The following is a 55,489-nucleotide window of genomic DNA, read 5'->3' as shown; positions in this document are numbered from 1 at the left end:
GGTGCCGAAGTCTATGCCGGCGGCGGCATGGGCCGCACCCCGATGGTCGCCCCGCTGATCCGCGACTTCGTGCCGGAGGAGGAGATCGTCTCCTATCTGGAAGCGTGCCTGCGCGTCTACAATCGCTACGGCCGTCGCGACAACAAGTATAAGGCACGCATCAAAATTCTGGTCCATGAGATCGGCGTCGAGGAGTATAAGCGGCAGGTCGAGGAAGAGTTCGCCCATATGCGCGAGCTTGGCCTTAACCCGCCGATCGAGGAGCTGGATCGTATCCGCGCTTTCTTCGCCAACCCGGCTTATGAAACGGGCCTGAGCGAAGAGATCGACCGCGCCGATCCGGCCTTTGCTCTGTGGGTCGATCGTCAGGTCGCCGCGCACAAGGTGCCGGGCTACGCGATCGTCAATATCAGCCTGAAGCCGCTGACCGGCATCCCCGGCGACGCGTCGGCCGAGCAGATCGAACTGGTTGCGACGCTGGCCGAGCAGTACAGCCTCGACGAACTGCGCGTCACCCATGCGCAGAACCTCGTTCTCCCGCATGTAAAGAAGGCGGACCTGTACGCCATCTGGCAAAAGCTGGAAGAAGCAGGGCTGGCCGAAGCGAATCTCGACCTCATCACCGACATCATCGCCTGCCCCGGCCTGGATTATTGCGCGCTCGCCAATGCGCGCTCGATTCCCTTGGCGCAGAAGATCGCGCAGCGTTTCGCCGACGCCGAACGTCAGGCTGAACTGGGCGAGCTGAAGCTCAAGATTTCGGGCTGCATCAACGCCTGCGGCCACCATCATGCCGGCCATATCGGCATTCTGGGCGTCGACCGGAAGGGCGTGGAGAATTTCCAGCTGCTGCTCGGTGGATCGGGCGCGGAGGATGCGTCGCTCGGCCAGATCACCGGCCCCGGCTTCTCCGAGGATGGCGTGGTCGACGCGATCGAGAAGGTCACGGACATCTATCTCGCGCAGCGCACCGACGGGGAGCGCTTCCTCGATACCTATCGCCGCATAGGCATGAAGCCCTTCAAGGAGGCGATCTATGGTTGAGTTCCTGTCCTTCCGCGACGGTGAAGCCGCGCAGGAACCCGCCGTCACGGTCGAATCCTTCACCGGCCAGTCCAACGCCACCGCCGTCCGCATCGAGCCGGGCGAGGATGCGCGCGAACTGCTGCCACATCTCGATCGCCTGTCGTTGGTCGAAGTGAACTTCCCGGCTTATGGCGACGGGCGCGGCTATTCGGCTGCGCGCATCCTGCGGGAATCGGGCTATCAGGGCGAATTGCGCGCCGTGGGCGATGTGCTGGTCGACCAGATCAATGCCATGCGCCGCTGCGGCTTCGACAGTTTCCACCCTGCAAAGCCGCTGGATGACGCTGCCGTAGAGCGCGCGCTCAACCGCTATGCCGACGTCTATCAAAAGGCGATCGATGGCCGCCAGCCCGTCTGGGCGAAACGGCATCCGGAGAAAATTGATGGCTGAACCTGCCCGCCAGATCGATGTTATTGACGCCCGCCCTGCCTTTACCCAGGGGCAAGCCGACGCGCTCAACGCGCGCTTCGAGGGCGTCGATACGCTGACCATGCTCAAGACCGTGTTTGCGGAAGGACTCGCCGGCAATGTCGCCGTCGTCTCCTCTTTCGGCACGGAAAGCGCGGTGCTGCTCGATCTGGTGGCCAAGGCAGACCGGAATGTCCCGGTGATTTTCGTCGACACGCTCAAGATGTTCGCCGAAACGCTCAACTATCGAGACACGCTCATCGCGCGCTTCGGCTTCACCGACAGCCGCACCGTCGCGCCGATCGCCGACGTCATCGCGAAGAAGGACGAAACGGGCCTGCGCTGGTCCTATGACCCGGATGGCTGCTGCGAAATCCGCAAGGTGGAGCCGATGAAGCGCGCCAAGGATGGCCTGGACGCCTGGATTTCGGGCCGCAAGGCGTTCCAGTCGGTAACGCGCCAGAACCTGCCCCGCTTCGAGGTGGAGGATGGCCGGCTGAAGCTCAACCCGCTGGGCGACTGGACCAAGGCCGATCTGGAAGTCTATTTCGACCGCGAGAACCTGCCGCGTCACCCGCTGGAGGCACAGGGCTATCTGTCGATCGGCTGCGAACCCTGCACATCCAAGGTAATGCCGGGCGAAGACCCGCGCGCCGGGCGCTGGCGCGGCTGGGACAAGGTGGAATGCGGTATTCATTCGCCTGTATCGCCGATCCCGGCCGTAGATCCAGAGGACCCGGCCAACCTGCCAGCCTTCTGATTGAAGTATCCGTTTCCCGCATTTTGCGAGCCGTCATCTGTTCCATATAACTTCAAAATGCTCTGATATTTCTACAGCGATACCGGTCGGCGGGGTTCCATACCCCGCCGTGCCTCGCTATGGCACCGCCATCCCGGCCTGATGGGTCGCAGCGCGGGCAGATAATCGACATGGCAGATTTTCGGTGATCGCACGGCTGCGTCTGTACCGCCGACGGCTGCGTGTCCTGATGCGCCGCCATGGCCCCGAAGCGCTGATCTGGCGCCGTCGCATCGCCATATTGGCCGGCGCCGTGCTGGTCGGCCTGACCGCCCTGCTCTTCGCCGAACTGGCTGACCATGCCGGTGCGCTGTTCCGTCGCATGATTGCCTGGTGCTGGTGGCTGCCGCTGATCGTCACCCCTCTGGGCTTCGCCAGCTTCGCCTGGATCACGATGAAGATTGCTCCTGCGGCAAAAGGCTCCGGCATCCCCCAAGTCATAGCGGCATCGCGCAATCCCGATGAAGGCATGAAGGCGCTGGTGTCGGCACGCACCGCCTTCGTCAAATTCTGGCTGACCATCGGCACATTGCTGTTCGGTGCATCGGTCGGCCGCGAAGGCCCGACGGTACAGATCGCTGCCAGCATCATGGGCTATGCCCACCGGATCATGCGCATTCCTCTGCGCGCTTCCGTCTTCATCGCGGGTGGCGCGGCCGGCGTGGCGGGCGCATTCAACACGCCGCTGGCCGGTGTCGCCTTCGCCATCGAGGAACTGGCTGCCGCCTATGAGCAGCGCATGACGTTGCTGGTCATGGCCGCCGTGCTGATCGCCGGCATGGTCAGCCTGGGTCTGGCCGGCGACTATGTCTATTTCGGCGTCATGCGCCAGACGCTCAGCGTCCATGACGCACTGATCGCTGCGCCTGTCGCCGGCTTTCTGGGCGGCATCGCCGGCGGCCTCTTCTCCCGGCTGATGTTGGCGTCCGGCACGACAAGTTTCTCGCCGATCGCGTGGCTTCGGGCACGGCCCGTCATCATGGCGCTGGCCTGCGGCATCATCGTCGCCCTTGTCGGCGTGACGACCGGCCTCACCTGGGGCACCGGCTATGAAACCGCCCATAATGTCATCAGCGGCGATGATGTGCCGCTCTGGTTCGGCGCGGCCAAGTTCGTTTCGACGCTGGCGACGGCGGTGTCGGGCCTGCCCGGCGGCATCTTTGCACCATCGCTGTCAGTCGGTGCCGGCATCGGCGACATGCTGCGCAGCCTCTTTCCGACCTATCCGCAGGGCGCGGTCGTGTTGCTGGGCATGGTCGCCTATTTCACCGGCGTGGTGCGCGCGCCGCTGACCGCTGTCATCATCATTTCCGAAACGACGGCCAGCCGCGGCCTGATGATGCCCCTGCTCGCCGCCGCGCTCGTCGCCGATTTCTCGGCGCAACTGGTCAGCAAGGAACGGCTCTATCACGGCCTCGCCAAGCGGTTCGAACTGCCCAAGCACTGAATCTGTCTCGACCGCGTAACAATATTGCAATCGGCTGGACGGATCGTGCCAGTCGCGCAATACACTCGGCCCTATTGTCAAAGGCATAAGGGAGTCGCCCATGGACCGTCGTCAATTCCTCGCCACCAGCGGCGCCGCTGCGCTCGCCGTCGCCGCGCCGCGCACCTTTGCGCAGGCCGGCGCCGACGATGCCCGCCTCTCCGCCGCCTTCGCCGCGATCTTCGAGCGCCAGCTGGACCTGTCGCCTGCCTTCGTCACCAGCCTCGGCCTCGACAAGGGCGCCCGCACCGGCGCAAAGAGCCAGCTGGACGACAACAGCAAGTCGGCGATGATGAAGCGGCTGGCCGCCACCCAAGCTGCAATCAAGGAGCTGGAGGGCTATAAGAGCGCCAGCCTGTCCGACGCGCAGCGCCTGAACCTCGACGTCATCCTCTACGCGCTGGACCAGCAGACCATCGCGCCGGCCAAATTCGGCCTGAACAGCGCGGTGCGCCCCTATCGCATCTTCCAGCAGGGCGGCAGCTATTTCTCCACCCCCGACTTCCTCAACACCGCCCATACCATCAATGCGACGGCCGATTGCGATGCCTATGTCGCGCGGCTGGAGGCCTTCGCGCGCAATCTGCGCACCGACACCGCGCTCCAGCGGGATGAGGCAGCACGGGGCTATCTGGCACCGGGCTGGTCGCTCGACCTCACCCTTGGCCAGATGAAGAAGCTGCGCGGCCAGAGCGCCGCCGACAGTTCGATGGTCCAGTCGCTCGTCAAGCGCGCGGCAGCCAAGGGGCTGGCCGGCGACTGGCAGACGCAGGCGGCAGCGGTGGTCGAAAAATCCATCTATCCCGCGCTGGATGAACAGATCGCCGCGATCGAGGCGCTGCGTGGCAAGACGGCAGCGGGCGACGGCATCTGGCGCACCCCGCGCGGCGACGAAATCTACGCCGCTGCGCTCAAGAGCGCGACCACGACCGACCTGACCGCCGACCAGATTCACGCCATGGGTCTGGAGCAGGTCGCCGACCTTTCCGCCCAGCTGGACGTCATCCTGAAGGGCGCCGGCCGCACCAGCGGATCGATCGGCGAACGCCTCGCGGCGCTCAATGTCGATCCGGCACAGCTTTATCCGGACAGCGCGGAGGGCCGGGCGGCCCTGCTCGCCCAGCTCAATCGCGACGTCGACGCGATGAAGGCGAAACTTCCCAACGCCTTCACCACCATTCCTGACACTGCGCTGGAAATCCGCGCAGTGCCGGTGGAGATCCAGGATGGCGCATCCAACGGCTATTATAACCGCGCCGCGCTGGATGGATCACGCCCCGCTATCTACTTCATCAACCTGAAGGATGTCGGCGACTGGCCGAAATATGGCCTGCCCTCGCTCACCTATCATGAAGGCGTGCCGGGGCATCATCTCCAGATTTCGACCGCACAAAATGCGGGCGACGTGCCGATGCTGCGCAAGACCGCCTTCATGAGCGCCTATACCGAAGGCTGGGCGCTCTATGCCGAACAACTGGCGGACGAACTGGGCGGTTATGCAACGCCGATCGACCGGGCCGGCTATCTCCAGTCGTTCCTGTTCCGTGCGGCCCGGCTGGTGGTCGACACCGGCATTCATGCGAAGAAATGGAGCCGCGAGCAGGCGACCGACTATATGGTCGAAAAGACCGGCTTCGCTCGCCCCCGCTGCCAGCGCGAAGTCGAACGCTATTGCACCCAGCCGGGTCAGGCGACCAGTTACAAGGTCGGCCATGGCGTATGGAGCAAGGCGCGTCAGGATGCGCAGGCATCACTGGGCAAGGACTTCGATATCAAACAGTTCCACGCCATTCTTGAGGAAGGCGCGATGCCGCTGTCGATGCTGGAAAAGCGGGTGGCAGCACGCGCCAAGGCGGTGAAGGCTTAACCAACGTCCGTTCGTTTCGAGCGTGTCGAGAAACGGGAAGCGCCATTCCAGCCGATTCTCGACGTAGTTTATCCTGAGCGGCCGCCACAGGCGGCCGCCGAAGGGTTCGAAGCGAACGGGATTTATTACTGACTATTCGTAATCCAAATCCTGATAGCTGTCGTCCGCAATGTCGGAGAACCGGGTGATCTTGGCGTCGAACTTCATGCGGATGCGGCCGGTGGAGCCGTGCCGCTGTTTGGCGACGATTACTTCGGCCAGACCGTAGATGCGCTCCATATTCTCCTTCCACGCGGCATAGGCGGCCTCGTCGTCGGGCTTGGGCTCCTTGGCGGCCTCGTAATAATCCTCGCGAAACACGAACCAGACCATATCCGCATCCTGCTCGATCGAGCCGGACTCGCGAAGGTCGGAAAGCTGCGGCCGCTTGTCCTCGCGCTGTTCCACCGCGCGGCTGAGCTGCGACAGCGCCAGCACCGGCACGTGAAGTTCCTTCGCCAAAGTCTTCAGACCACGGGAAATTTCCGAAATTTCGTTCACGCGATTCTCGTTGCCGCGGCCGGTACCCTGGAGCAGCTGGAGATAGTCGACAACGATGAAGCCGATATCATGGCGACGCTTCAGACGACGTGCACGGGTGCGCAGCGCCGCGATCGTCAGGCCCGGCGTATCGTCGATAAACAACGGCAATTCCTGCAAGTCCCGCGCGGCACGGGACAGGTTCTGGAAATCCGCACGGCTGATCTTGCCCATGCGCAGCGCTTCGCCGGAGATGCCCGACTGTTCGGCCAGAACGCGGGTCGCCAGCTGGTCGGCCGACATTTCGAGCGAAAAGAAGGCCGTCTTGGCGCCCATATTCTTTTCGGCCGGGATGCCGTCCGCATTGTCGCGCAGCCAGCGTGACGCCGCATTATAGGCGATGTTGGTCGCCAGCGACGTCTTGCCCATGCCCGGACGACCGGCCAGGATCATCAAGTCCGAATTGTGCAGACCACCGATCTTGGCGTTCAGGCTGTTGATGCCGGTGGTGATCCCCGACACATGGCCGCCACTGTTGAGCGCGCGTTCCGCCACCTGCACGGCGGCGGTCGATGCGGTCAGGAAGCTCTTGACCGAACCCGTCTCGCCTTCGCCTTCGGACACTTTGTAGAGCGCGACTTCGGCCGCCTCGATCTGTTCGCGGGGATTAACATCCTCGCTGGTGTCCATAGCATTTTCAACCAGTTCCCGACCGACGCTGACAAGCTGGCGCAGCAGGGCGAGGTCGTAGATCTGACTTGCGAAGTCGCGCGCGCCGATCAGCGCCGCGCCGTTGCCGGTCAGTTGCGCCAGATAGGCCGCGCCGCCCAGTTCCTTCAATGCCGGGTCCTGCTCCAGCATCGGTTTCAGCGTCACCGGATTGGCGACCATGTCCTTGTCCAGCAGGCGCATGATCGCGTCATAGATGCGGCCATGCAGCGGCTCGAAATAATGTTCGGCCTTCAGCTTGAGCTGCACATCTTCGGCAATGCGATTGTCGATCATGATCGCGCCCAGCAGCGCGGCCTCCGCCTCGACATTGCGCGGCAGTTCGGTTCCGCCCGTTTCGGCGGGATTGATTTTCAGCAGTTCGACCATCTGCCCTCTTTCCTCTCCCGGCCGGATGGGCGCAAGGGGCTAAACCCAAGCATCTGTGGATAAGTCCCGCTTGCATTTCGGCGCGCATCGCCGCACTGACAGTTCGCTAACATATGGCCGATCCGCGCATCATAGACATCCAGCTGGACCAGCGCACGATCCTGTGGCGCAATGCCGACGTGGAGCAGGAACGGCGCATCGCGATTTTCGACCTGCTGGAGGATAATCATTTCGCGCCCCAGCGGGTGCATGCCGACGGCTATGCCGGCCCCTATAAGGTGGTCCTGCGGGTCGAGGACGGGCGGCTGGCGATCGAGATCAACAGAGAGGATGACACGCCGCTGGAGGCGATCATCCTCGGCCTCGGCCGGTTCCGCCGCCCGATCCGCGAATATTTCGCCATTTGCGACAGCTATTATCAGGCGATCAGCAACGCTTCCCCGCAACAGATCGAGACGGTGGACATGGCCCGGCGCGCGATCCACAACGATGCGGCGGAGGTGCTGAAGGAACGGCTGGAGGGCAAGATCGAGGTCGATTTCGACACGGCGCGCCGACTTTTCACGCTCATCTGCGTGCTGCATATCAAGGGGTAAGACGATCAGGGTTGTGACTTTGGGTGGCCTGCTGGTCCGCATCGGGGCGGGACTGGCGGTGGTCGCGGCGCTGGCCTTGGCGCTGTGGCTCTATGCGCGCGCCTGGGCGCCCGATCGCGATCAATATCCGGTACAGGGCGTCAGCATCAGTGCGGACAATGGCCCGGTCGACTGGGGCACGCTGGCGGCACAGGGCGCTGACTTCGCTTATATCCGCGCGGGCGACGCCGCCGATCATCGTGACCCGGCCTTTGCCGCCAACTGGCGGGGCGCGCGGGCGGCCGGCATGCGCTATGGCGCGCTGATCGAATTCACCCCCTGCCGCCTTGCCAGCGACCAGGCGACCCGTTTCATGACCACTGTCCCGCGTGACAATGCCGCGCTGCCCCCGGTCATCCGCCTCGCCTTCACATCGGCCTGCACCGCCCGGCCGAACCGCGACCTGCTGCTGTCGGAACTCAACACCATGGTCAATCTGGTCGAGGGGCATGCGGGCAAGACCGTCCTGCTCAACGTCAGCGAGGATTTCGACAAGGCCTATGATATCGGCTCGGGCATCAACCGGACGCTGTGGCTGGACGGCAATTTCTTCCCGCCCGATTATGCCACACGGCCCTGGGTGATGTGGACAGCCAGCGACATGCGGCATATCGACGGCGTCGATGGTCCGGTCCGGTGGAATGTGGTGGCGCCCTGATGCACGATAATGAACAACGAGTTGGACAACTGATTGCGGCAGCGCGCGAGGCGATGGACAATGCCCACGCCCCCTATAGCCGCTTTGCCGTGGGCGCCGCCGTGCGCCTGACCGACGGCAGCATCGTCACCGGCTGCAACTTCGAAAATGCGAGCTACGGCCTGTCGCTCTGCGCCGAAACGGTGGCGCTGGCCACGGTCAACGCGCAAGGTCGTTTCGGTGACGTAACGGAAATCGCGGTTGTGGGCGGCGCCATGGATGCCGGCGAGGAAGCACTCGTCACCCCCTGTGGCCGCTGCCGCCAGATCATGAACGAGGCCGAGCAGATGGCCGGCCGCACCCTCGCCATCTATTGCGCCACGCCCAGCGGCGACCGCATCCTCGACCTCAAGGTCGCAGACCTCCTCCCCCATGCCTTCGGTCCCGCGGACCTGGGCATCGGCCCCATGACAAAGAGCTGACACGACATGGCCATTCTTTCCGACAAATGGATTCGCGAACAGGCACTTTCCAACGGCATGATCGAGCCGTTCGTGGAAAGCCAGCGGCGCGAGGGCTGCATCAGCTACGGCCTGTCCTCCTATGGCTATGACGCGCGGGTGGCGGACGAGTTCAAGATCTTCACCAATGTCGACAGCACGATCGTCGACCCGAAGGATTTCGATCCCAAGAATTTCGTCGATCGCAAGACCGACTGCTGCATCATCCCGCCCAACAGCTTCGCGTTGGCCCGCACGGTCGAATATTTCCGCGTACCGCGCGACGTGCTGGTCATCTGCCTCGGCAAGTCCACCTACGCCCGCTGCGGCATCATCGTGAACGTGACACCGCTGGAGCCGGGCTGGGAGGGGCATGTGACGCTGGAATTTTCCAACACGACGCCCCTCCCCGCGAAGATCTACGCCAATGAAGGCGCCTGCCAGTTCCTGTTCCTTCAGGGCAATGAGCCGTGCGAGGTCAGCTACGCCGACCGCGCTGGCAAATATATGGGGCAGCAGGGGGTGACTTTTCCCCGCCTGTGATGCGACTATCGCGGCCATGACGTTCTGGCGCAGAGCAGCGCGCAATGCATCGCCTCCGCCCGATATCGGGGCAGACCGGCGGGTCTATGCGATCGGCGACGTGCATGGCTGCACGGCCCTGCTCGATGAACTGCTGGCGCTGATCGCGCAGGATGACAGCGCCCGGCCGCGCAAGCGCATCAGCCTGATCCTGCTGGGCGACCTGATCGACCGCGGCCCCGATTCACGCGCCGTGGTGGAACGGGTGATGGCGCTGACGGCATCGGGCGGCGATGTCCGCTGCCTGAAGGGCAATCATGAGGAAGCCTTCATCCTGGCGGCGCGCGGCGACGTTCGCGCCCTGCCGGTCTTCCGCCGCATGGAGGGGGACGCCACGCTCGCCAGCTACGGCCTCGACCCGGCGTTGTTCCGCATCATGAGCGATCAGGAAATTGCCGACTGGATGCAGGCCAACGTGCCGCGCGCCCATGTCGATTTCCTGGATGCATTGCCCGACAGCATCGCCATGGGCGACTATCTGTTCGTCCATGCCGGTATCCGCCCCGGCGTGCCGATCGAGGATCAGAGCGCGGCCGACCTGCGCTGGATCAGGCGCGAATTTCTCGACCATCGCGGCCAGCACCCGATGATGATCGTCCATGGCCACAGCATCAGCCCGGATGTGGACGAACGGGCCGGGCGCATCGGCATCGACACCGGCGCCTTCCTGTCCGGGCGGCTCACCGCCCTTGGCCTTGAAGGTACCGACCGCTGGGTGATCCAGACCAGCGCCTGAACAGGGCCACATGGCGATAGTGCGCGACAAACATGTCGCGTTGAACGGTGCCCCTCTCCCTATTGTCGATCACTGGTATCGAACATCATGCGGTGCCGCCTCTCCTTTTCCAATTTTCGGCTAGACAGGGCTCGATCCGTCGCCTAACCGCTCTTGCGAGTTATTATCATTAACTTGTCAGCATAGAGTGGACTGATCGACATGGCTTCCAGGGCTTCTCCCCCACCCCAATATCGACTGGCGGTTGCCAGCCGCATCCTGGCCGCGATCCCGCTCAACTATGCCCTGACCGCCATCGTCACCGCCCTGCTGGCCCGTCACCTGCCGCTGGCTCGCGCAGAAGCCAGCATTGCCGCAACCCTCGCCTCCTTCTTCATCTTCGCGCTGATCGCCATGGCGATCTTCCACGCCCGGTCGACCACGAAAGTCTGGGTCTGGATGATCGGCAGCACCGCCTTGCACGGCGGCGCGCTCGCTTTGTCGCTCCAGATCGGAGGCCGGCTGTGAAGGACGGGTTCCGGCAATCGATGGCCTGGCTCCACACCTGGACCGGACTGCTGTTCGGCTGGTTGCTGTTCGCCATGTTCGTGACCGGCACAGCGGCCTATTTCCAGGAGGAAATCAGCCGCTGGATGAAGCCGGAAGTGACCGCCGCGCCCGATCATGAGGCAGCCACGCAGGCGGCGATAACCTATCTTCACCGCACCCAGCCCGACGCGGAAAGCTGGTTCATATCGCCCCCGTCAGCGCGCAGCCCCACGGTCAGCACCTTCTGGCAACCCCGCAAGGTGGAGGGCGAGCCACCCCGCAAAAGGGGCCGGCGCGGCGACACCAGCGCCACGCTGGACGGCCAGGGACAGCCGGTCACCGCGCGCGACACCCGTGGCGGCTTCTTCCTCTACCGCTTCCATTTCGACCTGCATTATATCCCGGTCCACTGGGCGCGCTATCTGGTCGGCGTCGCCGCGATGTTCATGCTGATCGCGATCCTGAGCGGCATCGTCACCCACAAGAAGATCTTTGCCGACTTCTTCATGCTGCGCTTTGGCAAGGGGCAGCGCAGCTGGCTCGACGCGCATAATGTCACCGCCGTCTTCGCCCTGCCCTTCTATCTGATGATTACCTATACCGGGCTGGTCACGCTTGCGACCCAATATATGCCCTGGGGCATTGCCGCCAACTATGCATCGGCCGACACGTTTTTCGAAGAGGTGTTCCCCGGCCGCAAGGAGGTGGAGCGTTCCGGCATCGCTGCGCCGCTGGTTCCGGTGGCGCCGCTGATAGAGATTGCCAGCCAGCGCTGGAACGGCGCGGAGGTCGGATCGGTCCGCGTCGCCCTGCCCGGCGACCAGAACAGCAGCATCACCCTGACCCGCGCCTCCAGCGGCGCGATCGGATCGCGCGGCGAAAGCCTGGTCTTTTCCGGCGCCACCGGCGACCTGCTGGAAGAAAGCCCCACGGCTGGCGGCGCGATGCAGACGCAAAGCGTGATGATCGGCCTGCACGCTGGCCGCTTCGCCGGCTGGGGGTTGCGCTGGCTCTATTTCCTGTCCGGCATCGGCGGCACCGTCATGGTCGGCAGCGGCCTTGTCCTGTGGACGGTCAAGCGCCGCGCGAAGCTGGCCGACCCGGCGCGCCCGCATGTCGGCTTCCGCATCGTCAGCCGCATGAATATCGCCGCCATCGCCGGTCTGCCTGCGGGCATCGCCGCCTATTTCCTCGCCAACCGCCTGCTGCCGCTGGGCATGGCCGGGCGCGCGGAATGGGAAATCCACAGCCTCTTCATCCTGTGGGGTGCAACGCTGGTCTGGGCCATCGCCCGTCCCGAAAAGCGCGCCTGGGTGGAAAGCCTGGCGCTGGCCGGCGGCCTGTTCGCTGCTGTCCCGGTCATCAATGCGCTGACAGTGCCGCGCAACGGCATCATGGGCCTGTTGTCGGGCGACTGGCTGTTCGTCGCCTTCGACATCGCCATGCTGATGCTCGCCGCCGGCTTCGGCTTCGCCGCCCGCAAGGCTGCCCGCGCCACCACCGCAAAGCCGCCGCGCCGCGCGCGCGCGATCAAGGAAGAACTGGCCACCGCATGACCCACATCATCGCCATCGCGCTCTGCATCATCGGCTTCGCCTGCCTGTGTGCCGCCATGGTGCGCCACCAGCCCGATTTGATCGGCCGCAAGCTGGATGCGGGCACGAGCCGCATGCTGCGCCACGCGGGCAGCGCCCTGTTGCTGGCGGCACTGGCTGTCGACATGATCGGCCTGGGGGCGGGCTATGGCGCGGTTGCGTGGTGCGGCCATCTGACACTGGGCGCCGGGCTGGTCCTGTTCCGCCTGAATCGTGCGATATCGCGCCAGCCGGCCAAGGTGAAACCAGCGCCAAAGACATGATCGCCCCAAGAAGATTCCGTTCAGGCTGAACCTGTCGAAGCCCACTCTCTTCTCGACGCCAAAGAAGAAAAGCCCTTCGACAGGCTCAGGTTGAACGGATTTTGGAGGAATTTAGAGCGCGACAACTTATCGCTTTATCATCATTGCGAGCGTAGCGAAGCAATCCATGCGCGTGACCGTAGATTGCTTCGCTACGCTCGCAATGACGGAGTGGGTCAACCTTAGCTCATCGTGCTTTAGCCTCTTACCGCCACCCCTTCGCAACCGCCGCCTTCTCCCCCGCAGCATCGACCGGCGCACCGGCGATCAGTGCATCCACCGTCGCCATCACCCGCGCGTCGGCGGAAGATGCCTGACGATAGGCCGTTTCCTGCCCCACCCCCGGCAGCATCTGCTGCACTTGCCAGCCAGCATCCTCGCGACAGGCCACGCCCGCCATCGCGCCATCGAAGCTGCGGCACCAGCCGCCGCCCTTGCGCTGGAAGGTCAGGCCGATGCGGATCGCCGCGCCATCCTGCGCCGACGCCAACTGGCCATCGAGCGCGCTGGCCAGTTGCCCTTGAGCAACCATCACGCCGTCCTTCATGCCGACCGGTCCGGCCTCTCCGCCGGAAAAGCGGCCCACGCCAAGGCCCAGCAGCAGGCTGGCGGCGATCGCGCCACCCATCGCCCAGCCGCCCCAGCGCCGGGCGGGTCCCACCATCGGCACCACCGTCTCGCTCGCTTCCAGCAAGCTACGCAACCGATCAGGCACCGGTTCCTGCGCGACCGGCGCATAATGGCCTGCGAGCCGTTCCCGCAGCCGCCGATGCTGCGCCAGCCTTTCGGCCAGAGCCGGATCGCCCGCTGCGGCACGCTCCACCCGGCGGCGGTTCACCTCGTCCAGTTCGCCGTCGACCAGCGCGATCAGCATGGCTTCGTCGATATCCGTCATGCCGCTTCTCCCATCAATTCCAACAATGCGCCGCGTCCCCGGACCAGCCGCGATGTCAGCGTGCCCATGGGGATATCCAGCACCGCCGCCGCCTCCTTGTAGGAAAGCCCTTCCACCAGCACGAGCGCGATCGCCTCGCGCTGTTCTTCGGGCAGGGCCTGCATCGCCCGGTCGACGTCGGACAGCATCATATGCGCCTCCACATCGCGATCGCCGGCATGGCCGACGGTCAGGCCCGCCTCCTCCGGGGCAAAAGTCTTTGCCGCGCGCTGGCGAGCGCGGGCCTCGTCAATCCACAGGTTGCGCATGATCCGGTACATCCAGCTATCCAGACGGGTGCCCGGCTGCCACTGATCGCGTGCCTTGAGGCCACGCTCCAACGCGGCCTGGCACAGATCGTCCCCATCGGCGCGATCCCGCGACAGGCTGGCGGCAAAGCGCCGCAGCCGGGGCAGGATCGCCAGCAGGTCGCGTTCGAATGACATCGATACTCCGTCGCTTGTTCGAAGGATGAAACGCGCCAGCCCATCCGTTTCATCCCGGACGACAGATGACGAATGGACATTTTTTCGCAATGGATGATTTTGCACAGGAAAGGATCGGTGAGACGGACATGAAGCTGACGCGTCCCTGGATGATGGCGGGCCTGATCCTGCTGGCGCCGGCGTCCCTCTCGGACGCGCAGGCCCAGTTGCTGCCCGGTGGCGGCAGCCTGGGCACGGTCGGTCAGGCCGTGCCCGACACGCTGGATCAGGTCGGGGATCGAATCGGATCGGCGGTGGACGCGACCGGGCTGGACAGGCTCAGCCCCGCCCGGCTGGCCGATCGGCTGGCGGCAGCGCGCGCCGCGCGGATCAGCGACCTTCTGCGCCGGCATGGCGACCGGATCGAGCTGGACGACCGGCGCGAACCGGCCCGGCGCGGCGTGATCCTGTTGACCGGCGCCGATGATGCGGCCGTCGCTGCGCTGCGTACAGCGGGCTATGGTGTGGAGAGCGAGACGGTGGAGGGCATCGACCTGCCCATCACCCGCCTGACTCTGCCCAAAGACAGGAGCCTCGCCCGCGCGCTGCGTGACGTGCGCAAGATTGCGCCCCGCGCGCAGGCGAGCGCGGACAATCTCTATTTCCCCAGCGGCCCGGCGCTGGCGCTGACAGGTACGGCGCTGGCCGGTGGCGGTCGGATTGATGGCCGGATCGCCGGCTTGATCGACGGCGGCGTGGGCCGCCATCCTTCGCTTGGGCCTGCCATCGAGCAGCGCGGCTTCGCGTCGGGCGCGCCCCGCGCCAGCAGCCATGGCACGGCCGTCGCCTCGCTCATCAGCGGTGAAGGGTTGGTGCGCGGCGCCGCACCGGGCGCACCTTTGCTGGTGGCGGATGTCTATGGCGACGACCCGGCCGGTGGCGGGGCCTTCTCCATCGTCCGTGCGCTGGGATGGATGGCGGCGCGCGGCGTGCGCGTGGTGACGGTCAGTCTGGTCGGCCCGGCCAATCCGCTGCTCGACGGCGCGATCCGGCTGGCACGGGACAAGGGCGTGACGGTCGTGGCGGCAGTCGGCAATGATGGTCCGGCCGCGCCGCCGGCCTACCCCGCCTCCTATCCCGGCGTCATCGCCGTCACCGGCATAGACGGGCGCGGTCGAACCCTGCCTGAAGCGGGACGCGCGCTCCATGTCGATTTCGCGGCACCGGGGGCGGACATGCAGGCGGCCGACACACAGGACGGCAAGACGGGGGTGCGTGGCACCAGCTTCGCCGCACCGCTGGTCGCTGGCCGGCTGTTCACGCGCGGCACTCTGGCCGCCCTGCGTGCCGAAGCCGGCCCCAGCCGCAAGGGGCAGGCGCCGGTCATTTGCGGAAATTGCAGAAATAACGACTGATTATCAGTAGGTTGAAAATATTTTATCGGCACCGGGATTAAAGCGAAGGCTGCTCCCGTTCTCCTTTCATCACAACGACATTGATGAAGGAGACATGAGATGAAAGCCCGGTATCTGAAAGCCCAATATCTGATCGCCGCAGCCTGCCTCGCCGCGCTGTCGACGGCGCCCGCTTCGGCGCAGTTGCTGGGCGGCGGCGGTGGTGGCGGTCTGGGTGGTTCGCTCGGGGGCGCGCTGGGCGGTAGCGGCAGTGGCGGCCTTGGCGGTTCGCTGGGTGGCACGCTGGGCGGCGCCGGCAGCCTCGACCGCAGCGTCGATCTCGACAATGGCCGCGTCGGCGCGAGCGGATCGAGCCGTGGCCGCGCCGATGGCGCCGCCAGCGGTTCCGCCACCCGCAAGGGCAAGAGCCGCAGCGCCAGCACATCGGGCTCGGCCAGCGGCTCGGCCGATGGCAGCCTGGCGGTCGACACGCTCGGCACCAATGATGCGCGGGGCGCCGTCGGCTCGGTCCGGGATCGCGCCACCGACACGGCCGGCGCCGTCCGTGATCGGGCAACCGAAACCGCCGGAGCGGCGCGTGATCGTGCCACTGAAACCGCTGGTGCCGCCCGTGATCGGGCAACTGGCACCGTGGCCAGCGCCCGTGACCGGGCCGGTACGGCGGTAGGCAACAGCCGCGATCGCGTCTCTGCGGTCAAGGATCGCGCTGGTTCGGCCGCCGGCAATGCCGCTGGTCAGGCGACGGGGGCGGTGAACAACGCCGCTTCGATCGACGCCAGCGGATCGCTGTCGGGTCAGGCCAGCGGCCAGGGTTCGACCGGCGGCACCAGCAGCAATGACACCCCCGATCAGGCGGACTGATTGACCCCGCCGGGGCATGCGGACAAGCGGCCACGTTCCACACCGCTTGTCCAAAGCCCCTCCGCCTGATGAATGGGCCGGCAGCCTTTGAGGTCGCTGGCCCATTCCCCGTTTTAACGCACGTCAGTGCACGTTCAGGCCCAGTTCGCCCAGCAATTGCCCGGCCTGCTCGCGCGATATGGTCGCGCCCCGGAACAGCCCGGCATTGACCAGTCGCAGCCCGCTGATGTCGGCCCCGCGCAGATCCGCGCCATCGAACCGGCATCCGTCCAGCGCTGCATCGCGCAGGCTGCACCCGTCGAACAAAGTGCCGCGAAAATCGCATTTGGCCAGATCCGCCTGACTGAAATCCACTGCTGTCACTACCTGCTTGCGGAAGGAGAAGCCCGGCAATCGCGCATTGACCAGCAGCGTCTCCCTGAACGCCACGTCCAGCGCGCTGGCATCGGTCAGGTCCGCGCCGGTCAGCTTGCACCGCTCGAATATCGCGCCGAACAGTTTCGCGCGCCTGAACACCCCATTGTTGAAGTCGCAGGCGGTAACTTCGGCCTCCCGCACATCCGCGCCGGTAAGGGTCACGAACCCGCCCCGGCAGGACAGCCAGCGCGTCCCGTCCAGCTTTGCGCCCGTCAGGTCGGTGCGACGCAACTGGCATCGCTCGAATGTCCAGCGTGACAGGTCCAGCCCCGACAGGTCGACCTCATCCAGATCGCAGTCGATCAGATGATGGGGCATTGTCCCGGCCAGCGCGGCGATATCGCTGCGACCCAGCGTCTGCTCCCTGATCGAGCGGTCGGCAAAAAGATCATCCATGTCGTCGTCCTAACCGCAGCCGCGCCAACGGAAAAGGCCGGCATCCTCGCGGACGCCGGCCTTCTCACCCCCATATATGTCGTATCGGATCAGGCGACCTTGGCCTGTTCCTCCAGGATTTCGTCCGGATCGCGCAGCACATAGCCGCGGCCCCAGACGGTTTCGATATAATTGTCGCCGCCGCAGGCCAGCGCCAGCTTCTTGCGCAGCTTGCAGATGAACACGTCGATGATCTTGAGTTCCGGCTCGTCCATCCCGCCATAAAGATGGTTCAGGAACATTTCCTTGGTCAGCGTCGTGCCCTTGCGCAGCGACAGCAGTTCCAGCATCGCATATTCCTTGCCGGTCAGGTGGACGCGGTTGCCGTCCACTTCCACCGTCTTGGCGTCCAGGTTGACCGACAGCTTGCCAGTGCGGATGACCGACTGGCTATGCCCCTTGGACCGGCGGACGACGGCGTGGATGCGCGCGATCAGTTCCTCGCGGTGGAAGGGCTTAGTCACATAATCGTCGGCGCCGAAGCCGAAGGAACGGACCTTGCTGTCCATTTCCGAAATGCCCGACAGGATCAGCACCGGCGTCTGCACCTTGGCCGCGCGCAGCTTCTTGAGCACGTCATAGCCGTGCATGTCCGGCAGGTTCAGGTCCAGGCAGATGATGTCATAATCATACAGCTTGCCCAGATCCAGGCCTTCCTCGCCCAGGTCGGTGGTATAGACATTGAACCCCTCGGTCGTGAGCATCAGCTCGATCGCCTTGGCAGTGGTAGGTTCGTCCTCGATCAGCAGCACGCGCATGTGAAGCCCCTTGTCAGTAGCAGTCCCGTTCACCCCACCAGAACGGCTTCTGCTCCAATTCATTAACCAAAAAACTTCTGAAGGACAAAGGTTAATTTTTCGCTAACCGGCAGGAATCCACGAGTCGTGCCAATTCGAATCTATTTACAAAGGGTTGAGGCCGCAACGGTTGGCCCGGAGTCAAGATAGATTCACCTGCGAAACGAGGCCAGTCGGCGCTCCTCGCGCCTTATCGTTCGGGCAACTATGCTGAAAAAAATCTTACCGTCGCCCTGATCCGGGTTAACAGCCATGATGGCGGGTCAGAAAGTCCAGCAGCGCATCGACACGCGCCGGGCGCAGGCGCGACGGCGGCGTCACCAGATGCAGGCCGAAGGGCGCGGGGCGCCAGTCGGTGAGGATTTCCTCCACCTCCCCCTTGGCCAGCGCGTCGCCGATGATGAAGTCGGGCAGGCGTGCCACGCCCACACCCATGCGCAACGCCGGCAGCATAGCCTCCCCGCTGTTCACCGTGATGCGACTGCGCACCTGCACCACCACATTCTGCTGTCCGGGACCGGCAAATCGCCACACGTCGGGCGCCGTCACGTTGGAATAGCAGAGGCAGTCATGAGTACCGAGGTCGGAAGGATGTTGCGGCCGTCCCCGTTCGTCCAGATAGCCGGGCGAGGCGATGACATGCATCGTCACATCCGCCAGTCGCCGGGCGCGAAGCGAACTGTCGGGCATGTCGGCAATGCGGATCGTGGCATCCAGCCCCATCTCGACGATGTCGATCTTCGCGTCGGACAGATGCAGGTCGACATCGACCAGCGGATGTTCCTTGGTGAACTTCGCCACCAGCGGCGCGATCCTGAGCAGGCCGAAGGTCATCGGCGCGCCGAGCCGCACCACGCCGGACAGTTCCGCCGTCTCGTCCCTTGCGGCCTCTTCCGCCGCCTGCCCTTCCACCAATATACGCTGGGCATGATCGGCCAGCCGCTTGCCGCTTTCGGTCAGCGCCAGACGGCGGCTGGTACGGTTGAACAGGCTGGTGTCCAGATGCTCCTCCAGCCGCGTCACCGCCTTCGACACGGTCGCCTTGGACACGCTCAGCGCCTTGGCCGCGTCGGTGAAACTGCGATGTTCCACCACGGCGGCAAACATCGCCCAGGCTTCAAAATCAGGTAGTCGCATTGGGAAACAATCCGTTTCAAAGCTGCCGGTTTAAGAAACGATCCTGATGGCTAGATTAGCGGAAAGCAAGCGGAAGCATCCGCCTCCGCACCGAAAGGCACTTTAGTATGACCACGACCATAGCGAGCCGCATCGAGCGCCGCCCCTTCGCGTCGCTTGGCCATGCCGACCATGGCTGGCTGAATGCGCGCCATCATTTTTCCTTCGCCGACTATCATGACAAAGACCGTGTCCACTGGGGCGCGATCCGGGTCTGGAATGACGATGAGATCGGCCCGCGATCGGGCTTTCCGCCGCATCCCCATGCCGACATGGAAATCATCACCTATGTCCGCACCGGCGCGATCACGCATCAGGACAGCCTGGGCAACAAGGGCCGCACGGAAGCGGGCGACGTTCAGGTGATGTCGGCCGGCACCGGCATCCGCCACGCCGAATATAATCTGGAAGATGAAACCACCACCCTGTTCCAGATCTGGGTCATCCCCCGTGCACGCGGCGGCCAGCCCAGTTGGGGCGCCAAGCCTTTTCCAAAGGGCGACCGCTCCGGCAAGCTACAGGTTCTGGCCAGCGGCTATGACGATGACAAGGAAGCACTGCGCATCCGTGCCGACGCTCGCCTGCTGGGCGGCACGGTCAAGGCGGGTGAAAGCGTGACCTATGCCACGCAGGAAGGTCGCCATCTCTATCTGGTCGCGGCGACGGGCCGGATCGAGATTGACGGCCAGCCCTTCGAGGCCCGCGACGGCGCGGCGATCATCAGCGGCGCGCCGATCATCATCAAGGCTGTCGAGGACGCGGAAATCGTTCTGGTGGACAGCCTCTAGCACCCCTTTGGCCCGTCCATTTCCCCTCCCCTAGGACGGGCCGGGCCGCTCATCATCCCCTCAACCCCGGTGAGCGGCCACCCCTTTTCCCACCCATCGAACAGGAGACGCATCATGGCTAAGGTTCTGGTTCTCTATTATTCCTCCTACGGTCATGTCGAAACCATGGCGAAGGCCGTGGCCGAAGGCGCGGCATCGGCCGGCGCGACCGTCGACATCAAGCGCGTGCCCGAAACCGCCCCGCTGGAAGTCGCGCAGAACGCGCATTTCAAGCTGGATCAGGAAGCGCCAATCGCGACCGTCGCGGAACTCGCCGACTATGATGCGATCATCGTCGGCACCGGCACCCGCTTTGGCCGCATGTCCAGCCAGATGGCCTCCTTCCTCGACCAGGCTGGCGGCCTGTGGGCGCGCGGCGCCCTGAATGGCAAGGTTGGTGGTGCCTTCACCTCCACCGCCAGCCAGCATGGCGGTCAGGAGGTCACGCTCTTCTCGATCATCACCAACCTGCTGCATTTCGGTATGACCATCGTCGGCCTCGACTATGGCTTTGCAGGGCAAATGGGCGTGGACAAGGTGCGCGGCGGATCGCCCCATGGCGCGACCACGCTGGCCGATGGCGACGGCAGCCGCCAGCCAAGCGAAGAGGAACTGGACGGCGCCCGCTATCAGGGCCGCCGCATCGCCGAAACCGCGATCAAACTGCACGGTTGATCGCCGACCGCGCCGTCTAACCGGCGCGGCAGGTCAGAAGCCATGGGTCGCATCAGGGCTTTGTCACGGTCGTAAGGGGCTGGCGCATCGGGACTATGCGCCAGCCCCTTTTCTGCGCGACAGGGCCGGATGTCAGACATTCCGTGCACCCCGATGTCTCACGAAAAAGGGCCGGAGGATCGCCCCCGGCCCTTTCATGCACGCGCTGAACCGCAGTTCAGAACTTGTAGTTGGCGCTGATCGTGAAGTTGCGCGGAGCGCCGTAGCGATACTGGCTGAAGAAGCCCATCTGGCTGTAATATTTCTTGTCGAACAGATTTTCGATATTGCCCTGGATCTGCAACTGCTCGCTCACCGCATAGCGGGCCATCAGGTTGACCAGCGTATAGCCGTCCTGCTGGAAGCGGAAGGGGGCGGCCGTCACCGGGTTCAGCCCTTCCGAATAGGCTTTGCTGCGATAGTTGATCCCGCCGCCGACGGTCAGGCCCGTGAGCATGCCCGGCAGGTCATAGGTGGTGAAGATCTTCAGCAGCTTGCGCGGCTGGTTGGTGTTCGCTGCCACGCCATCGGCATCCTCCGCCTTGAACTGGCTGTAGCTGGCATTGACGTTCCAGCCCGGCAGCGGCTGGCCGGTCGCTTCCAGTTCGAAGCCCTTGCTGGTCACGCCTTCGGCCGCGACATAGGTCTGCTGCGGACCATTGGGACCAATGATGACATCGCCGATCTGACCGACATTATCCTGTTCGATGCGGAACAGCGCGATCGAAGTTTGCAGCGCATCGCCGAAGAAGCTGCTCTTCAGGCCGATTTCATAGGCATTGCCGTCCAGCGGATCGAGCAGCTGCAAATTGCGATCATAAAGATTCTGCGGCTGGAAGATCTTGGTATAGCTTGCATAGACGCGGTGGTTGGACGTCACATCATACAGCGCGCCGACATAGGGGATGAACACATTGTCATCGCCATAGTCGCTGGGACCGCTCCAGGCGAAGCCCTTCTGGTTCCAGCTGGAAATGCGGCCACCCAGGATGACCTTGAACGGATCGGCGACATTGAGGCGGAAGGCGCCATAATAGCCCGTCTGCTCGATCCGCTCCTGCTCGTTGCGCACGGCGGCGGTGCCCCAGGTCGGTTCCGGGAAGTCCGCGCCGCCCGCACCGATCACCGGCACATTCGTCGCCCAGCTGTTGAGGCCGTCGCCCCAGGCCGGATTATTCTGCGTATAGGGCGCGACATAATTGTCGGTATGGCGCTTCAATACGCTGTGCAGCGCGCCCAGCACGACCTCATGATCGCGACCGAACAGGCTGACGGAGCCCTTCAGTTGCGCATCAATGCTGTTCTGGACGCTGTCACCCTTGGATTTGTAGGGATTGCTGCTCTCGATCGTGCCGGTCGCCTTGTCGACATTGCCGTAGAGATAGAGAAGCTGGGTATCGCCGGTATTCTTCAGGCGGTTGTAATTGACCGTCAGGTTCCACTTGTCGCCAAATTCCTGGCGGACGGTGGCGAAGATATTCTGGTTGGTCGTGTTCCAGTAGGTCCAGTCCGCCGCCGTGCTCTGCGAACGGGACAGGTTCGTCGTGGTGCCGTCGGTGTAGAAGGTCGGCAGCGCGCCCCAGGTCGCGCCCTTGGGCTTGGTGTCCTGATGGCTCATGCCAACGCGGATCAGCGTGCTGTCGGTCAGGTCGGCATCGACCACGCCATAGACCACCCACTTCTTCTTTTTCTGAAGGTCGATATAGCTTTCGCCTTCCTCATAGCGGCCGACCAGGCGGGCGCGGATGCGGCCATCGGAAGTCAGGGCGCCGGCCACATCGCCCGATATGCGCCAGGTGTTCCAGCTGCCGATGCTGGCATTGACATAGCCGGTCAGGTCCGTGGCGTCGGCATGCTTGCGGACCAGATTGACCGACGCCGACGGATCGCCCGCGCCCGACAGCAGGCCGGTCGCGCCGCGCACGATTTCCACCCGCTCATAGATCGACACGTCGATGCTGGTTTCACCATTGCCGCCCGCCAGCGTCCAGGCCGCCGGGACGCCGTCGACCTGCGTGTTGCGGATTTCGAAGCCGCGCGCGTAGAAATTGTTGCGGACATCGTCGACTTCATTGGCGGACACGCCGACGCTGTTGATGATGACATCCTTTACGCTGATGAGATTCTGGTCGAGGATACGCTGGGCGGTCATGACGCTGACCGACTGCGGCGTTTCCTGCATGGTGAGGCCCAGGCCCGTGGCGGTGTCGATCTTGTTCGGCAGCGTATAGGTGCCGGTAACGACGATCTCATCCTCAGTTGGCGCCGCATCGGCCGGCGTCTGCGCGGCCGCAGGCATGGCAGCGAACGCGACAACCGACGCGCTCAGCAGGAGAGTGAATGTCCGAATCATGATGCAACCCCCGATAGGAATTTTGCGGCACCGCCTTCGGCCGGGAAAAGGCCCGAGCCGTGGCGGCATCCGTGACCGGGAGGCCGATAGGGGTATTAATAATGTTTCGCAATATTACCTGAGCGCAAAGCAGCGACAGGCCGTCCTATTTTGCGACAGCGTCGCATTTGCGCCACACAAGGTCATTGCGCGGCCCGTTTTCGCCGCGTTTCCCAGCCCTTTTTCGCCGATGTCGCTCGGTCCGACGCCGGCCGCCGGGCTGACGCCGCGCCGCCTTTCCGCCCGCCCTTGCGCGAAGAGGCATGGCTTTCCGGCTTGCCCCGGCCGGAACCGGACTTGTTGCCGCCGCCCGATTCCTTGTTCACCGTCGCCCAGGCGATCCGCTGCGCCTCCTCCTCATCGACGCCGCGCGCCTCATAGCCTTGCTCGATATTTCGGGCCTTGCGCTTCTGCTTGTCGGTATAACTGCTCTTGTCACCCTGCGGCATGGCCGATCTCCTGATGCGCCAACACCTGTCCAACTCGCTGTCGCGATCCGCGTTCAAATCGATCCGCGTTCGTCACGATATCGGGAACGGCCGGGGAACAGCGATGCCGGATACGCGTTCGATCCAGCATGGAAGACCGCGCCCTCATCGAACGCCTCGCCCGTCATCTGGCCGCTGCGCAACCGGATGACTGGCCCGCGCGGGTGGAGGATGCCGCCAGCATCCTTGCCCTCATCAAGGAGCCGGACGCCGCCATGCGCGCCGTCGGCGATGCGCGCACATGGGCGGCGATGATCGACGCCGCGCTGCGCGACCGCTGGTCCTTACCCCAACCCGGCGCGCAACCGGACGAAGCCGGCGGCGCCGACGAGGAAGGCGAGATTCGCCTGACCGCCGACGCCGTGCGGCACGACCGGGCCGACTGGGTTCATCTGCACCATGGGCAGGAGAAAGAGGCATGAAGGGGCTGTTGAAACTGGCCGTCGTCACGGGCCTTGGCGCCTTTGCCATCAAGGGCGCCTTCAAGGGTTGGCGCGAGTGGATGGGCACGGGCGAGGCAGAGGAATCGGCCGGATCGTCCGGCTTCATCCGCGAAGCGGGCCCGCAACAGGGCATCGCGGCAGGGGACTGGGACATGGTGGACGAACAGTCCGACGAAAGCTTCCCCGCCAGCGATCCGCCGGGAAATTATTGAACCCCAGCAGTTCCTTGCCCCCCTGCTGCGCGCCCTCTATGAAGCGCAGCGGGCGCGCCCTGCGTCCGCAACAGGGGAAATATTGATATGCCTTCGGGTCTGATCGCGCTGCTCGACGATGTGGCGGGCATTGCCAAGCTGACGGCGACCTCGCTGGATGATGTCGCGGCGGCCGCAGGCCGGGCCGGTACGAAGGCCGCGGGCGTGGTGATCGACGACGCCGCCGTCACCCCCAAATATGTGATGGGCCTGACCCCCGACCGCGAATTGCCGATCATCTGGAAGATCGCCAAGGGATCGCTGCGCAACAAGCTGCTCTTCCTGCTGCCCGCCGCGCTGCTGATGAGCGCCTTTGCGCCCTGGCTGCTGCCGCCGCTGCTGATGCTGGGCGGCGCCTTCCTCTGTTTCGAGGCGGTGGAAAAGTTGCTGGAGGCCGTGCAGGGCGGCCATGACGTCGCCGAAGAAGCGGTCAAGGCGCACAGCAGCGCGGAACTGGAAAATCAGAAAGTATCGAGCGCGATCCGCACCGACTTCATCCTGTCGGGCGAGATCATGGCGATTTCGCTGGGCACGGTCGCGACCGAACCGGTGTGGGAACAGGCGTTGATTCTGGTGGTCGTCGCCATTCTCATCACCGCCGGCGTCTATGGCGTCGTCGGCCTGATCGTGAAGATGGACGATATCGGCCTGCACCTCGCCAAGAAGGATGGCGCTGGCACGCAAGCCTTTGGGCGTAGCCTGGTGAAGGCGATGCCGGTGCTGATGTCGATCCTGGCGGTGATCGGTACGGCCGCGATGCTGTGGGTCGGCGGCGGGCTGATCGTCCATGGCCTGCACGAATTCCATCTCGACCTGATCCCCGGTGCGATCCACCATGTCGCACAAGGCGCGGCGCATGCCATCCCAGCCATCGGCGGCTTTCTCGACTGGCTGGTAAACGCCATCGGCGGCGCGATCGTCGGGCTGGTGATCGGCGGCATCATCGTCGGCGTGCTGCACCTGTTCAAAAAGCACTGAGGCTTCTAACAGAGCATCCCATCTCTACCCGTTCGGGCTGAGCCTGTCGAAGCCCTGCTCTTGTTTTCAGGAAGAAAGGCCCTTCGACAAGCTCAGGGCGAACGGCCGAAATTCGGACGGCAAGACGTGACCACCCCCTCCCCCTGGCGTATCGAGGCCGGCGCGCTGATCGCGCTGGCGCTGCCGATGATCGCGGGCAATATCGCCTGGTCGGCGATCGCCGCCACCGACCTGCTGCTGCTCGGTCGGATCGGGGCAGAGGCGGTGGCGGCCGGTGCGCTCGCCATCAACCTGTTCCACGCGCTGCTGCTGTTCGGCATGGGTCTGGTCACCGCCGCCTCTCCCCTGATCGCCAGCGAGCGGGGCCGGCGGCGCCACAGCGTCCGCGACGTGCGCCGTACCGTCCAGCAGACGCTGCGCGCCGCCCTGTTCTTCGTGCTGCCGGCTTGGCTCCTGCTCTGGGAGTGCGAGACGATCCTGCTCGCCATGGGGCAGGATGCCGATCTGGCGCGCGAAGCCGGCCATCTGATGCATGGCCTGCAATGGGCACTGCTCCCCTTTCTCGGCTTCACCACGCTGCGCAACTTCATCGCCGCGCTGGAACGGCCGGTCTGGGGCCTCATCATCATGCTGGCGGCCATCCCCTTCAACGTGCTTGTCGGCTGGACGCTGATCTTCGGCCATCTGGGCTTTCCTGCGCTCGGCCTGTTCGGCGCCGGCCTCGCCAGCACCCTCTCCTCCTGCTTCCTCTTCTTCGGCCTGCTGACCGTCATCCTGATCGATCGGCGCTTCCGCCGTTATCGGCTGATGGGCCGCTTCTGGACTCGCGATCGCGAACGACATCGGCAGGTCTGGGCGCTCGGCCTGCCGATCGCCATCACGCTGGGCTTCGAAACCACCGTGTTCAACGCATCGGCCTTCCTGATGGGGCTGATCGACCGGGACTCGCTCGCCGCCCATGCTGTTGCGATCCAGATTGCCGCTCTGGTCTTCATGGTGCCAATGGGCATCGGGCAGGCCGCGACCATCCGTGTCGGCATCGCCTATGGGCGCAAGGATCATGCGGGCATCGGCCGGGCCGGCTGGCTGGCGCTGATGATCGGCACCGGCTTTGCCTGCTGCGCCGCCGCATTGCTGATCCTGATGCCGCGCACTTTGGTGTCGGCCTTTCTCGACCTGTCCAACCCTGCCAATGCCCGCACGGCGGCGCTCGCGGTCAGCTTCCTCGCGGTGGCTGCATTGTTCCAGTTGGTCGATGCGGCGCAAGCGGTGGGCGCGGGCGTATTGCGCGGAGTGCAGGACACGACAGTGCCGATGATCTTCGCGCTGATCGGCTACTGGATCGTCGGCCTTGGCGTCGGCACGCTGCTCGCCTTTCCCCTCGGCATGGAGGGGCTCGGCATCTGGTTCGGCCTGGCCAGTGGCCTTGGCGCCGTGGCGATCCTGCTCATCACCCGCTGGAGCCTGCGCGAACGGCTGGGGCTGCTTCCTGCCTAACGATTCGTCGCGGCGATTGCACGGAAGGGACATGGTGCAGCGCACAAAGCAATTGAAAGAATCACGCAAATCGGTCAGGGAAGCGAAATCATGCAAGCCCCGACCGAGATTTTTGAAGCGATCGCGCTCCAGAAGTGCCTGAAGGTGACCTACAACAAGATGGTCGTCACCCTGGCACCGCACATCCTCTACACGCGCCATGATGAAATGTTCATCGATGCCGTGACCACCGACCGCAACGGCACGCCCCCGCGCGAGCTGAAGCTGGGCACCTTCAAGCTGGTGGGCCTGTCGGACATTCAGGTGCTGGATGAGGCGTTCGAGGCGATGTACGGCCTCTACAACGAAACCGACGACAAATATAAGGGCGTGACCCTGTTCGCGGTGACGCCCGAAAGCCAGGCCGCCTGATCCTGCGCTGACGCCGCCGCGCCGGTCAGCGTTCGAGGATGCGGTCGGCCAGCGGCTCGCGTGCCTGCCAGCCCCGCTTTTCGAGTTCCGGCGTTCGGCTGTTTTCGGCCGGATAGCCGATGCACAACAGCGCGATCAACGTCCAGTGGCCTGGAACGTCCAGCATCGACGCGACCATCTGCGGCTCCACGATCGATATCCAGCCCAGGCCAATGCCACGCACCCGCGCCGCCAGCCACAGATTATGGATCGCCAGAACGGTCGAATAGCGCAGCATTTCGGGCATGGTCGCAATGCCCAGCCCATGCCCTGCGGCGGGCGCCTCATCACAGAAAACGGCCAGCAGTTCGGGCGCCTCGCGCACGCCATGCAGTTTCAGCGACAGATAGTGGGCGCGCTGCGCCGGGTCGGCATAGCGATCGGCCGCGGCCGCGCTTTCCGCATCGATATGCGCCGCCAGCGCCGCGCGAATGGCGGCCGTCCGCACATGCACGAACCGCCATGGCTGCGCATTGCCGACCGACGGCGCGAGGCAGGCGCAGCGCAGCAGTTCGTCCATGTCCGCTTTCGTCACGGGGCGGCTATCGAAATGGCGCACATCGCGCCGCCATTGCAGCAATATGTCGAGATCCGCCGCGAAGGTCGGGCCAAAGGTCGGAACGGCGCCCTCCCCGCCTTCGCCGGACGCCATCATTTCTTGAGCCGATAGCCCGTCCGGAACATCCAGCCGATGATGGCGAGGCACACAGCCAGCATCGCCGCGACGAACAGCAGGCTATATTCGATGCCCACGTCCCCCCGGCCGAAGAAGGTCCAGCGGAAGCCCGAGATCAGATAGACGATCGGGTTGAACAGAGTCATCGTGCGCCACGGGTCCGCCAGCATATGCACCGAATAGAAGGCGCCGCCGAGGAAGGTGAGCGGCGTCACGACCAGCAGCGGGATCACCTGCAGCTGCTCGAAACCCTGCGCCCAGATGCCCAGGATGAAGCCGAACAGGCAGAAGCTGATCGCGATCAGGATCATGAAGCCCGCCATGGCGAAGGGATGGGCGACCTGGATATCGACGAACAGATGCGCGGTCAGGAAGATGATCGTCCCCACGATCAGCGACTTGGTCGCCGCCGCGCCGACATAGGCGATTACCGTTTCCGTGGCGGAAATGGGCGCTGACAGCAGTTCATAGATGGTGCCGCTATATTTGGGCATGTAGATGCCGAAACTGGCGTTGAAGATACTTTCGGTCAGCATCGACATCATGATGAGGCCGGGCACGATGAAGGCACCATAGGCGATGCCGTCCACCTCCGTCATGCGCGACCCGATCGCCCCGCCGAACACGACGAAATACAGCGTCGTGGTGATGACCGGCACCAGCAGCCCGGTCAGCCAAGTACGGCGGAACCGGTGCAGTTCGAACTTGTAGATGGATGCGATGGCGTGGAAATTCTGGAGGCTCATGCGGCCTTCTCCTGATGGACGAGGCTCACAAAGATATCCTCCAGGCTGCTCTGCTTGGTATTGAGATCCTTATAACCGATGCCAAGGTCGCCCAGCTTGCGCAGCAGCGATGACACCCCGGTCCGCTCCGCCTGCGTATCGAAAATATACTCGATCTCATGGCCGTCCCCGTTCAGCGTGACATTCCATTGGGCCAGTTCCGCCGGCACCGTCTCCATCGCATCGGCCAGCACGACCGTCAGCGTCTTCTTGCCCAGTTTCTTCATGAGCGCGGTCTTTTCCTCGACCAGCATCAGCGCGCCCTTGTTGATCACGCCCACCCGGTCGGCCATTTCCTCGGCCTCCTCGATATAATGGGTGGTCAGGATGATGGTGACGCCGGTCTGGCGCAGTTCGCCGATCAGCTTCCACATGTCCCGGCGCAACTCGACATCGACGCCGGCGGTCGGCTCGTCCAGAAACAGCACGCGCGGTTCATGGCTCAGTGCCTTGGCGATCATGACGCGCCGCTTCATGCCGCCCGACAATTCGATGATCCGGTTATTGCGTTTGTCCCACAGCGACAGGTCGCGCAGGATCTTTTCCACATAGGCGTCGTTGCGGGGCAGGCCGAACAACCCGCGGCTCAGGCGGACGGTGTCGATCACCTGCTCGAACTGGTCGGTATGCAGTTCCTGCGGCACCAGCCCGATGGCGGTGCGCGCGCCGCGATAGTCGCGTACGATGTCATGCCCGGCGACGGTCACGCTGCCGCCGGTGGCACGGGCGATGCCGCAGATGATCGAGATCATCGTCGTCTTGCCGGCGCCGTTCGGGCCCAGCAGCGCGAAAATCTCGCCTTCCTCGATCGTCAGGTCGACGCCTTTCAGCGCCTCGAAGCCCGACGCATAGCGTTTCGTCAGGCCGTTGATTTCAATGATGGATGCCATGGATGGCTCTGCCCCTGTTCGCTTTGTCGCGAAGATAGGAGGCCGATGGCGCAGTGCAACCTGCGCCTTTGCTATTCGCCCTTGCGGAAGAAGCGAAACACCGTCGCCGGCGGGAAATTGCGCACGGTTTGGCCAGAGCGCACCACATCCAGCCCCAGCGCTTCCATCACCTCGCGATTGACCGGCGGCCGCATCGAATAGGTGAATTGCACGAAGCTGCCCCCCGGGCGCAGCATGCGGAAGGATTCGGACAAGATGTCGAAATGCATGTAGCGATCCATCGCCAGCAGCGGCAGGCCGCTGACCACAGTCTGATAATCGCCCGGCTGGCCGGCGGTCGCGGTCGACACGATCTGCGCCGGCGTTTCCAGGATCGACACCTGCGGGAAATGACGACGCAGGCCACGGGCGAAGGCGGGGTTGATCTCCACCACCTCCAGCTTTCCCGGCGCCAGGCCGGTTTCCAATATGGCCCGGGTGAACACCCCGGTGCCGCCACCCAGTTCCAGCACGCGGCCATCCTGCGGATCGATCTGCGCCACCATCAGCCGCGCGAGATAGCGGCTGGAGGGCACGACCGACGCAGTCTGGCGCGGCTTCTTCACCCAGGCGGCGAGGAAATCCAGATATTCGGTTGCGCGGGCGCGAAACTCGCCACTGGGCAGGGCGATTGCCCGGCTGCGCTTGGGCTTATGCTGCATAAGCGTGATGCGACCGCATATTATCCATCCCGACTCCCTTAGCGAGGTGAAAGGGCGACGTCGATTGACTTTCGCGTGTCGATCACGCCGCCCGCCTCCAACTTTGGACCAGTTGTCGAAATCGTGCCGCAATAGGCTGGATTTACTGCCCCTTCCCCACCTCGTTCGCGGCCAGCACGCGCAGCACATTGCCGGACCAGATTTTCTGGATATCCGCCTCGCTATAGCCGGCCTTCAGCAGCGCGGCGGTAATCTTGGGCAGGTCGACCACATCCTCCATGCCGACCACGCCGCCGCCGCCGTCCCAGTCCGCACCGATCCCGACATGATCCGGCCCCACGACCTTCAGCGCATGGAGCATATGCGCCATGAAATCGTCAAAGGTCGGCCGGTCGGTATCGGGATAGAGCCGGTCGATCTCCTGCCGCTTGGCCAGCAGTTCGGCCCGCTTTTCCGGCGACAGCTTGGCATCGTCGCGCAACTGGCCGAACAGCGCCTTCAACGCCTCCTGCCGCTGCGGATTGGGCTGCGACTTGCGCAGATAGGCGCCATAGGCGTTCATCTGGATCACGCCGCCCTTGGCCGCCAACGCCTTCAGATGATCGTCGTCGATATTACGCGGATGGTTATAGACCGCCTTGCACCCCGAATGGGTCAGGATGATCGGCGTGGTCGACAGCGCCAGCAGATCGTCCAGCACCTGATCGCTGCTGTGCGACGCATCGGGCACGATGCCCAGGCGATTCATTTCCTTCAGCAATTCCTTGCCCAGCGGGCTGAGGCCGCCGAAGCGCGGCTTGCCCGACGGGTCGGTGCTGCTGTCGGCGAACTGGTTGTGCGCGAAATGGGCAAAGCCCGATATCCGCACGCCCATGTCGTAGAAGGTCTTGAGCAGGGTGACGTCCTCGCCCAGCGGATAGGCATTTTCGATCGACAGATAGACGACCCGCTTGCCCGCTGCCGCGATCGGCGCGGCGTCCTTCGCCTCCAGCGCCAGCGCGAAATTGGCCGGGTCCGCCGCCACCATGTTACGGATCGACAGGCCACGCAGGATCGCAAAGTCGCGCGCCTTGCGGAAACCCTCGATCGTTACCGGCCCCTGCCCCGTATAGATGGCCCAGAAACCGCCATCCAGACCGCCCTTCTTCATGCGGGGCAGATCGACCTGGGTATAGTCGCCATGGACGTCATGCCCCTCCTCGATCGACCAGCCGGGCAGGTCCAGCGAGGCGGGCGTATCGAGATGGCTGTCGAGCGTCAGCAGCTTCTGGTGCAGTTGATACACTTGCTTCGAAACGACTGGTTGTTCCGCCTGTGCAGTCAGGGGGAGCAGCGCCATCAGCGCCGCTCCCATCATCAAGGCAGCCCGCATCAGATTTCACCCGAAATGGTGAACTGGAAGGTGCGCGGCGACAGCGGGCGGAAATTGCCGTCGCCCGTCACCGATGCCGAGATGTAGGACAGCGTATCCTTGTCGAAGATATTGTCGATGTTGAAGCGCGCCTTCACGCCCTTGACCGGGCCCAGGCTGATGCCGTCGCCAATATCGACATAGGCGCTGAACACGGTGAAGCCCTTGACGCTGGAGCCGGCCGAATTGTCGAAGGTCGACCAGCGGCGCGAGGTATATTTGCCGCTGAAATTGCCCACCAGCCAGCTGGCCGGCTCGATGGTCACGCCACCATTGACGATCCACTTGGCGCTGTCGGGGATATATTTGCCGTCCGTCTGATAGGTGGTCGTCGCGGTGACGATGTCATCCTTGAACTTGGCGATATTATAGGTGGCGTTGAGGTTGAAATAAGCGAGGCCGTTCAGGTAGCTCGGCTTGTAAGTGCCGCTGAATTCCGCGCCATAGGCCGTCACCCTGCCGACATTCTGATAGAAGGTTTCGATGACGTTGGTCGTACCGGGCAGGATCGACCCGATCGACTGGATGCGGTTTTTGAACTTGGTGTAATAGACGGCGTAAGACGCGTAGAACTGCCCCTGATTGGTACGGATGCCTGCTTCGAAATTCTGCGACCGCTCCGGCGCAGGCGCGGGGACGCCGGTCGATGTGCTGGCGAGCGAGACGGAGAAGATGTCGTCCAGCCCCTTTGGCAGGGCCATATTCTCCGCATAAGAGGCAAAGACCTGGCTCTGATTGTCCAGTTTGTAGAGCACGCCTGCCTGCGGCAGGAAGCCGTCGCTATAGCTGGTGCGCAGCGTCTGCGGACCCCAGCCCGCGACCCAGACCGGCGACGCGGTGGTGCCAGCATTGCGATAATAATCGTTGAAGTCGCGATAGCCATTGTAGCGATAGTCGATATGCAGCGCCTTGACGCCCAGGTCGAAGATCAGCCGGTCGTCCAGCAGCGTAATCCGGTCCTTGACGAAGGCCTGCGTCGTGTTGCGCTGGCTCTGATAGTCACGGCGGACATAGACCAGTTCGTCGAGATTAGGCGCGCTGGCTGGCGAGCCATCAGTCGTGTTGTAGCGCGCCTGCGTGCGGTTATAGGTATCGACCTCGCCCCACAGGCCGACTTCCAGTGCGTGCGCGCCAATTTCCCAATGCAGCTTGCTGGTCAGGCCGTAGCGATTGCCGCCAACGGTCGACAGGCCATATTGCGTACCCTTGGGCGCGGTCAGCGCAATACCGGCGGCCGTTTCGCGGGTATAATAAAGCAGGCTGTTGGCATAAGTGTCCGGCGATACGCCATAACCGCCCTTGTCTTCATAATAGGCTGTCGCTTCGGCCCAGACGCCATCGGCGATCCCGGCGTGGACCGTGCCGCCATAGAGCTTGTCATCGCGTACGTTGATGGCGAGCGTGTTGGTATAGGCATAGTTGGCGTTGCTGTAGGCGGGGCCGCCCGCGACCGGCGCGAAGCCCGGCGTGGTGTTGGGCACGACCGAGATATAGCCGCGATCCCGGCCGCTCTTGCCGCCGATGTCGGTGCCGGTCAGATATTGGCTGCGGCTGAGCGTCGGAGAATCGAAATCGTTGAACTTGTTCGACACGAACTTAAACCGTGCCCAGCTATCGCCGCCCAGATCGGCATGGACCATGCCTTCCCAATGCTCGCGATCGACCGTGCCGTCACCGCGCCACAGGTCAGTGTTCAGCTTGGTGCGGCTGACATAGGCGCGGAACGGCCCGACCTGGCCGGTGCTGGCACGGATGAAGGTGCGCTTCATGTTGAAGTCGCCGAAGCTCTGGGACACGAACAGGCCAGCCTCTTCCTGCGGCTTGATGCTGTTATATTGCACCACCGGGCCAAGCGTGGAGTAGCTGGGCAGGCCGACATCGCCCGCACCCACCGCCGCTTCCACCACGCCCAGATTTTCATTGTCGACATAACGGAAGACGGGACTGCCGCCGAAGGCATCGCTGCGGCCGGTGGGGATGCCGTCGACCACGAAACCGATCTGGTCGAGGTTGAAGGCGCGGGTCTGGACGCTGTTGCCGAATTCATAGAGGCCCAGCGCACCGTCGGTCTGCACGTTGAAGCCGGGCAGTTGCTCCAGCATCTTAAGGCCCGAAATGCCCGATGGCGCGGACAGCAAAGCTTCGCGCGTCACGGCGACGACGTTGGTCACTTTGTCCTCACCGATCGCCTCGGCCGATTGCGAAATGCGGCGCCCGGTAACGGTGATCGTCTCATCATCGCCCGTCGCCGGTTCCTGCGCATGGGCAGCGCTGAGCGCCCCGGCGGCGCAGGCAATCAGCAGCGCCGCGCGAGAGGACAGGCGGATGGACGAAGATATGGACATTCAAAGGCTCCCTGTTTCACGACGCAAAAATGGAGAGACCCGCCCGAAAGCGTGCCTCTCCACATGGTTTCTGCGTTTTCTTGTGAAACGAGAGTGTCCGTTAACTCCACCATCGGCCAATGAGAATTTCTCAGCCTAAGGCAGAGTTTTCAATCTATTGCGGGGAATTTCAGAAACAGGCTTTACTGCAATATTCAGCGTCCCTTCCAGACGCCGGCGCGCTTTTCGACGAAGGCGGTCATGCCTTCCTTCTTGTCTTCGGTCGCGGTCAGTATCTGGAACAGGCGCCGTTCGGTCAGCAGTCCCTGCGCCAGCCCGGTTTCGAAGGCGATGTTGACCATTTCCTTGTTCACCATCGCGGCCATCGGCGGCAGCGCGGCGATCGTCGCAGCGGTCTTGAGCGCGTCTTCCAGCAAATCGGCGGCGGGTACGATGCGGCTCACCAGTCCCGAACGTTCGGCTTCGGCGGCATCCATCATCCGGCCGGTGAGGCACATTTCCATCGCCTTCGCCTTGCCCACGGCGCGGGTCAGGCGCTGCGATCCGCCCATGCCCGGCGCTACGCCCAGCTTGATCTCCGGCTGGCCGAACTTGGCCGTGTCGCCCGCGATGATGAAATCCGCCATCATCGCCAGTTCGCAGCCACCGCCCAGCGCAAAGCCCTGCACCGCCGCGATCCATGGCTTGCGGGTGGCGACCACGCCGGTCTGCCAGCCGGAAAAGAAATCCTCCAGGAAGAAGTCGGCGGCCTGCTTGTCGACCATTTCCTTGATGTCGGCACCCGCCGCAAAGGCCTTTTCGCCGCTGCCGGTCAGGACTGCGCAACGCTGGGTCGGGTCCGCATCATAGGCGGTGAAGGCGGCGCTCAGATCCTTCAGCACCTGGCTGTTCAGCGCATTGAGCGCCTGCGACCGGTTGAGCGTGATGAGCGTGACTGCATCGCGCTGTTCCACCAGAATCGTCTCGTAGCTCATCTCTTATCCTTCGGCTTGGACATGCCGCTTATTATCGGCACAGATGCATGAAATCGCGTTCGTAGCTTTTGAGGTGCGCGCCGCCATCGACATACAGGGTCTGGCCGGTCACGGCGCTCGCCTCCACCAGATACAGGACCGCCTGCGCAATCTGCTCCGCCTGCGGCAGGCGAGCGAGCGGCATCAGTTCGGCCAGCCGCTCCATCTGTGCTTCGTCATAATCGGGCGTCGCGATGGTCAGCCCCGGCGCGACGGCATTGACCCGGACCCTGGGCGCCAGGCTGTGCGCACTGGTGCGGGTCAGGCCCGCCAGCGCCAGCTTGGACAAGGTATAGGCCATCTGGTCGGCATGGGGATGGTCGATCCGCTGGTCGAGGATGTTGACGATGCAGCGATCCCCCACCCCGGCCGGTACGGTCGCAAATGCCTTGGTCAGCAGGGTCGGCGCGGCGCAATTGACCGCATAATGGCGCATCAGGTCATCCGCCGTCACCGTTTCCAGCCGGTCCTGCCCGAAGATGGCGGCACTGTTGACGAGGATGTCGGGCGGCCGGCCGAACCGCTCCGCCACCTGCGCCACCAGTTCCTCCGCGCCTTCGGGATCGGCGAAATCGACGACGAAGCCCTCCCATTCGGTGCCCTCCTCCTCGAAGGTCAGCGCGAGATGGGAATCGAGCCGCGTGTCGTGGCTGCCATGGATAGCGAGCGAATGGCCGGCCTTCGCCAGCGTGGCGGCGATGATGCCGCCCAGCCGCCGATGCCCGCCGGTAACGAGCGCCAGCCGCTTGGGCGCCAGCGGGGCGCCGACCGGGGCGGCATCGCTGCGCGCCCGGCCCAGCGGGCGATAGGAAGGTTCTTCCTCGCCGCTCATGAAGCGATGAGCTTCAGCACTTCCTCGCGCGACTTTTCATCGTCGCGGAACACGCCCAGCATGCGGCTGGTCTTCATGATGACATTGGGCGTGCGCACGCCCCGCCCGGTCATGCAGCCATGGGTCGCCTCGATCACCACGGCGACGCCCTGGGGCCTGAGATGCTCCCAGATGCAGTTGGCGACTTCGGACGTCAGCCGTTCCTGCACCTGCAACCGGTTGGCATAGGCGTGAAGGACGCGCGCCAGCTTGGAAATGCCGACCACATAGTCGCCGGGCAGATAGGCGATATGCGCCCGGCCGACGATCGGCGCCATATGATGTTCGCAATGCGACTGGAACGGAATGTCCTTGAGCAGCACGACATCGTCATAGCCGCCCACCTCGTGAAAGATGCGCGACAGGTGATAGGCCGGATCATCATTGTAACCGCGGCAATATTCCCGCCAGGCGCGCGCCACCCGCTCGGGCGTTTCCATCAGCCCCTCGCGTTCGGGCATGTCGCCCGACCAGCGGATCAGGGTACGGATCGCCTCGCTGACTTCGGCCGGAACCGGCTCCTTGCCTTCGCCCACGGTTTCGGCGTCGATGTCACATGCCATGAACCGGCCACTCCTTATGCTGTTGGTCCCGCATATGGCGGCTGGGCTGCGCGATGGCCAGTCCCTTTCGGGCCGCTGGACACAAGATCATAGTGGTGGCAAATCGGGCGAATACGGGATCGCCACGCTACAATGCCTCTGCTCATCATATATCATGCGTACTGAACGGATCGCCGCCGTGCTGCTGGCGGCCGGCACATCCTCCCGCTTTGGCGAGGAGGACAAGCTGATGGCCGTGCTGCGCGGCAAGCCGATGGCGGCGCATGTACTGGAAACGGTCGCCTCCATGGCCTTTGCCGAACTGATCGCGGTCGTCCGGCCGATCGAATTTGCCCCGGTGATCCATCGCAAGCTCGACCGGCGGGGTTACACGATCCTCGTCAACGACCAGCCCGAAGACGGCATATCCGGCAGCATCGTGCGCGCAGTCGAATATGTCATGCCCAACAACAAGATCCGCGGCATATTGGTGTGCCTGGCCGACATGCCGGACGTGCCCCAGACCCATTATAACCGCATCTGTCTGGCCGCGGAGGACATCCGCTCGGTAGTGGCATCGACGGATGGTTTTTCCTCGTCTCCCCCGGCCTTCATCGGGCGCAAGCATTTCCCGGAATTGCTGGCGCTGAAGGGCGATCAGGGCGCGCGGGCCTTGTTGAGCCACGGTATCCAGATCGAAACGACGGGCAATATCCTGCACGACGTCGATACGCCCGAAGACCTGCCCGGCTGGCGCCCGATCACGCCAGAATGAAGTAATGCCCCGATAATCAGCTCGACCGGGTCGGGTCGGTCATCGGATCGCTGATTTCGCGCGCATCGGGGGCGCGACTGATCGGCAGCGACCCGGTCTGCCGTTCCAGCATGCGATGCACGATCGGGGTGTTCGGCCCGACATGCAGGGCACGGATCGTCTCGCTATTATCGATATCGGCCACGGTCCGGCGCTGGTTATGCCGGACATAGTCGAGCCAGGTCGACACATGATAGCGTTCGACCCACAATTCAGGATCGCCCAGATCGCGCATCAGCGACCAGCCATGAGCGCCGTCGCGCCGGCGGATGCGCCGCCGCTCGCTCATAGCGGCCAGAAAGGGTACGACCGATCCGGCCGGGATGCGATATTCGATGGTAACGACCACGGGGCCGCTGCGCGGCTCCACCGGCACGGCGGTGTCAGGCTCGCGCCAGCTGTTCTGAAGGTCGAGATTTTCCTCGCCGGTCTGGGGCAGCGGGCGCAGCAGGCCCAGCATCGCCGCCGCGAACTGGGCCGCGGCAGAGGCATAGAGGGCGTCCACCACGCCATGATGCTCGGCAATCCAGCCGAACAGCCAGGCGCCGATCGCCATGCCGCCAAAGGCGGTCATCTGATAGAGCGAGACGGCACGGGCCACGACCCAGCGCGGCGCGGACATCTGGACCGACACGTTGAAGGTGGCGAGCGCCGTGACCCAGCCCATGCCGGCAAGCAGATAGCCCAGCAAAGCGAGCGCCAGCCAGCCGCTCGCGCCGGTGATGGCCGTGCCCAGCGCCAGGATCAGGGCGGCCGAGCGTACCATCGTTTCGATCGAGAAGCGGGCGCGCAAATGGCGGGTCGACAGCGCGGCCAGCACCGCGCCGATGCCGAAGGCGCCACTGGTCATGCCGAAGGTGAGCGCGCCGCCGCCCAATATGTCGCGCGCGACCAGCGGCATCAGCGCCGACACCGCGCTCGCGCCGATGCCGAAGGCCGCGCCACGCAGCAGCACCAGCTTGATCTTGGGCGACATGGCGACATAGCTGAGGCCCGCCTGCATCGCCACGCCCAGCCGTTCGCGCGGCAGCAGCTTGGGCGGCAGTTCCGGGCGCCAGCGCGACAAGACCGTCAGCAGCGCGATATAGCTGACCGCATTGGTGAGGAAGGCCGCAGCCGCCCCCGCCGCCGCGACGATAACGCCGCCCAGCGCCGGGCCGACGCTGCGCGCCAGATTGAAGCCCATGGAGTTCATGGCGACTGCGCTGGGCAGCACATGGCGCGGCACCATGTCGCCCACCGACGCCTGCCAAGCGGGGCCGTTGATCGCGGTGGCGCAGCCGATCAGGAAGGTGAAGCCGAGCAGCAGCCAGGGCGTCACCAGCCCGGCCCAGGCGGTCGCCGCCAATATGGTTGATACCAGCAGCATCGACGCCTGACAGGCAATCATCACCTTGCGCCGGTCGAGATTGTCGGCCACCGCCCCGGCCCAGAGCGATAGCAGCATGATCGGCAGCGTCGTCGCCGCCGGGACGAGCGCGATCAGTTGCGGCGAGGCGGAAAGCGACGTCATCATCCACGCGGCGCCGACCGATTGGATCAGGCCACCGAAATTGGACGCAAGGCTGGCGGTCCAGACGGCGCGAAAGACGGGGATGGAGAGCGGCGAAGGCGGGTCCTGAGTCGGGGCTTGCGTCACACTGTCCATGTCGGGGGGATATAGGCCGCTATGCCGCAGGTGCAACGCTTCTGGACATGCCCATGAGACATCCCCGGTCAGACATGCCCCGTGCGCAGCGCGACGGCCCAGTCGGGGCGCCCATGGGCCTGTGCGGCGCAGGCGGCCGCTTCCCAGTCATAGGGAATGGCGATCAGTTGCGCCCGCCACACCCCGTCGATCCGCTCGACCATGGCATAGCGGGCATGGGGCGATCCGGTTTCGACCTTGTGCGGGAAGGGATGATCGTCGGCATAGGCGGGCAGGCCGACGCTGCCGGGATTGACGATCAGGCCCCCGCCCGGTCGGCGATGGATGCGCGGGATATGGGTATGGCCGCACAGGATCAGCGGCGCGACGACGCCCCCTGCCCGCGCCTCCACCTCAGCGGCGCTGGCGGGACGCAGCCCTCGCGGGCCCAGTGTTTCCAGCCAGTAGCAGAGATCGTCCCCCGGCGCGCCATGGACCATCAGCACATCGTCGGTCAGCCAGAGCTGGTCAGGCAGCGCCGCGATCCAGTCCCGATGACGCGGTTGCAACTGCTGATGCGTGTAGAGGTCGGACGCGCCCATGCGGGCCGGATCATGGGTCAGTAATTGCCGTTCATGATTGCCGCGGATGGTCGGCAGGTTCAGCGCCATCAGCCGGTCCGCCGTTTCGCAGGGGAAAAGCGGGCCGGACAGGATATCGCCCAGATTGACGATCGCATCGGCACCCCGCGTCGCGACGTCCGCCAGCACAGCGTCCAGTGCGACGATATTGCCATGAATGTCGGACAGGATGGCGATGCGCATGGGCCTGAAATGCCATGGGGATTCGCCGGTGGAAAGGCGCGAAATGCGACAGCGAGTTGGACAGGTAAATCGATAGTGCGAAACTGCCGCTACGGCATGCTGGCGAACGCGCGAACGGCGTAATAGACACTTGCACTTTACGTAAACGTAAATACATTCAGCAGCGAAATCCGAAGCGCCGGAACGGCCCCCACGGAGAGGGATTGAACATGGAAGCCTATATTTACGACGCCGTCAGGACGCCCCGTGGCCGGGGCAAGGCGGACGGGTCGCTGCACGAAATCACCCCGATCCAGCTGGCAACGCAGGTGCTGGAAGCAGTGCGCGACCGCAGCCAGATCGACACCGCCGACGTCGATGACGTCATCCTGGGCTGCGTCAGTCCGGTGGGCGAGCAGGGCGCGGACATTGCCCGCGTCGCCGTGCTGAATGCAGACTATGCGCAGACCGTGCCAGGCGTGCAGATCAACCGTTTCTGTGCTTCTGGCCTGGAAGCCGTGAACATGGCCGCCGCGAAGGTCTATTCGGGCGAAGCGATGTTCGCGATCGGCGGCGGCGTCGAATCGATGAGCCGCGTGCCGATGGCGTCGGACGGCGGTGCCTGGGCGATGGACCCGGCGGTCGCCTACAAAACCTATTTCGCGCCGCAAGGCATCGGCGCAGACGTGATCGCCACCAAATTCGGCATCAGCCGCGACGATGCGGACGCCTATGCGGTCGAGAGCCAGAAGCGCGCCAAGCAGGCGTGGGACGAAGGCCGCTTCAAAAAGTCGATCGTGCCGGTGAAGGACGTGATCGGCGGCATCGTGCTGGACCATGACGAACATATGCGTCCTGATGCGACGATGCAGTCGCTCGGCGCCTTGAAGCCCAGCTTCACCGCCTTGGGCGAGGAGATGCCGGGCTTCGATACCGTCGCCCTGCTGCGCTATCCCGAACTGGAGAAAGTCAACCATATCCACCATGCCGGCAACAGCAGCGGCATCGTCGATGGCGCCGCCGCCGTGCTGGTCGGCAACAAGGATATGGGCGAGAAATATGGCCTGAAGCCCCGCGCACGGATCAAGGCGATGGCCTCGATCGGCTCGGAGCCGCTCATCATGCTGACCGGGCCGGAATTTGTCGCGGGCAAGCTGCTGGCGCGCGCGGGCATGAGTGCCGCCGACATTGACCTGTGGGAACTGAACGAGGCCTTTGCATCGGTCGTGCTGCGCTACATGCAGGCGATGGATCTGGATCACAGCAAGATCAACGTGAATGGCGGCGCGATCGCCATGGGCCATCCGCTCGGCGCGACCGGGGCGATGGTGCTGGGCACGGCGCTGGATGAACTGGAACGCTCTGGCAAGGGCACCGCGCTCATCAACCTGTGCGTCGGCGCGGGCATGGGCACCGGCATCATCATCGAGCGTATTTAACTTCCATTTCCCGTTCGGGCTGAGCCTGTCGAAGCCCCTTCCTTTTCTAAGAAAGAAAAGCCCTTCGACAGGCTCAGGGCGAACGGAGAGTAAAGGTCAAACCAATGCAGACCATCGCATTCGACATCGACGCCGACGGCATCGCCACCCTGACGATCGACGTGCCGGGCCAGTCGATGAACGTCATCGGCCCAGACTTCCTGAGCGACCTGGACGCCGCGATCACGCGCATCGCGTCGGAAGACGGCATCAAGGGCGCAGTCATCGCGTCGGGCAAGGACAGCGGCTTCATGGCCGGGATGGACCTCAAATATTTCGGGTCGATGCTGGCAAGCGAGAGCGGCGATCGCCCTGCCCCGGCCGCCATCTTCGACAAGGTTTTCGTGCTTAACGCGCTATTCCGTCGCCTTGAAACCAGCGGCAAGCCGATCGCCTGCGCCATTGAGGGCACCTGTGTCGGTGGCGGGTTCGAACTGGCGCTGGCCTGTCATCGCCGTTTCGTCGGCGACAGCCCGAAGACGCAACTGGGCCTGCCCGAAATCCTGATCGGCCTGTTCCCCGGCGGCGGCGGGTCGCAGCGCCTGCCGCGCATCATGGGCGTGCAGGCGTCACTGATGTACATGCTTCAGGGCAAGCTGTTCCGCCCGGCCGAAGCCGCGATGCTGAAGGTCGTGGACGGCGTGGTGCCGCAAGGCACGGCGGTTGCGGCGGCGAAGGAGTGGGTGAAGGCCAATCCGACCGCCAGCACCCAGCCCTGGGACGTAAAGGGCTTCAAGGTTCCGGGCGGCGCGGGCGGTTTCAACCCCGCCTTCGTGCAGACCATGGCCGGCGCCCTGCCGATGACGCTGAAGCAGACGCAGCGCAACATGAACGCGCCGATCGCCCTGCTGTCCGCTGTCTATGAAGGCATCACATTGCCGATGGACCGGGCGATCCGGATCGAGAGCAAATATTTCGCCAAGGTCGCCGCCGACCCGCAGGCGTCGAACATGATCCGCACCCTGTTCGTCAACAAGCAGGCCGCAGAGCGCGGCGCGCGCCGTCCCAAGGATCAGCCCAAGGCACCAACGACGAAGCTGGCCATGCTGGGTGCAGGCATGATGGGTGCGGGCATCGCCACCGTGGCCGCGCAGGCCGGCATGGAGGTCGTGCTGTTCGACCGTGACCAGGCCTATGCGGAAAAGGGCAAGGCGCATGTCGAGGAGGTGCTGAAAAAGCGCCTGGGCAAGGGCATGACGCCCGAGAAGATGGCGGCCACCCTCGCCCGCGTAACGCCGACCACGGACTATGCCGCGCTCGCCGGTGCCGACTTCGTGATCGAAGCGGTGTTCGAGGATGTGAGCATCAAGGCGGAAGTGACCAAGCAGGTCGAGGCCGTGCTGGGCGCCGACACCATCTTCGGCTCCAACACCTCCACTTTGCCCATCACGAAGCTGGCGCAGGCCTGGAGCAAGCCGGAGAATTTCATCGGCGTCCACTTCTTCTCGCCAGTCGAGAAGATGCCGCTGGTGGAAATCATCCTGGGCGAAAAGACCGGCCCGGCCGCCATCGCCAAGGCGCTCGATTTCGTCGCGCAGATCAGGAAGACCCCGATCGTCGTGCATGACAGTCGCGGCTTCTACACCTCGCGCAGCTTCGGCACCTATGTGCAGGAAGGTGCGGAACTGGTCGGCGAAGGCGTCAATCCGGCACTCATCGAAAATGCCGGCAAGCAGCTGGGCATGCCGACCGGGCCGCTCGCCGTCAGCGATGAGGTGTCGATCGAACTGGGCTGGAAGATCATGAGCGCCGCCAAGAAGGAACTTGGCGACGCCTATGTCCCACAAGGTTCGGACGACATCATGGTGAAGATGGTCGAGGCCGGGCGTCTGGGGCGCAAGAATGGCAAGGGCTGGTACGACTATCCCGAAGGCGGCAAGAAGCATCTGTCACCGGTGCTGGGCGAGATGTTCCCGCGCGCCGCAGAGCAGCCCGATGTCGAGGCGGTGAAGGAGCGCCTCCTCTATCGCCAGTTGATCGAATGTGCCCGCTGTTTCGAGGAAGGCGTGCTGGAAACCCCGGAAGATGGCGATATCGGCGCGATCTTCGGCTGGGGCTTCGCGCCCTATACCGGCGGGCCGTTCAGCCATATGGACACGGTCGGCATCGCCCATGTCGTCGCCGTGCTGGATCGGCTGGCGGCCGAACATGGCCCGCGCTTTGCGCCGACGCAGCAGTTGCGGGACATGGCGGCGAGCGGGGCGACCTTCTATCGCCCGGTGCCGGCAAAGGCCGCGGCATGATCCGTCTGTAAATCTTAACGACAGTCGGCTAGGTCTCCCCGAACATCTCGGGGAGACTTTTTCTTATGAACAAGCCGACGGTACTGGTCACGGGCGGCGCGGGCTATATCGGCAGCCATGCCGTGCTGGCGCTGAAGGATGCCGGCTATGGCGTGGTGGTGATCGACAATCTGGTCACCGGATTCGACTGGGCGGTGCCGCAGGACGTGACGCTGGTGCGCGGCGACATTGCCGACCAGCCTTTAGTCGAAGCCACGCTGCGCGCCCATGATGTGCGGGCGATCATGCATTTCGCCGGTTCGGTCGTGGTGCCGGAATCGGTCGAGAATCCCCTCAAATATTATCACAACAACAGCGCCAAGACCCGTGACCTGATCGAAAGCGCGGTGCGGGTGGGCGTGCCGCATTTCATCTTCTCCTCCACCGCCGCCACCTATGGCACGCCCGATGTGGAGGCGGTGCGGGAGGATACGCCGCAGCGGCCGATCAATCCCTATGGCATGTCGAAGCTGATGACGGAGTATATGCTGCGCGACGTGTCGGCAGCCCACCCCATGAATTTCTGCGCGCTGCGCTACTTCAACGTCGCGGGCGCCGACCCGCAGGGCCGTACCGGCCAGTCGACGGCCGGCGCCACCCACCTTATCAAGGTCGCGGTGGAAGCGGCGCTGGGCAAGCGCGAGAGCGTGGCCGTGTTCGGCACCGATTTCGATACGCCGGACGGCACGGGCGTACGCGACTATATCCATGTCACCGACCTTGCCGCCGCGCATCTGCTGGCGCTGGAGGCGCTGATGGCGGAACCGGAGCGCAACCATCTGCTCAATTGCGGCTATGGCCGGGGCTTTTCCGTGTTGGAAGTGCTGGACGCGGTCGACCGCGCGACCAACAATCCGATCCAGCGGGTGATGGTCGGCCGGCGGGCAGGCGATCCGGGTCAGTTGATTTCCGACAATGGCGCAATCCTCAAGACCTTCCCCTGGACGCCGCGCCATGCCGATCTGGACCAGATCGTGCGCCATGCCCTCGCCTGGGAACGCAAGCTGGGCGAGCGCCAGGAGGCATGAGCGCAGACAGCGTCCGCGCCTTCTTCGCGGCAGAGGCGCCCGATATCAGGATCATCGATCAGGGCGTCAGCACCGCGACGGTGGCCGAAGCCGCCGCTGCGCTGGGCGTGGAACCGGCGCGGATCGCCAAGACATTGTCGCTGCGGGTGGGCGAGACGGTGGTGCTGGTCTGCGCGCGGGGTGACGCGCGCCTGAGCAACGGCAAGGCCAAGGCCGTGCTGGGCGCCAAGCCGCGCATGCTCAGCGAGCATGAGGTGGAGGCACTGACCGGCCATCCGGTCGGCGGCGTATGCCCCTTTGGCCTGGCCCAGCCCCTGCCCGTCTATTGCGATGTGTCGCTGCGCGATTTCGCCACCGTCTTTCCGGCGGCCGGATCGCGCACCACGTCGGTCGAACTGACTCCGGATCGACTGGCGGCCTTGACCGGGGCGACATGGGTGGACATTTGCACCCTCCCAGACATTGCGGAGTAACCCCATGCCGACCGAACATCTTTTCGCCACCGGGGGAGAGGCCGCCGCCGATATCGCCGCGCGCATCGCCACGCTGCTGACCGATGGCATTGCCGCGCGCGGGGTCGCCAGCATCGCGCTGTCCGGCGGCCGGTCGCCTCGCCCGGTGCTGGAGGCGCTGAGCCGGGTCGATCTCGACTGGCGCAAGGTCGTCGTGACGCTGGTGGACGAGCGCTGGGTCACGCCGGACACCGCCGACAGCAACGAGCGACTGGTGCGCGAGACTTTGTTGCAGGGCGCGACCGCGCAGGCGCGCTTCGTGCCGATGAAGACGGACGCGGCCGACGCCTATGCCGGGCAGGCAGCGGTCGAGGCGGACTTTGCCGCCCTGCCCTGGCCGCTCGACATCGTCCTGCTGGGCATGGGCGATGATGGCCATACCGCTTCGCTTTTCCCCGAAGGCAAGGAATTGGCCGAGGGCCTCAGCAGCAAGGCGCTGACCATCGCCGCCACGCCCCCGGTGGCGCCGCATCAGCGGATGTCGCTGACCGCGCATGCGATCTTGCAGAGCCGCCATATCTTCCTCCAGATCAGCGGCGCGGGAAAGAAGGCGGTCTATGATCGCGCGCTGGCGGGTGGCCCGGTGGAGGAACTGCCGATCCGGCTGGCGCTGTTGCAAGATGCCGTACCGGTCGAGGTGTGGATCAGCGAAATCTGAAACCGCATCTGTTCGTTTCGAGAGTGTCGAGAAACGCATGGCCAGGCGCTTCCCGTTTCTCAACTACGCTCGAAACGAACGGATCGGGTTTAATTTTTCACCTCATGATCCGAAATCAGATAGCGCCATACCCCCACGGCGTTGATCGCCAGCAGCGCGACATTCTGCCAGCCTATCCCTTCGCTGTCCTTATCCAGAAAGCCCCAGCCGATCAGCGCTACTGAACTGGTGACGAACAGCACAAATGCCCATCCGGTTATGCGTCGTCCCAGATTGAGCGACACGACCAGCGCCGCCAAGGTCGCGGCCCCCGCGCCATAATATTGCAGGGCAGGGAGCAGCGTCGAGGTCATGCCGGTCAAAACGCGCCGGCCATGGACATGGTTGCCCCGCCATAATAGGCACGCCCCCATGGTTGCCGACATCTCCCCCTTCCACGCCATCGCCATCAGCCGCGAGGCCCACGCCCTCGAAGCGCAGGGCCGTTCGATCCTGCACATGGAGTTCGGCCAGCCATCGACCGGCGCCCCGGCCGAGGCGATCGCGGTGGCGCATCAGGTGCTGGATACCGAGCCGATGGGCTATTGGGAAAGCCCGGCGCTGAAGGAACGGATTGCGCGCCATTATGGCGAGAAGCATGGCGTGGCGGTCGATCCGGAGCAGATATTGCTGACCTGCGGCGCGTCGCCGGGGCTGGTGCTGGCGCTGACCAGCCTGTTCGCGCCGGGCGCCCGCGTCGCCACTGCGCGGCCGGGCTATGTCGCCTATCGCAATAATCTGAAGGCGCTCTATCTGGAGCCGGTCGAGGTCGCCTGCGGCCCAGCCGAACGGTACCAGATCAGCGCCGACGCGCTGGCCGCGATCGATCCTGCGCCAGATGGCCTGATCCTGGCCAGCCCTGCCAATCCCACCGGCACGATCATTCCGGCAGACGAACTGGCGGCGATCGCGAAGGTCTGCGCGGACCGCGGCATCCGCATCATTTCCGATGAAATCTATCACGGCCTCAGCTTCGGCGCGCCGGCCCGGTCGATGCTGGAGTTCGCGTCCGACGCGCTGATCGTGAACAGCTTCTCCAAATATTACAGCATGGCCGGCTGGCGGCTGGGCTGGATCGTGGTGCCGCCGGCGCTGATCGACGTCTCGCGGGCGCGGATGGGCAATCTCTTCCTGACGCCGCCCGTGCTGGCGCAGCGCGCGGGCCTGACCGCCTTCGATTGCACCGACGAACTGGAAGGGCATGTCGAGGGCTATCGCCGCAACCGGCAATTGCTGCTGGACGCCCTGCCCGCGCTCGGCCTTGCCAGCATCGCACCGCCCGATGGCGCCTTCTATATCTATGCCGACATCAGCCATTTGACCAATGACAGCCTCGGCTTCTGCCAGAAATTGCTGCGCGAAACCGGCGTGGCGACCGCCCCCGGCGTGGATTTCGACCCCGTCGACGGCCACCGCTTCATCCGCTTCAGCTTCGCGGTATCGACCGACCGGGTCCAGGATGCGATCGCGCGCATGGTGCCGTGGTTCCAGGCGCAGGCTGGACGGTAGAAGTCGGTTTGGGTGAAATGGGTGGGCTCTCCTGCCGTCATTGCGAGCGAAGCGAAGCAATCCACAGGCGCGACATGGATTGCTTCGCTCCGCTCGCAATGACGAAAAGGGTAGAGAGGGGACGGTCGTCTAACGGGTAGGTTCCAGCGCCTTGCAGACATTCCACTCTGAGCTATGATCGCGTCATGCGAGAGCCAGATTTCCAAACTGACGGGTGGTGCCTTGATGATGGCGAGAGTTGCCACGCCGCTGCGCCAGAGACGTTTTGGATACCCGACCGGCAAAGGCGAGAAAGCCTCGAACCCGGAGACCTTGCAAAACTGATCTTTCGCATAAGCGTCGACGACGGTGATGACAATGTCGCCGTGGAGCGGATGTGGGTTCTCGTTAGAGAGCGCATAAATGGCGGGTATCTGGGTATGCTCGACAATGAACCCAGTGCCATCGCCGAGAATGATGAATTTTGGCTCGGAACAGAGCTTCCATTTTCCGCAAGGCATGTAATCAACATCGAAGAAAGAGATGAGAAAACCGTCGCACTTGCGCGTCAGGAACCGCTCAATCGTTGGCCGACGCAATAGCTATGTCCGCTGTTGGAGAGTAAGGGCTGCGGGTGGAACGGCAAAAAGTGGTCGAGGCTGTGTAAAAACGTCGATGACGCGCTCAGCCGCGCAACTTTGATTCACGGAGCCTTGCCACCCGTTTCTTTCCGTTCGCGAGATCTGCGGTGCAGATTCAGAAGTTGTTCGTTTCGCTGACGGCGAGACGTTTTTACACAGCCTCGGTCGAAACCTGCCATACTCTCTTCCGTCATGCCGGGCCCTTCGACAGGCTCGGGACAGGCTTGACCCGCATCCCGCTTTTCCTGCAAGCGCTGGCGGTAAAAAGCGTCACCCCGGATTAAATCCGGGGCGACGTCGAAGGAAAGCGTACCCCTATTCGCTCTCCGTCAGCCCCCGCTCCGCTTCCAATGTAGGATTTTCTCTGATCTATCCTGCGGGATGAAAGCTTTGCCCGCCGCTCCCACGACCAGCCCACTCTACGGCCCCGTGCCAGTCCGCGCCATGGCGCCTCTATGTGACGTGATGGCGCATGCCTGTGACCCGGGCGGCGCTTCGGTGACGCTTCAGCGAGGTTTCGGGGAAGCGTCGCGAGCGCCTCGGGGGCGCTTCAGGCGCAAAATCCGGGCGACGCTGTGAACTTTGACTGTCGCGTCGGCATGACCGGACATGAGCGCCACGGCCTATCCCTGCCGCGCCAGACATATGCCCTGCCCACGATCATGCCATCGCATTCCCCTTGACCGCCCGTTGCTTATCGAAAACTTTACCAGCCTGCCGCTAGACAGGCCGCGTCCCTGACAGCCGGATTCCCGACCATGCGCCTTGCCCTTGCCTTGCCCTTTCTTGCCGCACTGGCCTTGCCGCAGCCTGCATCGGCGCAGGTGGCCGTCGCCGATAGCGGCGATACCGGCTGGATGATCCTGTGCGCGCTGCTGCTGCTGCTCGCCGCGCTGCCGGGGCTGATGCTGCGCCACGCCGGGCAGGTGAATGTCCGCAACGCCCTGTCGGTCTGTGCGCAGGGGGCCGCGGTCGCCGCCACTGCCACGCTGACCTTCGCGATCGCCGGCTATAGCGTCGCCTATGCGCCGGGCAGTCCTTGGCTGGGCGGCGGGTCCAATCTGCTGCTCGCCAACCTCAGCGCGTTGCGCGACGGGCTGACCGTGCCCGAATCCGCCTTCGTCCTGTTCCAGCTTGCCCTCGCCCTGCTGGCCGCATGCCTGCTGGTCGGCGCGGTGACGGAGCGAGTGCGGATCGGCTGGTGGATCGCCTTCACTCCGCTCTGGCTGTTGCTGGTCTATGCCCCGGTCACCCATGCAGTCTGGGGCGGCGGCTGGCTTGCGGATCTGGGCGTCATGGATTTTGCCGGCGGGCTGGTGCTGCACGGCACGGCGGGCTTCTCCGCCCTCGCCCTCGCCCTGATCGCCGGTGCGCGGCGGGAACCTTCGGACCCCGGCCATACGCCGCTGCTCAGCATGGCGGGTGGCGCATTGCTGTGGATCGGCCTGTCGGGCGCGGTCGGCGGCTGGGCGCTGGGCGCGACTGATGATGCCGCGACCGCCATCCTGAACCATCTTTTCGCCGCCTGCGCCGCCGCGCTGGGCTGGGGCCTGCTCGACAAACTGCTCGGCGCCCGGACCCGCGCCACCGGAATCCTGTCCGGCGCACTGGCCGGCGTCGCCGCCATTTCCGCCTGCGCCGCTTTGGTCGGCACTGGCGGGGCGATGCTGATCGGCCTGATCGCCGCCATCGTCGCCCGCACCGGCGCCGCGATCGTCGCGGGCAAGGTCGACGACAGCGCCGGGGTCTTCGCCATTCATGGCCTTGGCGGCCTGACCGGCACGCTATTGCTGCCCTTCTTTGTCCTGCCGCTGATGGGCGGGGTAGGCTTCGACGCCAATATCAGCCTGACCGGTGCGCTGACATCGCAGGCGATCGGCCTCATCATCGTCGCGCTCTGGGCCATGGTCGGCAGCGCGATCGCGGCGCTGATCGTGTCCGTCGTCATTCCGATGCGGGTCAGCGCGCAGGAGGAATCGGACGGGCTGGACGCCAGCCAGCATGGCCAGCAGGGCTGGGATTTCCGCTGATCCATGGGCGTCGCCGTTGCCATCTTCGCCCATCAGGAAGAGCGCCGGATCGCCCTCTGCCTCGCCTCCATCCCGCTCGACCGGCCGGACACGATCTTTCATGTGCTGGTGAACGGCACCACGGACGACACCGTCGCCCGCGCTCGCGCTGCAGCCACGGATCGCCCCCATGTCATCGTCCATGACATCAAGGCCGGCGGCAAGTCGCGGACCTGGAACCATATGGTCCATGATCTGCTGACCGGCGATGAGGATGCGGTGATCTTCATGGACGGCGACGCGGAAATCGCGCCCGGATCATTCGACGCGCTGCTGGCCGATCTGGCCGCTCATCCGGATGCAAACGCCGCCGCCGGCATGCCGATGAACGGCCGTATGGTGGAAACCTATCGTCAGGGACTGCGCGACGAGGGCGGGCTGTTCGGCGATCTTTACGCCCTGTCAGGCCGTTTCGTCGCGGCGATCCGTCAGCATGGCCTGCGCCTGCCGGAGGATCTGATCGGCGACGACGGGCTGGTCGCGGCCTGGGCGCATACCGACATCAAGGACGACAGCCATTGGGCGCATGGCCGGGTGCTGGCTTGCGAAGGCGCGGGATTCATCGCGGAGCAGGTGAGCCTCGCCCGCCCCTCGACCTGGCGCATGCAGTATAAGCGACTGATCAACTATTCGGTGCGCTTCTACCAGAACCGCATCGTGTCCGACATCATGACGCGCGAGGGGCCGGTGGGCCTCCCCGCGCGTCTGGCTAGTCTTTATGGCGACTGGCTGCCCCGCTGGCGTCCGCGCCCCGGTCTGACCGGATGGTTCGACCGGAAGGCGCTTGCGCGTATGCGGCGCGCCGCGACTTAACGGTCGCGGCCGGCCAGTTCCTTGTTGACGTAGAGCGCGATCATCGTGGCCACCGCACCCGACAGCAGGTAGATGCCCGACGCGGCCAGACCGAACTTCACCGACAGCAGCAGCGCGACCAACGGGGCGAAACCGGCACCGACCAGCCAGGCAAGGTCGGACGTCAGCGCCGAACTGGTATAGCGGGCCTCGGTCGCGAAGTTGGACGCAACGACGCCCGACGACTGGCCGAAGGACAGGCCGAGCAGCATGAAGCCGAGGATCATGAAGGCGACCTCGCCCAGTTCCCCGCCATTCAGCAGCAGCGGCGCCATCAGCGCGAAGATCGCGATGCCCAGCGCCGACCAGCCGAGCAGCGAGCGACGACCGATCTGGTCGGCGATGAAGCCCGACACGACGATGGCGAGCAGGCCGACCGACGCACCGATCATCTCGATGATGAGGAAACGGTCGAGCGGCTGGTCGGTGTAGAGCGCCACCCAGCAGAGCGGGAAGACGGTGACCATGTGGAACAGCGCGAAGCTGGCCAGCGGCGCGAAGGCGCCGATGACGATGTTGCGCCCTTCCTTCTGCAGCGTCGGCAGCACCGGCGAGGGTTGCAGGTCGCGCTGCTCGAACAGCCGTTCGAACTCATGCGTCACCACGATGCGCAGCCGGGCGAACAGCGCCACGACGTTGATCGCAAAGGCAACGAAGAAGGGATAGCGCCAGCCCCAGTCGAGGAAATCGGCTTCCGTCATGTTGAGGATGGAGAAAGCGAACAGGCCGCTCGCCACGATCAACGCCAGCGGCGCGCCAAGCTGCGGCACCATGGCATACCAGCCACGCTGATGCTGCGGCGCATTGAGCGAGAGGAGCGAGGCCAGACCATCCCAAGTCCCGCCCAGCGCAATGCCCTGCGCGGCGCGCAGGATGACCAGCACGACTGCGGCATAGTGGCCAATCGTCTCATATCCAGGTAGGAAGGCGATGGCGACGGTGGAGCTGCCCAGCAGGAACAGGGCGCCCGTCAGCTTCGTCCCCCGGCCATATCGCCGGTCGATCGCCATGAAGATGAGCGATCCGAGCGGCCGGGTCACGAACGCCACGGCAAAGATCGCGAAGGAATAGAGGGTGCCGGTCAGCGCATCCACATAGGGAAAGACCAGGCTGGGAAACACGATCACCGAAGCGATGGCGTAGACGAAGAAATCGAAGAATTCGGAGGTGCGACCGATGATTACTCCGATGGAAATGTCCCCCGGCGCGATCTTTTGGTCGCGCGCATTGATCATGCGCGCATCATCCTCAAGTGGCGTGGAGGTGAAGGCAATGGCCCCAGAACTCATAGACATCCGCTCCTTGGCAAGGCCACCGGTGCGGTTCTTATGTCGTCTGCCAGTGGCCGTGGAATCACAGCATAACAGAAAACGAGCAGAGTCTAAGCAGTATCCCATATCCCAAACATTTTTTGCGTCCGCACACAATTGGACAAATTGCCCACTATCCGACTCTGTGCGGAACCATTAGGCGCGCGCCATGGCTAACCCTCCCTCCCCCAACTGGATCAGGCGTTTGCGCTGGTCCGCTCCGATTCTTGCGGCGCCGCTGGCGGGCTGCAACTGGGTCGTGATGAACCCGTCGGGCGATATTGCGGTGCAGCAGCGCGATCTGATCCTGATCTCGGTCGCGCTGATGCTCCTGATCGTCATCCCCGTCATGGCAATGGTCGTCTGGTTCGCGGTGCGCTATCGCGCCACCAACGAAGCGACCGAAAAGGACTATGATCCGGACTGGGATCACAGCACCAAGCTGGAACTGCTGATCTGGTCGGCGCCCCTGCTCATCATCATCGCGCTGGGCGCCTTGACCTGGGTGAGCACGCACAAGCTGGACCCCTATCGTCCGCTCGACCGGATCGACGCCACGACGGCAATCGACCCCAAGGTCAAGCCGCTGACGGTGCAGGTCGTCGCGCTCGACTGGAAATGGCTCTTCATCTACCCGGACCTCGGCATCGCCACCGTCAATGAACTGGCGCTGCCGACCAACGTGCCGGTCCGCTTCGACATCACCGCGTCGACCGTCATGAACAGCTTCTACATTCCCGAACTGGCCGGCCAGATCTACGCCATGCCCGGCATGAAGACGCAGTTGCACGCCGTCGCCAACAAGCCGGCCAAGGGTGTCGGCTTCTCCGCCAACTATTCGGGCGCCGGCTTCACCCATATGCGCTTTGGCTATCAGTCGCTGGACCAGGCCGGTTTCGATGCCTGGGTCGCCAAGGTGAAGGCCAGCCAGACCGCGCTGGACCGCACCGTCTATCAGACGCTGGCCAAGCCGTCCGAAAAGGCGCCTGTCGCCTATTTCGGCACCAGCGAAGCCAATCTGTTCGATGCCGTCGTCAACCTGTGCGTCAAGCCGGGCCAGCGCTGCATGAAGGACCTGATGCACATCGACCAGATGGGCGGCGCCGGCAAGGAATCGGCCCACGACACCAAGGGGCTGCAATATGACTTCCCCAACAGCCATGTGATCGACCAGGAAGACCGGAACAAGGGCCAGCAGACGGCCCCCGACGCGCCCGGCGCGTCGAATGCTCCGGCTGCGGATCACTCCTCTCACAGCGGCGCTGACGCGCACGCGCAGCATCGGTAAGGCCCATGACTGGCACAATGACAACAGCACAGATGATCTTCGGTCGTCTGACATGGGACAGCTTCCCATGGCATGAGCCCATCGTCGTCGCGACATTCTGCGCGGTGGTGCTGGGCGGCGCGGCGCTGGTCGCAGCGCTCACCTATTTCAAGCTCTGGGGCTATCTCTGGAAAGAGTGGTTCACCAGCGTCGATCACAAGAAGATCGGCATCATGTATATGGTGCTGGGCCTCATCATGTTCCTGCGCGGCTTTGCCGACGCCATCATGATGCGCCTCCAGCAGGCGCTCGCCTTCAACGGGTCCGAGGGCTATCTCAACGCCCATCATTATGACCAGGTGTTCACGGCCCATGGCGTCATCATGATCTTCTTCGTGGCGATGCCGTTCATCACCGGTCTGATGAACTATATCGTCCCGCTCCAGATCGGCGCGCGCGACGTCAGCTTCCCCTTCCTGAACAATTTCTCGTTCTGGATGACCACGGGGGGCGCGGTGCTGGTAATGGCCTCGCTGTTCCTGGGCGAATTCGCCCAGACCGGCTGGCTCGCCTATCCACCGCTGTCGGGGATCGACTATAGCCCGGCCACGGGTGTCGACTATTATATCTGGGCACTACAGGTGGCCGGTGTCGGCACGACCCTGTCGGGTATCAACCTGATCGCGACCATCGTGAAGATGCGCGCGCCGGGCATGTCGCTGATGAAGATGCCGGTGTTCACCTGGACCTCGCTCTGCGCGAACATCCTGATCGTCGCCTCCTTCCCGATCCTGACCGCCACTTTGGTCCTGCTGTCGCTCGACCGCTATGCCGGCACCAACTTCTTCACGAACGACTTCGGCGGCAACCCGATGATGTACGTGAACCTGATCTGGATCTGGGGTCACCCGGAAGTCTATATCCTCATCCTGCCGCTGTTCGGCGTCTTTTCGGAAGTCACCTCGACCTTCTCGGGCAAGCGCCTGTTCGGCTATACCTCGATGGTCTACGCGACCTGCTGCATCATGGTGCTCTCCTACCTCGTGTGGCTGCACCACTTCTTCACCATGGGCTCGGGTGCCAGCGTCAACAGCTTCTTCGGCATCACGACGATGATCATCTCGATCCCGACGGGTGCGAAGCTCTTCAACTGGCTCTTCACCATGTATCGCGGCCGCGTCCGCTTCGAACTGCCGATGATGTGGACCGTCGCCTTCATGCTGACCTTCACGGTCGGCGGCATGACCGGCGTGATGCTGGCGGTTCCGCCCGCCGACTTCGTGCTGCACAACTCGCTGTTCCTGATCGCGCACTTCCATAACGTGATCATCGGCGGCGTGCTGTTCGGCCTGTTCGCTGCGATCAACTACTGGTGGCCCAAGGCGTTCGGTTACAAGCTGAACGAATTCTGGGGCAAGGTCAGCTTCTGGTGCTGGCAGGTCGGCTTCTGGCTCGCCTTCACGCCGCTTTACATCCTTGGCTTCATGGGTGTGACACGTCGTATGCGCGTGTTCGACGATCCGTCGCTCCAGATCTACTTCGTTGTCGCCGCGATCGGCGCTGCCATCGTCGCGGCCGGCATCGGCGCGATGCTCCTCCAGTTCGCCGTCTCCATCTGGAAGCGCGACGAACTCAAGGTCGAAGGCGATCCGTGGGATGGCCGCACCCTGGAATGGGCGACCAGCTCGCCCCCGCCGGAGTATAATTTCGCCTTTACGCCGGTTGTCTATGACGCCGACAGCTGGGCGGACATGAAGCGCAACGGCTATCAGCGTCCGCTGACCGGCTATCAGGCGATCCATATGCCCAGCAGCACCGGCACCGGCGTGATCCTCGCGGGTCTGGCCACGGTCTGCGGCTTCGCCCTGATCTGGTACATGTGGTGGCTGGCGGCGCTCAGCTTCGTCGGCATGATCGGCTTCGCCATCTTCCACACCTTCAACTACAAGCGCGACTTCTACATCCCGGTCGAGGATGTGACGCGCACCGAGGAAGAGCGTACGCGCATCCTCGCGGCGGGAGTCTGACTGACATGAGCAGCGCAACTGCAAGCACGCAGCCTCGGGCATATCATTTGCCCGAGGAACCGCACCTCCACGAAGGCCACA

Annotated in this window: 56 protein-coding genes (2 of these 56 cut by a window edge); 35 read left to right on the top strand and 21 right to left on the bottom strand. The window is 64.2% G+C overall.

Features of this window, described 5'->3' with window-relative positions:
- The 5 genes from ACNHGR_RS19570 to ACNHGR_RS19550 form a co-directional block, all read left to right on the top strand.
- Positions 1-1,044: the 3' portion of a nitrite/sulfite reductase gene (locus tag ACNHGR_RS19570; RefSeq protein ID WP_475288488.1), read on the top strand. It extends 588 nt beyond the left edge of the window; 1,044 of the gene's 1,632 nt are visible here — the last part of the coding sequence; its start codon lies off the left edge, out of view; its stop codon occupies positions 1,042-1,044.
- A complete protein-coding gene (locus tag ACNHGR_RS19565) occupies positions 1,037-1,477 on the top strand; it encodes a DUF934 domain-containing protein (protein ID WP_475288163.1) in 441 nt (146 codons plus the stop codon). Before ACNHGR_RS19570 ends, ACNHGR_RS19565 begins: the two co-directional genes overlap by 8 nt.
- Entirely contained in the window at positions 1,470-2,255 is a 786-nt protein-coding gene (locus tag ACNHGR_RS19560; protein WP_184271051.1) for a phosphoadenylyl-sulfate reductase, read from the top strand. Before ACNHGR_RS19565 ends, ACNHGR_RS19560 begins: the two co-directional genes overlap by 8 nt.
- Before the next feature lie 229 nt (positions 2,256-2,484).
- The gene (locus tag ACNHGR_RS19555; RefSeq protein ID WP_184272502.1) at positions 2,485-3,741 is read left to right on the top strand and encodes a chloride channel protein; all 1,257 of its coding nucleotides are present in this window, start codon (positions 2,485-2,487) and stop codon (positions 3,739-3,741) included.
- Between the two features lie 100 nt (positions 3,742-3,841).
- Positions 3,842-5,647 (top strand): DUF885 domain-containing protein, encoded by a 1,806-nt coding sequence (locus ACNHGR_RS19550; RefSeq protein WP_475288162.1) that lies wholly within the window; start codon positions 3,842-3,844, stop codon positions 5,645-5,647.
- 132 nt (positions 5,648-5,779) lie between these two features.
- On the opposite strand, the gene ACNHGR_RS19545 is transcribed toward ACNHGR_RS19550, so the two are convergent.
- Positions 5,780-7,264, bottom strand: a complete 1,485-nt coding sequence (locus tag ACNHGR_RS19545) for a replicative DNA helicase (protein ID WP_184271045.1) — start codon at positions 7,262-7,264, stop codon at positions 5,780-5,782.
- A 113-nt stretch (positions 7,265-7,377) separates the two neighbouring features.
- On the opposite strand from ACNHGR_RS19545, the gene ACNHGR_RS19540 reads away from it, so the two are divergent.
- The 8 genes from ACNHGR_RS19540 (at position 7,378) to ACNHGR_RS19505 (ending at position 12,740) form a co-directional block, all read left to right on the top strand.
- The gene (locus tag ACNHGR_RS19540) at positions 7,378-7,860 is read left to right on the top strand and encodes a UPF0262 family protein (protein WP_184271042.1); all 483 of its coding nucleotides are present in this window, start codon (positions 7,378-7,380) and stop codon (positions 7,858-7,860) included.
- A gap of 13 nt (positions 7,861-7,873) precedes the next feature.
- Complete coding sequence (locus ACNHGR_RS19535) at positions 7,874-8,557, top strand: GH25 family lysozyme (RefSeq protein ID WP_475288160.1); 684 nt, start codon at positions 7,874-7,876, stop codon at positions 8,555-8,557.
- Positions 8,557-9,018 carry a cytidine deaminase gene (locus ACNHGR_RS19530; RefSeq protein ID WP_475288159.1) on the top strand — a complete coding sequence of 154 codons (462 nt, stop codon included), beginning with the start codon at positions 8,557-8,559 and terminating at the stop codon, positions 9,016-9,018. Before ACNHGR_RS19535 ends, ACNHGR_RS19530 begins: the two co-directional genes overlap by 1 nt.
- Positions 9,019-9,024: 6 nt before the next feature.
- Positions 9,025-9,579 (top strand): dCTP deaminase, encoded by a 555-nt coding sequence (dcd, locus tag ACNHGR_RS19525; RefSeq protein WP_475288157.1) that lies wholly within the window; start codon positions 9,025-9,027, stop codon positions 9,577-9,579.
- A 16-nt stretch (positions 9,580-9,595) separates the two neighbouring features.
- Positions 9,596-10,354, top strand: coding sequence for a metallophosphoesterase family protein (locus ACNHGR_RS19520; protein WP_475288156.1), 759 nt, complete (start codon positions 9,596-9,598; stop codon positions 10,352-10,354).
- Between the two features lie 201 nt (positions 10,355-10,555).
- Positions 10,556-10,861: a hypothetical protein gene (locus ACNHGR_RS19515; protein WP_475288155.1), complete on the top strand. Its 306-nt coding sequence runs from the start codon at positions 10,556-10,558 to the stop codon at positions 10,859-10,861.
- Positions 10,858-12,438 carry a PepSY-associated TM helix domain-containing protein gene (locus ACNHGR_RS19510; protein WP_475288153.1) on the top strand — a complete coding sequence of 527 codons (1,581 nt, stop codon included), beginning with the start codon at positions 10,858-10,860 and terminating at the stop codon, positions 12,436-12,438. Before ACNHGR_RS19515 ends, ACNHGR_RS19510 begins: the two co-directional genes overlap by 4 nt.
- Positions 12,435-12,740 (top strand): DUF3325 domain-containing protein, encoded by a 306-nt coding sequence (locus ACNHGR_RS19505; RefSeq protein ID WP_475288152.1) that lies wholly within the window; start codon positions 12,435-12,437, stop codon positions 12,738-12,740. Before ACNHGR_RS19510 ends, ACNHGR_RS19505 begins: the two co-directional genes overlap by 4 nt.
- Before the next feature lie 244 nt (positions 12,741-12,984).
- Here the strand turns inward: ACNHGR_RS19505 and ACNHGR_RS19500 are convergent, their stop codons facing one another.
- Positions 12,985-13,674, bottom strand: coding sequence for an anti-sigma factor family protein (locus ACNHGR_RS19500; RefSeq protein WP_475288150.1), 690 nt, complete (start codon positions 13,672-13,674; stop codon positions 12,985-12,987).
- Positions 13,671-14,159 (bottom strand): RNA polymerase sigma factor, encoded by a 489-nt coding sequence (locus ACNHGR_RS19495; RefSeq protein ID WP_311267335.1) that lies wholly within the window; start codon positions 14,157-14,159, stop codon positions 13,671-13,673. The genes ACNHGR_RS19500 and ACNHGR_RS19495 overlap by 4 nt, the downstream gene beginning before the upstream one ends.
- Positions 14,160-14,248: 89 nt before the next feature.
- Between ACNHGR_RS19495 and ACNHGR_RS19490 the strand changes: the two genes are divergently transcribed.
- Positions 14,249-15,553, top strand: coding sequence for a S8 family serine peptidase (locus tag ACNHGR_RS19490; protein ID WP_475288149.1), 1,305 nt, complete (start codon positions 14,249-14,251; stop codon positions 15,551-15,553).
- A 114-nt stretch (positions 15,554-15,667) separates the two neighbouring features.
- Complete coding sequence (locus tag ACNHGR_RS19485) at positions 15,668-16,414, top strand: hypothetical protein (RefSeq protein ID WP_475288486.1); 747 nt, start codon at positions 15,668-15,670, stop codon at positions 16,412-16,414.
- Positions 16,415-16,537: 123 nt separating this feature from the next.
- Here ACNHGR_RS19485 and ACNHGR_RS19480 read toward each other — a convergent pair whose 3' ends face one another.
- The 3 genes from ACNHGR_RS19480 to ACNHGR_RS19470 form a co-directional block, all read right to left on the bottom strand.
- Entirely contained in the window at positions 16,538-17,227 is a 690-nt protein-coding gene (locus tag ACNHGR_RS19480; RefSeq protein ID WP_475288147.1) for a pentapeptide repeat-containing protein, read from the bottom strand.
- A gap of 89 nt (positions 17,228-17,316) precedes the next feature.
- Entirely contained in the window at positions 17,317-18,024 is a 708-nt protein-coding gene (gene ctrA / locus ACNHGR_RS19475; RefSeq protein WP_155180108.1) for a response regulator transcription factor CtrA, read from the bottom strand.
- A 282-nt stretch (positions 18,025-18,306) separates the two neighbouring features.
- Entirely contained in the window at positions 18,307-19,200 is an 894-nt protein-coding gene (locus ACNHGR_RS19470; RefSeq protein ID WP_184271006.1) for a LysR family transcriptional regulator, read from the bottom strand.
- 107 nt (positions 19,201-19,307) lie between these two features.
- On the opposite strand from ACNHGR_RS19470, the gene ACNHGR_RS19465 reads away from it, so the two are divergent.
- Together ACNHGR_RS19465 and wrbA are read left to right on the top strand one after the other, a co-directional pair.
- Complete coding sequence (locus ACNHGR_RS19465; RefSeq protein ID WP_475288146.1) at positions 19,308-20,027, top strand: pirin family protein; 720 nt, start codon at positions 19,308-19,310, stop codon at positions 20,025-20,027.
- Between the two features lie 114 nt (positions 20,028-20,141).
- The gene (wrbA, locus tag ACNHGR_RS19460; RefSeq protein ID WP_475288144.1) at positions 20,142-20,741 is read left to right on the top strand and encodes an NAD(P)H:quinone oxidoreductase; all 600 of its coding nucleotides are present in this window, start codon (positions 20,142-20,144) and stop codon (positions 20,739-20,741) included.
- Positions 20,742-20,958: 217 nt separating this feature from the next.
- Here wrbA and ACNHGR_RS19455 read toward each other — a convergent pair whose 3' ends face one another.
- Positions 20,959-23,133 carry a TonB-dependent siderophore receptor gene (locus tag ACNHGR_RS19455; protein ID WP_475288143.1) on the bottom strand — a complete coding sequence of 725 codons (2,175 nt, stop codon included), beginning with the start codon at positions 23,131-23,133 and terminating at the stop codon, positions 20,959-20,961.
- Between the two features lie 182 nt (positions 23,134-23,315).
- Positions 23,316-23,621 carry a plasmid stabilization protein gene (locus tag ACNHGR_RS19450; RefSeq protein ID WP_475288141.1) on the bottom strand — a complete coding sequence of 102 codons (306 nt, stop codon included), beginning with the start codon at positions 23,619-23,621 and terminating at the stop codon, positions 23,316-23,318.
- Positions 23,622-23,749: 128 nt separating this feature from the next.
- Here ACNHGR_RS19450 and ACNHGR_RS19445 point away from each other — a divergent pair, with 128 nt between their 5' ends.
- The 5 genes from ACNHGR_RS19445 (at position 23,750) to ACNHGR_RS19425 (ending at position 27,240) form a co-directional block, all read left to right on the top strand.
- Positions 23,750-24,082, top strand: a complete 333-nt coding sequence (locus ACNHGR_RS19445) for a hypothetical protein (protein ID WP_475288139.1) — start codon at positions 23,750-23,752, stop codon at positions 24,080-24,082.
- The gene (locus ACNHGR_RS19440; protein ID WP_475288138.1) at positions 24,079-24,315 is read left to right on the top strand and encodes a hypothetical protein; all 237 of its coding nucleotides are present in this window, start codon (positions 24,079-24,081) and stop codon (positions 24,313-24,315) included. Before ACNHGR_RS19445 ends, ACNHGR_RS19440 begins: the two co-directional genes overlap by 4 nt.
- A gap of 87 nt (positions 24,316-24,402) precedes the next feature.
- A complete protein-coding gene (locus ACNHGR_RS19435; RefSeq protein WP_475288137.1) occupies positions 24,403-25,332 on the top strand; it encodes a DUF808 domain-containing protein in 930 nt (309 codons plus the stop codon).
- 186 nt (positions 25,333-25,518) lie between these two features.
- Complete coding sequence (locus ACNHGR_RS19430) at positions 25,519-26,829, top strand: MATE family efflux transporter (protein WP_475288484.1); 1,311 nt, start codon at positions 25,519-25,521, stop codon at positions 26,827-26,829.
- A 90-nt stretch (positions 26,830-26,919) separates the two neighbouring features.
- On the top strand, positions 26,920-27,240 hold the full coding sequence (locus tag ACNHGR_RS19425) for a hypothetical protein (protein ID WP_184270981.1): 321 nt from the start codon (positions 26,920-26,922) through the stop codon (positions 27,238-27,240).
- Between the two features lie 25 nt (positions 27,241-27,265).
- Here the strand turns inward: ACNHGR_RS19425 and bluB are convergent, their stop codons facing one another.
- The 9 genes from bluB to folE form a co-directional block, all read right to left on the bottom strand.
- Positions 27,266-27,934, bottom strand: coding sequence for a 5,6-dimethylbenzimidazole synthase (bluB, locus tag ACNHGR_RS19420; RefSeq protein WP_475288135.1), 669 nt, complete (start codon positions 27,932-27,934; stop codon positions 27,266-27,268).
- Positions 27,931-28,701, bottom strand: a complete 771-nt coding sequence (locus ACNHGR_RS19415) for an ABC transporter permease (RefSeq protein WP_475288134.1) — start codon at positions 28,699-28,701, stop codon at positions 27,931-27,933. Before ACNHGR_RS19415 ends, bluB begins: the two co-directional genes overlap by 4 nt.
- A complete protein-coding gene (locus ACNHGR_RS19410; protein ID WP_184270975.1) occupies positions 28,698-29,630 on the bottom strand; it encodes an ABC transporter ATP-binding protein in 933 nt (310 codons plus the stop codon). The genes ACNHGR_RS19415 and ACNHGR_RS19410 overlap by 4 nt, the downstream gene beginning before the upstream one ends.
- A gap of 71 nt (positions 29,631-29,701) precedes the next feature.
- The gene (locus ACNHGR_RS19405; protein WP_475288133.1) at positions 29,702-30,331 is read right to left on the bottom strand and encodes a class I SAM-dependent methyltransferase; all 630 of its coding nucleotides are present in this window, start codon (positions 30,329-30,331) and stop codon (positions 29,702-29,704) included.
- Positions 30,332-30,473: 142 nt separating this feature from the next.
- A complete protein-coding gene (locus tag ACNHGR_RS19400) occupies positions 30,474-31,703 on the bottom strand; it encodes a dipeptidase (protein ID WP_475288131.1) in 1,230 nt (409 codons plus the stop codon).
- Positions 31,703-34,087, bottom strand: a complete 2,385-nt coding sequence (locus ACNHGR_RS19395) for a TonB-dependent receptor (RefSeq protein WP_475288130.1) — start codon at positions 34,085-34,087, stop codon at positions 31,703-31,705. Before ACNHGR_RS19395 ends, ACNHGR_RS19400 begins: the two co-directional genes overlap by 1 nt.
- 194 nt (positions 34,088-34,281) lie before the next feature.
- On the bottom strand, positions 34,282-35,061 hold the full coding sequence (locus tag ACNHGR_RS19390) for an enoyl-CoA hydratase-related protein (protein ID WP_475288128.1): 780 nt from the start codon (positions 35,059-35,061) through the stop codon (positions 34,282-34,284).
- A gap of 31 nt (positions 35,062-35,092) precedes the next feature.
- Entirely contained in the window at positions 35,093-35,932 is an 840-nt protein-coding gene (locus ACNHGR_RS19385) for an SDR family oxidoreductase (RefSeq protein ID WP_475288127.1), read from the bottom strand.
- Complete coding sequence (gene folE, locus ACNHGR_RS19380; protein ID WP_184270956.1) at positions 35,929-36,534, bottom strand: GTP cyclohydrolase I FolE; 606 nt, start codon at positions 36,532-36,534, stop codon at positions 35,929-35,931. Before folE ends, ACNHGR_RS19385 begins: the two co-directional genes overlap by 4 nt.
- Positions 36,535-36,688: 154 nt before the next feature.
- Between folE and ACNHGR_RS19375 the strand changes: the two genes are divergently transcribed.
- Positions 36,689-37,288, top strand: coding sequence for a nucleotidyltransferase family protein (locus tag ACNHGR_RS19375; RefSeq protein ID WP_184270953.1), 600 nt, complete (start codon positions 36,689-36,691; stop codon positions 37,286-37,288).
- 16 nt (positions 37,289-37,304) lie between these two features.
- On the opposite strand, the gene ACNHGR_RS19370 is transcribed toward ACNHGR_RS19375, so the two are convergent.
- Positions 37,305-38,975 (bottom strand): MFS transporter, encoded by a 1,671-nt coding sequence (locus ACNHGR_RS19370; protein ID WP_475288125.1) that lies wholly within the window; start codon positions 38,973-38,975, stop codon positions 37,305-37,307.
- A 68-nt stretch (positions 38,976-39,043) separates the two neighbouring features.
- Complete coding sequence (locus ACNHGR_RS19365) at positions 39,044-39,778, bottom strand: metallophosphoesterase family protein (protein WP_475288124.1); 735 nt, start codon at positions 39,776-39,778, stop codon at positions 39,044-39,046.
- Positions 39,779-39,987: 209 nt separating this feature from the next.
- On the opposite strand from ACNHGR_RS19365, the gene ACNHGR_RS19360 reads away from it, so the two are divergent.
- The 5 genes from ACNHGR_RS19360 (at position 39,988) to pgl (ending at position 45,715) form a co-directional block, all read left to right on the top strand.
- The gene (locus tag ACNHGR_RS19360; protein ID WP_475288123.1) at positions 39,988-41,196 is read left to right on the top strand and encodes an acetyl-CoA C-acetyltransferase; all 1,209 of its coding nucleotides are present in this window, start codon (positions 39,988-39,990) and stop codon (positions 41,194-41,196) included.
- 104 nt (positions 41,197-41,300) lie between these two features.
- Positions 41,301-43,478 (top strand): 3-hydroxyacyl-CoA dehydrogenase NAD-binding domain-containing protein, encoded by a 2,178-nt coding sequence (locus ACNHGR_RS19355; RefSeq protein WP_475288121.1) that lies wholly within the window; start codon positions 41,301-41,303, stop codon positions 43,476-43,478.
- Between the two features lie 65 nt (positions 43,479-43,543).
- Positions 43,544-44,545: a UDP-glucose 4-epimerase GalE gene (gene galE / locus ACNHGR_RS19350; RefSeq protein ID WP_475288120.1), complete on the top strand. Its 1,002-nt coding sequence runs from the start codon at positions 43,544-43,546 to the stop codon at positions 44,543-44,545.
- The gene (locus ACNHGR_RS19345; protein WP_475288119.1) at positions 44,542-45,018 is read left to right on the top strand and encodes a YbaK/EbsC family protein; all 477 of its coding nucleotides are present in this window, start codon (positions 44,542-44,544) and stop codon (positions 45,016-45,018) included. Before galE ends, ACNHGR_RS19345 begins: the two co-directional genes overlap by 4 nt.
- Before the next feature lie 4 nt (positions 45,019-45,022).
- Positions 45,023-45,715, top strand: coding sequence for a 6-phosphogluconolactonase (gene pgl, locus ACNHGR_RS19340; protein ID WP_475288118.1), 693 nt, complete (start codon positions 45,023-45,025; stop codon positions 45,713-45,715).
- A gap of 89 nt (positions 45,716-45,804) precedes the next feature.
- Here pgl and ACNHGR_RS19335 read toward each other — a convergent pair whose 3' ends face one another.
- Positions 45,805-46,068 carry a hypothetical protein gene (locus ACNHGR_RS19335; RefSeq protein ID WP_475288483.1) on the bottom strand — a complete coding sequence of 88 codons (264 nt, stop codon included), beginning with the start codon at positions 46,066-46,068 and terminating at the stop codon, positions 45,805-45,807.
- Positions 46,069-46,126: 58 nt separating this feature from the next.
- Here ACNHGR_RS19335 and ACNHGR_RS19330 point away from each other — a divergent pair, with 58 nt between their 5' ends.
- The 4 genes from ACNHGR_RS19330 to ACNHGR_RS19315 all read left to right on the top strand — a co-directional run bounded on the left by ACNHGR_RS19330 (position 46,127) and on the right by ACNHGR_RS19315 (position 50,765).
- The gene (locus tag ACNHGR_RS19330; RefSeq protein ID WP_475288116.1) at positions 46,127-47,263 is read left to right on the top strand and encodes a pyridoxal phosphate-dependent aminotransferase; all 1,137 of its coding nucleotides are present in this window, start codon (positions 46,127-46,129) and stop codon (positions 47,261-47,263) included.
- A gap of 185 nt (positions 47,264-47,448) precedes the next feature.
- Positions 47,449-47,844, top strand: coding sequence for a hypothetical protein (locus tag ACNHGR_RS19325; RefSeq protein WP_475288114.1), 396 nt, complete (start codon positions 47,449-47,451; stop codon positions 47,842-47,844).
- A 797-nt stretch (positions 47,845-48,641) separates the two neighbouring features.
- Positions 48,642-49,913, top strand: coding sequence for an ammonium transporter (locus ACNHGR_RS19320; protein ID WP_475288112.1), 1,272 nt, complete (start codon positions 48,642-48,644; stop codon positions 49,911-49,913).
- 3 nt (positions 49,914-49,916) lie between these two features.
- Positions 49,917-50,765, top strand: coding sequence for a glycosyltransferase (locus tag ACNHGR_RS19315; protein ID WP_475288111.1), 849 nt, complete (start codon positions 49,917-49,919; stop codon positions 50,763-50,765).
- On the opposite strand, the gene ACNHGR_RS19310 is transcribed toward ACNHGR_RS19315, so the two are convergent.
- The gene (locus ACNHGR_RS19310; RefSeq protein ID WP_475288109.1) at positions 50,762-52,093 is read right to left on the bottom strand and encodes an MFS transporter; all 1,332 of its coding nucleotides are present in this window, start codon (positions 52,091-52,093) and stop codon (positions 50,762-50,764) included. The genes ACNHGR_RS19315 and ACNHGR_RS19310 overlap by 4 nt on opposite strands.
- Before the next feature lie 190 nt (positions 52,094-52,283).
- On the opposite strand from ACNHGR_RS19310, the gene cyoA reads away from it, so the two are divergent.
- The 3 genes in view from cyoA to cyoC are tightly spaced (at most 5 nt apart) and all read left to right on the top strand, a layout consistent with a single transcriptional unit that may run on beyond the window.
- On the top strand, positions 52,284-53,402 hold the full coding sequence (gene cyoA, locus ACNHGR_RS19305; RefSeq protein ID WP_475288108.1) for a ubiquinol oxidase subunit II: 1,119 nt from the start codon (positions 52,284-52,286) through the stop codon (positions 53,400-53,402).
- A 5-nt stretch (positions 53,403-53,407) separates the two neighbouring features.
- A complete protein-coding gene (gene cyoB / locus ACNHGR_RS19300; RefSeq protein WP_184270912.1) occupies positions 53,408-55,408 on the top strand; it encodes a cytochrome o ubiquinol oxidase subunit I in 2,001 nt (666 codons plus the stop codon).
- A 5-nt stretch (positions 55,409-55,413) separates the two neighbouring features.
- A protein-coding gene (cyoC, locus tag ACNHGR_RS19295; protein ID WP_184270909.1) for a cytochrome o ubiquinol oxidase subunit III crosses the window boundary here: on the top strand, positions 55,414-55,489 show its start. 548 nt of this gene lie beyond the right edge of the window; only the first 76 of its 624 coding nucleotides appear in the window; it begins with the start codon at positions 55,414-55,416; its stop codon lies beyond the right edge, outside the window.

The organism is Sphingobium sp. RS1, from assembly GCF_056156825.1.
Note: the sequence above shows the minus strand (reverse complement) of the source record. Positions and strands in the feature narration are given on the sequence as shown.

Excerpts from the sequence above, each read along its gene's own strand:
- ACNHGR_RS19565 (WP_475288163.1), top strand. The coding sequence starts at position 1,037 with ATGGTTGAGTTCCTGTCCTTCCGCGACGGTGAAGCCGCGCAGGAACCC.
- ACNHGR_RS19560 (WP_184271051.1), top strand. The coding sequence starts at position 1,470 with ATGGCTGAACCTGCCCGCCAGATCGATGTTATTGACGCCCGCCCTGCC.
- ACNHGR_RS19555 (WP_184272502.1), top strand. The coding sequence starts at position 2,485 with ATGCGCCGCCATGGCCCCGAAGCGCTGATCTGGCGCCGTCGCATCGCC.
- ACNHGR_RS19550 (WP_475288162.1), top strand. The coding sequence starts at position 3,842 with ATGGACCGTCGTCAATTCCTCGCCACCAGCGGCGCCGCTGCGCTCGCC.
- ACNHGR_RS19545 (WP_184271045.1), bottom strand. The coding sequence starts at position 7,264 with ATGGTCGAACTGCTGAAAATCAATCCCGCCGAAACGGGCGGAACCGAA.
- ACNHGR_RS19540 (WP_184271042.1), top strand. The coding sequence starts at position 7,378 with ATGGCCGATCCGCGCATCATAGACATCCAGCTGGACCAGCGCACGATC.
- ACNHGR_RS19530 (WP_475288159.1), top strand. The coding sequence starts at position 8,557 with ATGCACGATAATGAACAACGAGTTGGACAACTGATTGCGGCAGCGCGC.
- dcd (WP_475288157.1), top strand. The coding sequence starts at position 9,025 with ATGGCCATTCTTTCCGACAAATGGATTCGCGAACAGGCACTTTCCAAC.
- ACNHGR_RS19520 (WP_475288156.1), top strand. The coding sequence starts at position 9,596 with ATGACGTTCTGGCGCAGAGCAGCGCGCAATGCATCGCCTCCGCCCGAT.
- ACNHGR_RS19515 (WP_475288155.1), top strand. The coding sequence starts at position 10,556 with ATGGCTTCCAGGGCTTCTCCCCCACCCCAATATCGACTGGCGGTTGCC.
- ACNHGR_RS19505 (WP_475288152.1), top strand. The coding sequence starts at position 12,435 with ATGACCCACATCATCGCCATCGCGCTCTGCATCATCGGCTTCGCCTGC.
- ACNHGR_RS19500 (WP_475288150.1), bottom strand. The coding sequence starts at position 13,674 with ATGACGGATATCGACGAAGCCATGCTGATCGCGCTGGTCGACGGCGAA.
- ACNHGR_RS19495 (WP_311267335.1), bottom strand. The coding sequence starts at position 14,159 with ATGTCATTCGAACGCGACCTGCTGGCGATCCTGCCCCGGCTGCGGCGC.
- ACNHGR_RS19490 (WP_475288149.1), top strand. The coding sequence starts at position 14,249 with ATGGATGATTTTGCACAGGAAAGGATCGGTGAGACGGACATGAAGCTG.
- ACNHGR_RS19480 (WP_475288147.1), bottom strand. The coding sequence starts at position 17,227 with ATGGATGATCTTTTTGCCGACCGCTCGATCAGGGAGCAGACGCTGGGT.
- ctrA (WP_155180108.1), bottom strand. The coding sequence starts at position 18,024 with ATGCGCGTGCTGCTGATCGAGGACGAACCTACCACTGCCAAGGCGATC.
- ACNHGR_RS19470 (WP_184271006.1), bottom strand. The coding sequence starts at position 19,200 with ATGCGACTACCTGATTTTGAAGCCTGGGCGATGTTTGCCGCCGTGGTG.
- ACNHGR_RS19465 (WP_475288146.1), top strand. The coding sequence starts at position 19,308 with ATGACCACGACCATAGCGAGCCGCATCGAGCGCCGCCCCTTCGCGTCG.
- wrbA (WP_475288144.1), top strand. The coding sequence starts at position 20,142 with ATGGCTAAGGTTCTGGTTCTCTATTATTCCTCCTACGGTCATGTCGAA.
- ACNHGR_RS19455 (WP_475288143.1), bottom strand. The coding sequence starts at position 23,133 with ATGATTCGGACATTCACTCTCCTGCTGAGCGCGTCGGTTGTCGCGTTC.
- ACNHGR_RS19450 (WP_475288141.1), bottom strand. The coding sequence starts at position 23,621 with ATGCCGCAGGGTGACAAGAGCAGTTATACCGACAAGCAGAAGCGCAAG.
- ACNHGR_RS19445 (WP_475288139.1), top strand. The coding sequence starts at position 23,750 with ATGGAAGACCGCGCCCTCATCGAACGCCTCGCCCGTCATCTGGCCGCT.
- ACNHGR_RS19440 (WP_475288138.1), top strand. The coding sequence starts at position 24,079 with ATGAAGGGGCTGTTGAAACTGGCCGTCGTCACGGGCCTTGGCGCCTTT.
- ACNHGR_RS19435 (WP_475288137.1), top strand. The coding sequence starts at position 24,403 with ATGCCTTCGGGTCTGATCGCGCTGCTCGACGATGTGGCGGGCATTGCC.
- ACNHGR_RS19430 (WP_475288484.1), top strand. The coding sequence starts at position 25,519 with ATGATCGCGGGCAATATCGCCTGGTCGGCGATCGCCGCCACCGACCTG.
- ACNHGR_RS19425 (WP_184270981.1), top strand. The coding sequence starts at position 26,920 with ATGCAAGCCCCGACCGAGATTTTTGAAGCGATCGCGCTCCAGAAGTGC.
- bluB (WP_475288135.1), bottom strand. The coding sequence starts at position 27,934 with ATGATGGCGTCCGGCGAAGGCGGGGAGGGCGCCGTTCCGACCTTTGGC.
- ACNHGR_RS19415 (WP_475288134.1), bottom strand. The coding sequence starts at position 28,701 with ATGAGCCTCCAGAATTTCCACGCCATCGCATCCATCTACAAGTTCGAA.
- ACNHGR_RS19410 (WP_184270975.1), bottom strand. The coding sequence starts at position 29,630 with ATGGCATCCATCATTGAAATCAACGGCCTGACGAAACGCTATGCGTCG.
- ACNHGR_RS19405 (WP_475288133.1), bottom strand. The coding sequence starts at position 30,331 with ATGCAGCATAAGCCCAAGCGCAGCCGGGCAATCGCCCTGCCCAGTGGC.
- ACNHGR_RS19400 (WP_475288131.1), bottom strand. The coding sequence starts at position 31,703 with ATGCGGGCTGCCTTGATGATGGGAGCGGCGCTGATGGCGCTGCTCCCC.
- ACNHGR_RS19395 (WP_475288130.1), bottom strand. The coding sequence starts at position 34,087 with ATGTCCATATCTTCGTCCATCCGCCTGTCCTCTCGCGCGGCGCTGCTG.
- ACNHGR_RS19390 (WP_475288128.1), bottom strand. The coding sequence starts at position 35,061 with ATGAGCTACGAGACGATTCTGGTGGAACAGCGCGATGCAGTCACGCTC.
- ACNHGR_RS19385 (WP_475288127.1), bottom strand. The coding sequence starts at position 35,932 with ATGAGCGGCGAGGAAGAACCTTCCTATCGCCCGCTGGGCCGGGCGCGC.
- folE (WP_184270956.1), bottom strand. The coding sequence starts at position 36,534 with ATGGCATGTGACATCGACGCCGAAACCGTGGGCGAAGGCAAGGAGCCG.
- ACNHGR_RS19375 (WP_184270953.1), top strand. The coding sequence starts at position 36,689 with ATGCGTACTGAACGGATCGCCGCCGTGCTGCTGGCGGCCGGCACATCC.
- ACNHGR_RS19370 (WP_475288125.1), bottom strand. The coding sequence starts at position 38,975 with ATGGACAGTGTGACGCAAGCCCCGACTCAGGACCCGCCTTCGCCGCTC.
- ACNHGR_RS19365 (WP_475288124.1), bottom strand. The coding sequence starts at position 39,778 with ATGCGCATCGCCATCCTGTCCGACATTCATGGCAATATCGTCGCACTG.
- ACNHGR_RS19360 (WP_475288123.1), top strand. The coding sequence starts at position 39,988 with ATGGAAGCCTATATTTACGACGCCGTCAGGACGCCCCGTGGCCGGGGC.
- ACNHGR_RS19355 (WP_475288121.1), top strand. The coding sequence starts at position 41,301 with ATGCAGACCATCGCATTCGACATCGACGCCGACGGCATCGCCACCCTG.
- galE (WP_475288120.1), top strand. The coding sequence starts at position 43,544 with ATGAACAAGCCGACGGTACTGGTCACGGGCGGCGCGGGCTATATCGGC.
- ACNHGR_RS19345 (WP_475288119.1), top strand. The coding sequence starts at position 44,542 with ATGAGCGCAGACAGCGTCCGCGCCTTCTTCGCGGCAGAGGCGCCCGAT.
- pgl (WP_475288118.1), top strand. The coding sequence starts at position 45,023 with ATGCCGACCGAACATCTTTTCGCCACCGGGGGAGAGGCCGCCGCCGAT.
- ACNHGR_RS19335 (WP_475288483.1), bottom strand. The coding sequence starts at position 46,068 with ATGACCTCGACGCTGCTCCCTGCCCTGCAATATTATGGCGCGGGGGCC.
- ACNHGR_RS19330 (WP_475288116.1), top strand. The coding sequence starts at position 46,127 with ATGGTTGCCGACATCTCCCCCTTCCACGCCATCGCCATCAGCCGCGAG.
- ACNHGR_RS19325 (WP_475288114.1), top strand. The coding sequence starts at position 47,449 with ATGCGAGAGCCAGATTTCCAAACTGACGGGTGGTGCCTTGATGATGGC.
- ACNHGR_RS19320 (WP_475288112.1), top strand. The coding sequence starts at position 48,642 with ATGCGCCTTGCCCTTGCCTTGCCCTTTCTTGCCGCACTGGCCTTGCCG.
- ACNHGR_RS19315 (WP_475288111.1), top strand. The coding sequence starts at position 49,917 with ATGGGCGTCGCCGTTGCCATCTTCGCCCATCAGGAAGAGCGCCGGATC.
- ACNHGR_RS19310 (WP_475288109.1), bottom strand. The coding sequence starts at position 52,093 with ATGAGTTCTGGGGCCATTGCCTTCACCTCCACGCCACTTGAGGATGAT.
- cyoA (WP_475288108.1), top strand. The coding sequence starts at position 52,284 with ATGGCTAACCCTCCCTCCCCCAACTGGATCAGGCGTTTGCGCTGGTCC.
- cyoB (WP_184270912.1), top strand. The coding sequence starts at position 53,408 with ATGACTGGCACAATGACAACAGCACAGATGATCTTCGGTCGTCTGACA.